This is a genomic window from Deinococcus frigens DSM 12807, from assembly GCF_000701425.1.
Classification (GTDB): domain Bacteria; phylum Deinococcota; class Deinococci; order Deinococcales; family Deinococcaceae; genus Deinococcus; species Deinococcus frigens.
In genome coordinates, this window is record NZ_JNIW01000030.1 from 1 (window position 1) to 47,845 (window position 47,845).

Below are 47,845 nucleotides of genomic sequence, written 5' to 3' on the forward strand. Positions count from 1 at the left end.
TAAACTGTGGTGGAGACGATATCTAGCCATATCGTCTCAATTTTTATCGTCTGGGAGCGGGAAAATCTACTCTGACTCAAGCCCTAAACGGGGTGAAAATGATCCTGACAAGTTTACTGTCTACGGGACGGTCACTTACGATCCCAGACCACAGAAGCCTCAGATCGTGGAGCGGAGGGCCACAGGGGTCGTCCGCCGTTTCTTCATTTGTCCCGCTGCCCACGCAGCGGCGCGAGGCCGAGCTGAAGCGTATGCACCTGTTTCACGTCTGGCCGGTGCTTTTCGCGGTAGCGCAGCAGCAGGGCGGCCAGCTCACGTTGCAAGGCTTTGGCGTCGTCTTGGCCCAAACGCAACTGATCGTTGGTGTACCACGCGGCAGGGGCGCTGGGACGCAGCATTTCCTCTTTCTGCCAGCCGGGTTGATCGTCCGGGGCAGCTTCCCAGTAGAAGGTGGAGCCGTCACTGTACAGCCGCAGGTGCCAGCCGTGTTCCCCCTCCACCGCCGACAGCAGCCCGCTCCCTAGCTCCTCGCGCTGCGCCGCGTCGCGGGCCAGGAACAGTTCCAGCAGCGTGGCCTCCTGCGCCGCCTGAAAGCCCACCACGAAGCCGTCCGAGACGCTGCGGTAGCGCTTGACCGGGCGGCCCCGCCCGTGCTGGACAGAGACCACCTCAATCAGCTCCAGCGCCAGCAGTTGGCGCACGCGGTACAGCATGGTGTCGCGCCGCACGCCCAGCAGATCCGCAGCCTCGCTCAGCGTGCGTTCCTGACCCAGAAAGGGCATGAAGTAGTGGGCGTCACGCGGGCTGAGCAGCATCCGCACCGCGTCGGGAGACTGGATGTGGTGCCAGTTCTGGACCGATTCGTAGCCCATCATCAGGCGGCTTTTTTCCGCCGTTTACCCTTCACTTTGAGCGCCTTCTCGCTTTCCAGCAGCCGCTTGAGCGCCACCTCGCTGCGGCCCAGACCCTCCAGTTCGGCGCTCACTCGTCCGGCGCGCGGTTCGTAGTCGTCCAGCACCTTGCCCTCCAGGTAGCGGTCAAAGATGACCGGGCAGATGTAACTGCCCCGCGTGACGGCAGGGGTGTTGCCCAGATCCTCGGCCACATGTTTGACGCAGTCCACCAGTACCTTACGGGCCGCCCGCTCGGTCCCGGCCACGCCTGCCTCGGCCAGGTACTCGGCGGCCAGCAGCGTGCCGCCCCAGGTGCGGAAGTCCTTGGCGGTGAAGGGGCCAATCACTTCTTTGAGGTAGGTGTTCAGCTCCGGCGCGTGGACCCGGCGGCGGCCCTCGTCACCCACGGTCTGGAACAGCCACGGGCCGGGCAGCTCCAGCAGCCTGCCGATGTTGCTCGCCAGCGCCGGATTGCGCGTCGCCTTGTGCTGCGTGATGCCGTGCTTGCCCCGGAAATGAAAGGTCACGGTGTTGCCCTCCACCTTAACATGCCGTTGGCGCAGCGTGCTGAGGCCGTACGTCTTGTGCTGCCTGGCGTAGGCGTCGCTGCCCACCCGGAAATGCGCGACGTGCAGCAGCCGGGTCATGAGAGCCATGATCTTGCGCGGCGGCAACCCATGAAGGCGCAGGTCAGAGGTGGTCACGTCCCGCAATATTGGTAGCGCCATGGCAAAGCGCGTCAGCCGCTGCCATTTTTTCAATGCGCCCGCCTGCACAAAATCGGGGTGATAGCGGTACTGAAGGCGCCCGGCGGCATCACGGCCAAAGGCCTGCAACTCGGCGTCGGCCTCGGGCGAGACAAAGACCTCGGTGTAGGCGGGCGGCACGGCCAGGCTGGCGATGCGCGCGATGCCGCCCTCGTTGTTGTAGCGCGTCCCGTCCGGCCAGAAGTATTTGAACTTCCTGGGATCATGGCCCTCGCGGTGCAGGTATTCCTCCTGCAACATCTCGGTGCGTCCGGGCATTACTCCTCCGCCTGCATCGGCAACTGCCAGTTGATCGGCGTTTCCCCGGCCTCCTCCAGCGCGACGTTCACGCGGCTGAAGGGCCTTGTGCCCATGAATTTGGTCACGCTCAGCGGGCTGGGGTGAGCGGATTCCACGATGACGTGCTGGGGGTTGGTGATCAGCTTGCCCTTCTTGCGGGCGTACGCGCCCCACAGCACGAAGACCACGCGCTGCTCTTTTGCGTTGACCGCTTTGATGACCGCGTCCGTAAACGCTTCCCAGCCCTTGTTGGCGTGACTGTTGGCCTGCCCGGCGCGCACGGTCAGCACGGCGTTCAGCAGCAGCACGCCCTGCTCGGCCCAGGCCCGCAGGTAGCCGTGGCGCGGCGGCGTGAAGCCGGGAATGTCGGTCTGCAACTCCTTGTAGATGTTCTGGAGGCTGGGGGGCACCCGCACGCCGGGCCGCACGCTGAAGCTCAGGCCGTGCGCCTGCCCTGGGCCGTGGTACGGGTCCTGCCCCAGAATGAAGACCTTGACCCCATCCAGCGGCGTGAAGCGCAGCGCGTTGAACACGTCGGCGGCGGGCGGATAGATGGTCTGCGCGGCGCGTTCCTCCACCAGAAAGTCCTTGAGTTCGTGGAAGTACGGCGCGGCGAATTCGCCTTCCAGCGCGGCCTTCCACGACTCGGGCAGTCCGGCGGGAATGATCGGTTTGGCGGCATCGGGGGCGTTTCCAAACAGGTCTGGTTGATCGCTCATGGGATTTCTCCTGGGGGCTGGGGGTTTGGCGAGGGTCTTTCTGACAGGCTTAGCGGGCAGTCCCCGCGCAACCCTTTCCGCGCGGATGGCGGCTTTCTTGCGGCTGCCGTGCCTGAGGTAAATGCGTTTCGCTTCGGTGCCGAATTCCGGCGAGGCGCGGGCGGCGGCAATCCGCGCGCGGGCCAGCCGCCCAGCCCTGTTCTCGTCCACGATGGGCGGCGGGTAATTCAGGCGCGCGGCTCCGCTCCACTCCCAGGGCGCGTGCAGAAAATCGCCTGGAATGTCCGCCAGCTCCGGCACCCAGCGGCGGATAAAAGTACCGTCGGGGTCCTGCTCTTTGGCCTGCCGGGTGGGGCTGTAGATGCGGACGCGGTTGATGCCCACCGTGGAACTCTGCATCTGCATCTGGGACCAGTGGATGCCGCTCTCGTTGTCCAGCCACTGCCGCGCCAGGAACAGGCCCGGCTGCCGCCAGTGCAGCCACAGGTGCTGGCTGGCAAAGGAAACCAGCATGGCCCGCATGCGGAAATTGAGCCAGCCGGTCTGCCGCAGCATCCGCACGCAAGCGTCTATGAGTGGGTAGCCGGTCTGCCCGTGCGCCCAGCGGTCAAAGGATTCCGGATTCCATTCGTCCTCGCGCAGGCCGTCCAGGGCGCGGTTGAGGTTGCGAAACTCCATGCCCGGCTCGGATTCCAGGCGCTGCATGAAGTGGCAGTGCCAGTGCAGGCGGCTTTCGTAACTTCGCAGGGAGCGCACCCAGCGCGGATCGGCCCAGGTGTCGCCGCGCACGGCGGCCAGGCGCTGACGGGTGGCCCCCACCACCGTGCGCAATGAAACCGTGCCGTAAGCCAGCGGCCCGCTCAGGCGCGAGCAGGCGTGTTCGGCGCTCAGGGGGCTGCTCAGCTCGCGCATGTAGTTCACGCCGCGCACAGTCAGAAAGGAATCCAGGGTGGCCCGGCCCACCGATTCGCCGCCGGGGGGGATGGTCTTGTCGTTCGCCTCTACACCAAGTTCAGAGTGGGTCATGATCCGGCAGGGCAAAATGGCTGTGCCGCACAGCTTTTCCGGCGCGGGCAGCGGAGGTGTTCCCAGCCGCTCTTCCCAGGCATCGGCCCAGCCGTCGCGGTTTCGCATCCCGCGCACCACGCCGTTCTGCGGCAGCTCGGTCAATAGCACACCACGCGCCCGCGCCCAGGCCCGCACCCGCCTGTCCCGCGCAAAGGACACGCCGTTGCCCGTTTCCTGGTGTGCCCAGACGCCGCCCAGCGCAAACTCTCGGCTCAGTTTCTCTAGAACCTCTACCGCCTCGCCCCGCCGGATGACCAGCGGCGTTCCCAGCCCGCGCAGCTTGCCGTCCAACTCGCGTAGACAGTCGTTCAGATACGCCAGGTGCTGCCCACTAAATTCCTCGTGCCCAAGCTGTTCCGGCTCGTAGATGAACACCGGCAGCACTGGCCCACGCGCCGCCGCCTCGCGCAACGGCAGATGGTCCGCGACGCGCAGGTCCTTCTTGAACCAGACGAGCTGAACGGGGCCGGATGGTGCGCCGCTGGATTGTGCAGGAACAGGCACGCCGCAGTCTTATGCAAGGCTGCGGCGTGGACGGTAAGAAGAGACAGGTTGGGGCTTTGGAAAACCTGAAGGCGGGCAGGTGAACGGGGCTAGACGCCCAGTCGCCCGGTCAGCGCCTTCTCGGCGGGGGTGCCCGTTGCGCCATCAAAGGCGTCAATTTCTTCAATAAAGCGGTCAAATAGATAGCGGCTGTCGTGCGGCCCCGGCGAGGCTTCGGGGTGGTACTGCACGCTGAAGACCGGGTAGCGGCTGTGGGCCATACCCTCCAGCGTGCCGTCGTTGAGGTTGATGTGGGTGGCGACAAATGCCCCGTTGGGGATGCTCTCCAGGTCCACCGCGTAGCCGTGGTTCTGCGCGGTGATTTCCACGTTGCCGGTCAGCAGATTCTTGACCGGCTGGTTGCCGCCCCGGTGGCCGAATTTCATCTTGAAGGTCTGGCCGCCCGCCGCCAGCCCCAGGATCTGATGGCCCAGGCAGATGCCGAAGGTGGGCAGCAGGCCCATCAGTTCCCAGGCGGTCTTGTGGGCGTATTCCAGCGGGGCCGGATCGCCGGGGCCGTTGCTCAGGAACAGGCCGTGCGGTTGCAAGGCCATCACCTGCGCCGGGGTGGTGTGCGCCGGGACCACGATGGGTTCGATGCCCACCTCCGACAGCCGCTCGATGATGGTGTGCTTGATTCCAAAGTCCATGAGAACCACGCGCTTGCCGTGGCGCAGGGTGGGGAAGGCATAGGGCAGGGCGGTGGTCACGTCCTTGGTCATGTCGAAGCCGTCGATGTCCTGATGGTCCCTGGCACGCTGCACGTACACGCTCTCCTCTTCCGGGGAGAACTCACCGTAGGGGTCCTTGGGATGGGTGTACGAGCGGTGTGCGATCACGCCCTTGACCACGCCGCCCGTCCGCAGCCGCCGCACCAGCGCGCGGGTATCGATGCCCTGGATGCTCACCACACCGTACTGCTGCATAAAGGCTTCCAGCGACTGCTGCGCGCGGTAATTGCTGTACTCGCCGGAAAATTCGCGGGAGATGAAGCCGCGCACGTAAGGCTTGTTGCTCTCCATATCGTAGATCGCCACGCCGTAGTTGCCCACGTGCGGGTACGTGATGGTCACGATCTGCCCGTTGTAGCTGGGGTCGGTCATGATTTCCTGATAGCCGGTCATGGAGGTGTTGAAGACCACCTCGCCCACGGTCTCGCCCCGGTGCCCAAACGCGTAGCCCCGGTACACCGTGCCGTCTTCCAACGCCAGAATCGCGCGTTCTTTGCGAATCATTTTAGACTCCTTTTGGGTTGTTGCCGCTGGAAACTCCAAATGCCGTAGTCAAGCAGACGAGCATTGAGATCAGGACGCTCTGATTTAAGATGTTTCACAGCCTCCGAAACGAGATTCTGCGCTTTCCTCAGTCCGATAGCTCCCTTCGGTCTACTTAAAGCATCTTCCAGAAATCTAAGCACCATACGATCTGGCTTGATTTTGTCATCTGAACCCGCAAGCATGAAAAAATATGTTGTGGAGATGCCGCTTTTTTGTCCCGGTATCTCACAGATCTCCTTTTCAATTTTTGCGAGCTTAGTCTCAAACTCTTTTGTCAAAAGCCTTTCGATGTCTTGGAAAAAGTTAATATCATTTTCACAGAGAACAGCCGCAAAACGCCTAACAGCATCTGCCTTGAGAATTCCACTTCTAGTAGAGGTCCTTTGGCGATTTACGAAAACATCATCTGCCAACTGCTCAACACTGAGTCCTTCAAGAGCTTTGAGAAAACTTTCGATGGATATTTGTTCTTCTTCTAGAGGGAGTTCATTTCCTTTTTCTCTAAGGGTTTTTATCTGAGGTTTAACATGTTTTGACTGAAGATAGTCACAACAGCGACGGACTGTATTCTGTACGCCCTTAAAGTTGACACCTATTGAGAACACGGAGTCTACAACGCAGAGCGGCAGGCTTCGATAGAAGTATTCCTCGCCCAATTTGAGCGACTTCAAATCAAGATGCTTCCTACAATGGGCTGCTACTCTCTCGCTATCACTGTCAGGCATTTCCCCTCCATTCGCGCCTCACTGGACGCAATTCATGGTGTGTAGCGTAGGGCATCGGCGGGTTGCCGGGTGACCCCTTGCTCTAGGGGGGCATTATCCACTCTCCGGCCACAACAGCCTCTGCCCCGGCTCACCTTCTGCGGGGGCAGGCTTACAATCCGGCCATGCCACACCCAGCCCACCCTAGACGCTCTCCAGACCTGTCCATGCTGAAAACGGAATGAAAGCCCCATCTGAGCAGCCCATTCTCCTGATCACTGGCGCGGGCCGGGGCATCGGCGCGGCGACGGCCCTACTGGCAGCCTCGCAGGGCTACGCGGTGGTCGTCAATTTTCTGCACGACGCGGCAGCGGCAGATGGCGTGGTGGCCAACATCCGGGAGGCGGGCGGACAGGCGATAGTCGTACAGGGTGACGTGTCCAAAGTGAAAGACGTGCGGCGCATCTTCGATGAAGCAGAGGCGGGGCTGGGGCCAGTGGATTTTCTGGTCAACAACGCCGGGATCACGGGCGGGCTCGGCCCCTTCGCGGCAGTGCGCCCGGAAGCACTGGAGGCCGTGCTCGACACCAACGTGCTGGGTGTGATGTTCTGCGCTCAGGAGGCGCTGCGGCGCTGGCAGGCGTCCGGCACGCGCGGCGTGATCGTCAATGTCTCCTCCGGCGCGGCGCAGACGGGCAGCCCCGGCGAATACGTGCATTACGCCGCCAGCAAGGCCGCCGTGGACGCTTTCACGGTGGGCCTGGGCCGCGAAGTTGCGCCGCAGGGCATCCGGGTCTGCGGAGTCGCCCCCGGCATGACCCTGACTGACATTCACGCGGCAGCAGGCGAACCGGACCGCCCAGCGCGCGTGGCCCCCAGGATTCCGCTGCGCCGTCTGGCCGCCCCCGAGGAAATCGCGGAGGCCATCGTCTGGCTTCTCAGCCCGGCGGCCTCCTACGTGACCGCCACCACCTTGCAGTGCAGCGGCGGGCTGACCTCGTAACGCAGCCCATTAAAAACCCCATCCAATCGCCGTTTGACCGGGCGAAGGATGGGAAAAAATGGCTGTGCTCAGGTGGGCGGCGTCGCCTCGTTGCCCCCGGTCAATTCCACCAGCCACTGGAAGAGTTGAATGAATGCCAGTGCCAGGGCGGGAATCCCAGCCAGCATCATGATCCAGCCCGACAACTGCTGATTTTGCAGCGGCGAGAGGTTCCACAGGCACAGCGCGTTCACGTAGGGCGTGTACAGCACGTTGGGCGCGTACAGCCACACCGAGGCCACCGACATCATCGGCAGCGCCGCCAGCAGGCCAAAGCCTCCGCGCGATCCCATCCCGGCGGGCTGCACGTTGGGCAGCGGGCGCAGAATGACGCTCCAGACCAGCAGGCTGCTCAGCAGGTACAGCGCGGGCAGCAGCGCGGCGGCGGTGTTGGTGACCACGCTGGCATTGAACCCGGCGGGCACGTTCCAGAAGATGATCACGGCGGCCCACACCGCCAGCGCCACCCACGGGTCCAGCAGGACGCCCAGCGTGCGGGCCACCGCGCCACGCGGATTGATCTTCACGCCCCTCGGAATGCCCAGCACCAGCAGCGGCGGCACCACTTCGGCCAACAGCATCAGGCGGCCCATGTACAGCGCCATGCTGCTGCCCGTCAGCGTGGCGGCGCGGCTCTGGGTGGTCAGCAGCAGCAGCACCAGGCCCAGCGCGAACAGCACGGCCCGCCAGACCGGCCAGCGGGCGCGGCCCTCGGGGCTGCGGCGCGAGACGATAAAGCGCCAGAGGTAGTATCCGGCCACCAGCAGTGTGGGGATCAGGAACAGCAGATCGGGGGCCGGGATCAGCAGATCAGCCAGCGTGGGATCGAGGTTGACGGGAGGTGGCGTGTTCACTGGGAGGTCTCCAGCACCTGCCGCACGTCGGCCACCACACGGTCCACCTGCGGCAACTGGGTGTAGTCCCACAGCAGGCGCAATTTGCCTGCACCGTCGATCAGGTAGGTGGCGGTGGTGTGGTTCATCTGGTAGTCCGCGCCCCCGACCTCCACCCGCTGGTAGCCCACACCGTACTCGCGCGCCACCTCGCTCAGGGCGGGTTCGGGAATGCGGATGCCCTCGGCCTTGCCGAAATATTCCACGTACTGCTTGAGGCGCTCCGGCGTATCACGGGCCGGGTCCACGCTGACCAGCACAGTCTGAAACCGGTCACGCTCGCCCTCGGGCAGGGCCGCTTTCACCCTGTCCAGGTACGCCAGCGTCAGCGGGCAGATGTTGGGGCAGTGCGTGAAGCCGAAGAACAGCGCCGTGACCCGGTTGCCGTCGCCCGGCACGAAGGCGTAGGGCCGCCCGTCCTGATCGGTTCCCTTGAAACCCGCCGCCGCCGTGCCAGCGTTATACGCCGTGCCGTAAAAGGGGTAGGGACTCTTGACGCGCGCAAAGACCCAGGCCGCGCCCAGCAGCAGCGCCACCGCCAGCAGCGCCAGCAGCGCCGACACGTACCACGGGCGAGCGGGCGCGGCCTGGATTTCAGAGGATGCGGGCAACTCGGTCATACGCTCAGGGCCTCCTGACGGTGGCCTTGAGGGCAAAGGTCCGTCCGTCGGGGGCGCTCAGGGTCAGGGTCAGGGTTTCACCGACTTTCAGCGGGCGCTTGAGCTTCATCAGCATCAGGTGATCGCCAGTGTCGCTCAGGAGCAGCTTGCCCCCGGCGGGAATGGTCAGCGCCGCAGTCATACTCATGCCCTGCATGCCGCCAGCCGATTTCCTGGTGACCATCAGCAGGCCCTGTCCGGCGACGGTAGCCCGCACGCCGCTGATCACAATCGGCGTTTGACCCGTGTTGATCAGGGTGCCGAAGACACTGGTTTCCCTGATCATGGGCGGCACGGCCACCACAGTGGCATTCATGGCCCTGAGCGGCAGCGTGCCAGCAGACTTTTTAGCCGTCGGAGCGGGCATGGGCATGCTGTGGTCCATCTGCTGGGCCAGCGCGGGCGAATTCAGCCCAGCAGTGAGGCCAGCAGTGAGGACAGTGACAAGGGCAGCGCCGAGCAGCGTCCGGCGGGAGGTGGGGGGGGACATGGGGCAACTCCTTGGTGAATGTGCGGCGGCAGCGGCCAAAACTTACAGAACAGAACTCAGAGAACAGAACCCAGAGAGCAGAACTTACAGAACAGGGGCCGCCTGCCAGAGACCGCCGCAGTCTAGGCCACGCCAGCGGGCTGAATTGTCCCCGCGTGCCAGCGTTTCCGCAGTCCAGCCGCCGGGCTAGCAGTCCAGCCGCCGGGCTAGCGCGAGGAGGTCAGTTCCGGCAGCGCGGCGCTGAGGGCCAGGGCGTCGCCGGACAGATCAGCGGCCTGCACATCGTCCATGTTCATACGGGCGCGGCCCGCGTGCTTGGCGCGGTACAGGCGGCGGTCCGCCAGATTCAGCAATCCCGCCGCGTCGTGGGCCTCGCTAGCCAGGGCCGCGCCGACGCTGACCGTGACGCGGGGCAACGCCTCCGGCCAGTCCTGCTCGGCCAGCGTGCGGCGAATGCGCCCGCAGATATGTTCCAGCACGGCCCGCTCGCCCGCAGCCACCAGCAGCACGAATTCCTCGCCGCCCCAGCGGGCCACCAGATCGCCGGACCGGGCGCAGGCCCGTAGCGTCTGCCCCGCAGCCACCAGCACCTGGTCGCCGGTCTCGTGGCCGTGGGTGTCGTTGACCGCCTTGAACAGATCGATGTCGATCAGCAGGAGTCCGATGGGCGCAGTCCCCTCGCCGGGTGCGGGCGGGGTCATGGCAACGGGCCGAACCGAACTGGTCTGCGGCCCGTAATGGTCCTCCAGCCGCCGTTCCAGCGAGCGGCGGTTGAGCAGACCGGTCAGCGGATCAGTCAGGGCCAGGTCCGCGTAACGCGCGGTGCGCGACAGCTCCTGCTGAATCTGTCGCCCGGCCACCGTCATCTGCCCGATCAGAAACATCAGGAACCCGGTGTACAGCAGCGGCACCGGATCGGTGGGCCAGTGGCGCAGCACCAGCGCAGCCAGCGCCATGTACAGCAGTCCGCCGCGCAGCGCGGCCTGTCGCAGCGGCAGCAGACCGAGCCACACCGCAAAAAAGAGCGGGACCGTCAGCGATTCCCGCGCCCCCAGCCTCAGATCACGTCCGTAAAAGTCCCACAGGAAATAGGCGGCTCCCAAATTCGCTGCCCACACCACCAGCGTATCCAGCCGCTGCGCCGAGACCTGGCGGCTCAGGATGGCGGGCAGCAGTGCGGCGCTCAGCAGGGCCACCAGCGCAGCCCGCCAGTTGCCGTGCGGCAGTTCTTGGGCGGCGATGGCCGCGTGAATAGCCACCGAACACGCGCACAGCACCAGGTAGCCCCGGCGGCGCGCGGCCTCCAGCCTCTGTTCGCGCAGAGCACTCTCCGACATGGCCTGCATTCTAGAGGGCCAGTTTTTCTGAGGGTCACTCCATCCAGCACGCCCGTTGAGCCAACCTTGAGTCAACGCTAATCCACGCAGGGGCCGGATGATCCGCGCGGTTCCGGTAGCGCCAGTTCCCAGGTCACCCACATGCGCTCCACGCGGTAGCCCAGCCGGGTATTCACACGCAGCATCGGCAGGTTCAGCACGGTGCCGCCCGTGCCCGCCCTGAGCCGCCTTTCCCTTCTGGCCCAGGCCAGGGCGCGGGCCTTGACCAGCGTCGCCAGTCCGCGTGAGCGGTGGTCCGGGTGGGTCACGGTGTTCTCACTCTCTACCTCTGACCCACGCGGGCTCAGCCGGGTCAGGGCCACGATCTCGCCGCGCCAGCGCACCATGAACACGGCTTCCTCGCGCACGATCATCTCGCGCAATCCTGCCCCGGTCAGGGGTTCGGGCGTGGTGGTGGGATTGCGCGGCGCGTCGGCCACCCCGCGTTCATGCAGCGCGTACAGCGCGGCCCAGTCCGCCTCCGGCGCGTCCGGCGGCAGTTGCTCGATCTCGTAGCCCCTGAGAAAGAGGCGTTCTTCCAGCGGTTGAAAGGCGGCGAAATCGAAATTTGCCAGCTCCAGATGCGCGCCCCAGGACTGCCAGGCATTGCGGAAGCCCGCCGCGTGGAAGAATTCCATCTGCTCGCTGAAGTCCTCGCGCGTCACGCCCAGCAGCCGCGAGAAACCGGGGGGCAGATCGGCCAGATGCGCCAGATACAGCGGCGTGAAGGCGGCCCCATCCCCGGCCAGATCCAGGCGCAGGGCGTCCGGCGTGGCGTCCCCGAAGGGCCGCAGATGGGCGGTGGCGATCACCTGCTGCCCCTGCACCGCGACGAGGCGGCGGCGCAGCGGATCGGCGCTTTCCCGGAAGCGTTCCGGCGGATAGGTCCAGTGGCCCCGCACGCTGTCGGTGACGAGGCGGGCGACGGCAGGGGCGTCGGCGTTCTGGAAGGGGCGGATATTCATGCGGGCTGCTCCGTGCACTGTGCTTCGTGAGCGATCCAGTCCGGCTCGATGTTCGCGCCCAGACGGCGCAACACGCCCAGGTAAGCACTGTCCTGACTGCTGCCCGCGACGTTCAGGAAGTCTACGCCGTTGGCCTGAAGCTGACGTGCGGTCCGGGCCAGCAGCGCCGTGGCCAGTCCCCGCCCCCGGTGCGCCGGGTGGACGATCAGCACGGCGTTCCAGGCGTGCAGGCGCGAGCGCTCGGGCAACGATAAGCCCACCGGCTCCCCGGCCTGCCAGGCGATGTGCGCGGCATTCCAGAGGGTGTCCTCGTCGGTTCCGTCCCCACCCGTCAGGGCGTCGCTGGCGGCAGGAATGGTGGGCAGGGCCAGCACTTTGTCCGCGCGGGTCAGGGCATACAGGGCGTGCAGGCGCGCGTCCTGCTGAAATGGAGCGGCGGCGGTCACGGTGTAGCCGTCGGCCTCAAGCTGAAGATCCAGGGTCCGCGCCGAAGCCGCCCAGCCGCGCAGATGAAAACCCCCGCCAAACGTGCGGTGAATCTCCCGGAAGCCCAGCGCCTCCAGATCGGGCCAGGCAGACAGGTAATCCTCGCGCACGCTGGTCCACAGGTGGCCGCGCCCAGCTTTCCGCACCTGCCCGGCGAGGTGGTTCAGCAGCGCCTGTGCCGTCCCGTCTGCACGGCAATCGGGATGGATGTGCAGGCCCAGCCAGCCGTGCGTGGGATGAACATCCGGCAGCCACAGCGAGGCCAGCCCGGTGACCTGTCCCTCCATTTCACTGACGACATAATCGTTCGGACGCTGCCCGAAGGCGGTTCGCAGCCCTGCGGCGGTGGCGTGAAAGTGCGGCTCCTGCGTGCTGTTCAGCAGCAGCGCGGCCACAAAGGCGTCTTGGGACCGGGGTGGGCGAAGCTGGATGCAGGCGGCGGGAGTCATGGTGACAGCATGGGGTGGTCACCGGAAAAATGCCACTTCAGGCTCTAGGCCAAATGGCGCAGCCGCTGAATATGCGCCGGGTGAATAAGAGCTATTCCTGCCGCCCAACGCCGGTCCTGGGTATCCGCCCCACCTTATACTCAGATCCCATACACAGAGAGGCTTGACAGGATTACGTCTGCGGCGTATTATGCTCATACCGGAACGGGAGCGCCGATGGTGTGTTCGCAGTCCAGCCCGGAGGAAGCACCGACTTCCCCAAGCATCACATCCAGAACAGGTTCAAGCAAACCGCGCCTTCTCCTACTTAGGGGGGCGCGGTTTCGTTGTGTCCAGTTGCGGCGGTTTCAGTCGTCCCGAGTTCGGTCTGCGTGCGAGTAAGCCGGATGGCCTACAGCGGCCCATTGCCTGCTACGCTCTGGCCATCACCGAAAAGGAGGTGCGCGTATGACTGAAATCAACATCACCCAATTTCCAGAGGCCCAGAGGAGAGAAACCCCAGCCCCCGCAAATCGGAGTCATTGTGCTGATCCAAGCCGTACTGCTGCCCCTGCTCTCGGATACATGCTGGCCTAGTTTTCAGAGGCACCCATGAACGCCCGCTGGCTCGATGCCGAGTTGGAAGGCGCGGACACCACGCCGGAGCGCCGCAGCAAGTTCAGGACAAAAAAGCTGCTGGGCCGCCGCAGACTGGACGACCTGACCGCCGAGAACCCAGACCAGATCGCGGACGACACCATTCGCCGATTGATCGATACCGGACACATCACCGAGATCGTCGCCGAACTCAAAAGCGGCAAGGAGGCCACCGCCTATGTGGCCCGTGGCCCGCGCGGCAGCGTGCTGGTCAAGCTGTACCGCGAACTGGAAGCCCGCAGTTTCAAGAACGACGCCGTGTACCGCGAGGGCCAGGTCATTCTGGACGAACGCGCCAAGAGGGCCATGCAGGGGCGCAGCCGCAAGGGGCTGGAGATGCTTCAGGAAGGCTGGGTCAGCGCCGAGTACGCGCACCTGTGGACGCTGTGGCGGGCGGGCCTGAGCGTTCCCGAACCGCTGGTCGGCCCCAACGTCAAGATCTGCGCCTCCACTGCCCCCGCCGTGCTGATGCGCCTGATCGGCAGCGAGGACAGTGTGGCCCCGCGCCTGAGCGACGCCCGACTGACCCCCGAAGAAGCTGGGAGTGCCTGGAAACAAGCCATGCAGGGTCTGGCCGACATGCTGCGGCTGGGCTACGCGCACGGCGACTACAGCACCTACAACCTGCTGTGGTGGGAGAACACCGTGATTATCATCGACTTTCCGCAACTGACCACCCGCCAGAACCCCAACTTCTCCGAATTGCTGCGCCGCGACGCCCAGAGCCTGGCGACTTCCTTCCGCAAGCATGGCGTCCAGGTAGGCGGCGAGGCCACCCTGCGTGAGGTCCAGCGCCTGGCACGCGGCAAGGGGCCGGAGCCGAGGATCGTGCTGCCGTGAATATTCCCGAAACCTATAGCTACCTGACCCGCGCCCGGCGTGACCTGTGGGCCGCCCTGGAAGCCACGCCCGACGAGGTGCTGTCCAGACCCGTGCTGTCCGGCAGCCGCTTCCACTCCATCAAGGATCTGGTGCTGCACATTCCGGCAGTGGAGGATTCCTGGATTCATGAGGACTTGCTGGCCGACGCGCCCGTCTGGGAGAGGGTCCCGGCCATACAGGGGGCAGAGGACGGCCCGGTCTATGCCGCCTTTCCCCTGGAGGCGTTGCTGGACTACTGGCGACAGGTAGAGGCTAGCACCCAGACGTATCTGGGCCGTCTGACGCCCGCAGAACTGGCCCGCGAAGTCGTGGTGAACGGCTCGGAGGGCGAGGAACGCTTTACCGTAGACGGCCTGCTGTGGCATGTCCTGATTCACGAGATGCGCCACACCGCGCAGATTGCCGTGCTGTTGCGGCAGGCAGGGATCAAACCGCCGTTTCTGGACCTGCTGAATTACCTGCCGGTAACGCAGAAATGAAGATCCGCACCGAGACGCCCGCCATCCACTGTAAGACGGCTTGCTGGCCTCCGCTGGGCTGAAGTTGCCCGCATGAGGCAAGACGGCCTGCTCACCCCCTATTCATCTATCAGGGGTGAGAGCCACATACATCTAATTCCTGATTCATCCTCCGGCCAGTTTCCCTATGATGTAAGGGTGAAAAATGCTCTGCTTCTGACGGCCCTCCTGCTGGGCACAGCCTCCACCGCCCGCGCCCCCTCCCTGTCCGAGCAGTTGCCCGCCGGGGCGCTGCTGACGCTGGAGACGCGGAACGCAGGCGGGGCGATTGACTGCTTCGCCGGACTGCTGGTCTCGGCGGCGCGCGGCGTGGTGGGCGAGGAACAGGGCGGCCAGATGATCGGCGGCTTTCAGCAGATCCTCAAGGGTTCGCTGGGCCAGGAAGCCGTGGCAGGCGTCTTTTCGGTGGGCAATGCGGGCGGTACCTTCTCGCCGGAACTGCTGGCGGTTTCACGGGTGGATAAGCTCTCCGGCGAGTTCTTCAGCAGCCTGATGGAGCCGAAAAAGGGAGCGCGGGTGGGCGACTACACCTTCTCGCAGCAGGGCAAGACGTTTGCGGGGATGGCGAACGGGCTGGTGTACGTCTCCACCAACAAGGACCTGCTGATGGGCTACCTGGGCCGCCTGAGCGGCAAGACGGCCCCCCGCTTGATGAACTCGGCGGCCTACACCGTGCCGCAGCGGGCGATGGGCCAGCAGGAGCTGTCGCTGTTTCTCAACTTCTCGGCCACCGCCAAGGTCATTCGCGGGGCGCTGGACAGGGCCATCAAGCTGCCGCGCCTGCTCTCGCCCCTGGTGGACGCGCTGGACACGCTGGGGCAGTACGCGGCGGGCTTCACCACCAGCGCCGGGGGATTGACTGCATCCTCCGCTCACGCCGCCAACGCGCAGGGCAGGGACAAACCGCTGTACCGCATGCTGACCGACAGCACCGATTTTACCGTGCAGGACATCATTCCCGCTGATACAGAGGCCGTGATGGCCTCGGCCTGCCATCCCGAATCCGGCGCGTACCTAGGCCGCTGGCTGACGCGCGTGGACCTGCTTGATCCACCTGCTTGATCCGCTGGGCTTTTTAAGCGACAGCCAGCTCGCCAGCCACCTGGAACGCTCGGCGGCGTGGCTGGGCCACGAATGCGCGCGGGTCACGCTGGCCGGGGGCATGAAGTCGGGCCTGAACGCTGGCAATCCGCTGTCCAGCCTGGACTACAGCGTGAGTTACCAGCGCGTCGCGGACCTGAACGCCGCCTAGGCACAGATGCCCGAATACGCGCAGAGCGTGAACGCGGCCATCGCGGGGGCAGCGGACGGCTTGAAGAAACTGCTGCAGAAAGACAGCGCGGGCGGTCTGGCCGCCGCCATTCCCGGTGAACTGGGCGCGGTCAGCCTGGCGGGCGGCATGGCGCTGTCCAGCAGCTTCAAGGCGGTGGACGCCATGCTAGGCGACCTCAAGATGGTCTATGCCTTCCGGGGCGACTACCTGATCACGGCCTTCAGCCAGAAAGCACTGGACGCCGCGCTGGACGGGGGTGCCGCGCCACTGGCGCAGGACGCAGCCTTTATAGCCGCCGGAATCAACCCGCGCTTCTCCGTCGGGTGGACCTACGTCCCCAACCCAGGGGACCTCAGCGGCGAGGAGATCGCCAGGGCCATCCTGAGCAATCTGGGCATGGACGACGGGGCCGGTACGGACATGAAAGACACGGACACGGCAGGGGTGGATGTGAGTACTACCGCTGTTCCGGCCACCCCCGGCAAATCGGGCAAGGGCCGCGCGACGACGCCCCGGATGCCGTCCCAGGTGGACAGCAGGGACGACATAGACATGATGTTCGGTGACGGCGAGATGATGTCGGGCATGGTCGACACCGTCAGCGACTTGATGGCGGACCTGATCAACCGCTACGACGGCCAGACCGTGCAGAGCGCCGTGCAGGGCAACGTGATCACCAGCAAATCGAAGGTGCTGTACCGCTGGTGACATCGCTCCTTGACGGCAGGCAGGTCAGGACGGCTTCATCCCCGTCCTGATCTGTTTTTTGTTGCTCTGAGGAACGAATGGACGGTCTAGCGCCACTGCTCCGGCAATCCGTAGACGTGCCACAAGGCGTTCACCCGCTCCACCACTGCCGGGTCCATCGTGATTTTGGGAGGCCAGGGGCGCACGAAGCCTTCCTCAGGCAGTTTGCGCGCGCCGTCCCAGGCCAGCAGACTGGCGTGCTGCACGACATCCCGCTCCGGGTCAATGTTATTCAGGATGGTCCACCACACGTCCTGAATGTTGTGCACATCGGTGAATTCGTCGCAGATCAGCAGGTGACGGATTCCGGCGGCGGCAGGGTGGGCGGCGAAGGTCCGCGCCAGCTCCTGCGCCTGACCGGGCTGGGTCTTTTTCAGGGCGACGAGCCAGTACCCATCTTCGCTCTGCCGCTGGGCCACCACGCCTTTAAAGTCCGGTAATTCGGCGGCGGCGTGCGGCCTGAACGCCTCCTCGCGGGCCAGATCACCGGCCTGAAGGTCACGGCTGGACTCGGCCCCGCCGATTTCCTCGGGGCGCTTGGTGGTGGCGTCGATGATCAGTTTGCCGCCGTAGCCCCAGCCCCGGCTGCTGTGGTCCAGCACGTCGGTGGGGCCGCGCGTGGTCAGGGTGTCGCGGCCCGGCACAGCTTTGGCAGCCACCTCGCGCCACACCGCTTCAAAGTCGGAAACTGGCACGCCCTCATCCAGCACCACAATCACCTTGGCGAACATCATCTGCCCCAGCCCGAACAGGCCGTTGGCCACCTTGTACGCCTGCCCCGGATAGCCCTTCTTGATGCTCACGAAGACCAGGTTGTGCGCCACCCCGGCAGGGGGCATATGGTAGTCGGCGATTTCAGGAATGATCAGTTGCGCGGCGGGAAGAAACAGCCGCTCGGAGGCTTCGATCAGGAAGGCGTCCTCCATCGGCGGTCGGCCCACGATGGTGGCGGGGTACACGGGCTGACGGCGCATGGTCACGGCGGTGACGTGAAACAGCGGGTACAGGTCCGGCAGCGTGTAGAAACCGGTGTGGTCCCCGAACGGCCCCTCCATGACCCAGTCCTCGGCGGGATCGACGTAGCCTTCGAGGATAAATTCAGCGTTGGCGGGAACGTCCAGATCCACGGTTATTCCTTTGGTGACCGGGTAGCGCTGCCCGCGCAGGTAGCCCGCCAGCGCGAACTCGTCCAGACCGGGAATGGGGGGCAGCGGCGCGGTGGCCGCGTAGATCAGCGCCGGATCACCGCCGATGGCAACGGCCACCTGCAACCGCTGGCCCAGATTCCTGGCCTTTTCCAGATGTTTGGTCCCGGTCTTGTGGCGCTGCCAGTGCATCCCGGTCGTGTTCTTGCCCATGACCTGCATGCGGTACATGCCCATGTTGCGCTCGCCGGTTTCGGGGTCTCTGGTGATGACCAGCGGCAGTGTCACGAACGGCCCGCCGTCCAGCGGCCAGCAGTTCAGGATGGGAAGGCGCGACAGGTCCACCTCGTCGCCGCGCCACACCACGTCCTGCACCGGGCCAGTCCTGACCCGTTTCGGCGGCAGGTTCATGGCGTCTTTCAGCTTGGTGACATTGCTCAGCAGCCCCAGTTTGCTGCCGCCGCCGCCCAGGTCAATCAGGGCGCGCACTTTGGCCGCCAGATCGTCCAGATCGCTGACGCCCAGCGCCAACGCGGTGCGCTCGCGCGTTCCCATCAGGCCGATGACCACCGGAAACTCGCTGCCGCGCACGTTCTCGAACAGCACCGCCGGGCCGCCGGATTTGACCAGACGGTCCGCGATCTCGGTAATTTCCAGCTCGTGGCTGACAGGCGCAGAGACGCGCAGCAGCTCGCCGCGTTCTTCGAGCAGGCGCATGAAGCTCTGAATGTCGGGAAAAGCCATGCTCGGAGGATAGGGCGGCGGGGGCGGGGCAACCGTACCGGGGGCTGGGATAGTGGGGGCTGGGATGGCGGGGGTTGGGATAGAGGGGAGAGAGCATGACGGCTGGCCCAGGACGCTGTGCAGACCAGGCCACAATCTTAGTTGACCTCTTTTGTACACTATGGCGCTGATCAGGGGTCACTATAGGCCCCGGACCGCGAACCTCAACCCCTCAAGGAGCCACATGAAGCACCTGTTTTTAATGTCCGCCCTCGCTCTCGCCACCAGCAGCCTCGCCGCCCCCAGCACCATTACCAAAGGCGTGTTGAAAATCGGCATGGAGGGCACCTACGCCCCCTTTACCTACAAGGACGACAAGGGCGTGCTGACCGGCTTCGACGTGGACATCGCCAGAGCGGTGGCCGCCAAGCTGGGCCTCAAGCCCGAATTCGTGCTGACCGAATGGAGCGGCATTCTGGCGGGGTTGCAGGCGGGCAAGTACGACGTGATCGTCAACCAGGTGGGCATCACGCCCGAGCGGCAAAAGGCCATCGGCTTCAGCGCGCCCTACGCGTATTCCTCGCCGCAGATCATCGTGAAGAAGGCGGGCAACCTGACGCCGGGAACGCTGGCTGACCTGAAGGGCAAGCGCGTGGGCGTGGGCCTGGGCAGCAACTTCGAGAAGCAACTGCGCGACGCGGGCGGCATCAACGTGGTGACCTATCCCGGCGCGCCCGAATACCTGGCGGACCTGGCCGCTGGCCGCCTGGACGCCGCCTACAATGACCGCCTGCTGGTGGGCTACCTGATCAAGTCCCAGAACCTGCCGGTGCGCGGCGCGGGCGTGATCGGCCAGCCGGAAGCGGTGGGCATCGCCCTGAAGAAGACCAACACGGGCCTGAAAACGGCGGTTGACAGGGCGCTGTTGCAGATCAAGGCGGACGGCACCTACGCCAGAATTAGCCGCCAGTGGTTCGGCCAGGACGTCGGCAAGCCCTGAAGCCGGACCGTCTGAGCAGTGCAGCGCCGTCCTGTCCACTCAGCGGGCGGCGCTGTTCTTCTAGACAGCAGTCTTCTAGACTCCAGGTATGAGGCGGCATGTCCAGGTTCTGATCATCGGGGCGGGCGCGGCAGGCAGCGCGGCAGCATATGCACTGGCCCGGCGCGGACAGGAGGTGCTGCTGCTCGAACAGTTCAGGCTGGGTCACGAGCGCGGTTCCAGTTTCGGGCCGTCGCGGATCTTCCGGCTGGCCTACCAGGAACCGGAGTACGCCGGACTGGCACAGGCGGCGCTGGCATCGTGGAGGGCGCTGGAAAGTGAGGCGGGGCAGCAGCTCTACTGGCGCACCGGGGGGCTGGACCTCGGCCCCACTGGAACGCCGAGTCTGGACGCGGTTTACACCTCGCTGGACGCCATAGACGCGGCTCCCCAGCGGCTGACCCGGCCCGCACTGGCCCGGCGTTTTCCGCAGTGGCAGGTGCCGCCCGACTGGGAGGCGGTGTATGCGCCCGAGGCGGGCATCGTCAGCCCGCAGTTGACGCTGAGGGTGCTGACGGACCTGGCCCGCTGCCACGGCGCACAGGTGCAGGAGGGGGTGGCGGCCCTGGAGACCGAGCCGGGGCCGCAGCCCGCCGTCCTGACGAGCGCGGGCGTGGTGACCTGCGACCACCTGATCGTGGCGGCGGGCGCGTGGATGCCGCATCTGGTGCCGCAACTGCGCTCCTCGCTGAGCGTGACGCTGGCGGCCTCCAGCTTCTACCGCCCGGACGATCTGGCGGCCTTCCAGCCGGAGCGCTTTCCCGTGTTCATCACCCACGACGAATTTCAGGCGTATGGCTTTCCAGCCTTCGGCGTCCCCGGCGTGAAACTGGGCGTGGATGTGGCGCGTCCCGTCACCAGCGGCGCTGACCGCACTTTCGAGGTTCCGCCGCAGGTCAGCGAGGCGTCCGATGCCTTTATGCGGCGCTTTTTGCCGGGGGCCAACGCCGTGATGGAGCGGCATACCTGCCTGATCACCCGCGCGCCGGGCGGCGATTTTATTCTCGCCGCACACCCGGACTGCCCGCAGATCACGCTGGCCTCGCCGTGTTCGGGCCACGGTTTTAAATTCACACCGCTGCTGGGCGAACTGCTGGCTGCGCGGGCGCTGGGTGAGCGCCACCCCTGGCACCTGCCCCGGTTCGCGTGGCCCACGCAGGCTGTCGATACAGGTCAGGGCCAACGGGGAGACCCAGAGGCTGCGGGGGCGTAGAGTAAATTACATTTCATTCCTGGACATTTCATTCCTGGCCCCAGAGTGGGCCGCCCCTGGGAAGCACCCTCTCCCCTCTCATGGCGATGGATTTTCCTCCACTGCCCCAAAGGAGCAATCATGCGCGCACTCCGTCCCACGCTGGTTCTTGGCACCGCCCTGCTTCTCGCCGCCGCCGCGTGCTCGTCGGCCCAGACCGCCAGCCCGCCCACGCTGACCAAAGGGGTGCTGAGGATCGCCGTGGAAGGCACCTACGCCCCCTTTACCTTCAAGGACGACAAGGGCGTCCTGACCGGCTTCGACGTTGACGTGGCCCGCGCCCTGGCCGCCAGGCTGGGCCTCAAGCCCGAGTTCGTGCTGACCGAATGGAGCGGCATTCTGGCGGGGTTGCAGGCGAACAAGTACGACGTGATCATCAACCAGGTGGGCATCACCGCCGAGCGCCAGAAGAGCATCGGCTTCAGCGATCCCTACGTCTACAGCCGCCCGCAGATCGCCGTCCATACCACCAGGGGCAAGAACTACAACACGCTGGCGGACCTCAAGGGCAAGCGGGTGGGCGTCGGGCTGGGCACGGTGTTCGAGAAGGATCTGCGCGACGCGGGCGGCATCACGGTGGTGACCTATCCCGGCACCCCGGAATACCTGGCGGACCTGTCCAGTGGCCGCCTGGACGCCATTTACAATGACCGCCTGCTGATCGGCTACCTCGCCAAATCGCAGGGCCTGCCGATCAAGGGTGTAGGAAACGCCGGTTCGGTGGACAGCATGGGCGTGGCGATCAAGAAGACCAACACGGGGCTTAAGACGGCCATTGACGCGGCCCTCAAGGGCATGAAGGCCGACGGCACGATGGCCAAAATTGGCCAGCAGTGGTTCGGGCAGGACGTCAGCAAGCCCTGAAAAAGCCCGCATCTGTGAGTAGGCCCCTCCCAGTCCAGCGGGGAGGGGTTTGCGTTGAGAGCGGGCGTCTGAAGGTCTAAACGCAACAGTAAACGACTCCCTTCAGCCTTTCAGACCTTAGTCCGCACTCCGAAGGAGCTGCCCCCAATGAACACCGAACAACTTCAACTGATCCTTCAAAGTGCCTGGGCCTCGGTGCCCGCGCTGCTGGTGGGGGCGCGGCTGACCATCGGCTTCGCGCTGGCGGCGATGGTGCTGGGGTTGCCGCTGGGACTGCTGGTCACGCTGCTGCGGCTGTACGCGCCGGGGCCGGTGCGCTGGCTGGCGGGGCTGTACGTGTCGTTTATCCGGGGAACGCCGCTGCTGGTGCAGATCTTCGTGATCTATTACGGCCTGCCCAGTTTTGGCGTGACCCTCAGTCCGGTGGTGGGCGGCGTGCTGGCCCTGACCCTCAACGCCGCCGCCTACCTGTCCGAGACCATCCGCGCCGCAATTCTGAGTATTCACAAGGGCCAGCACGAGGCCGCCTACAGCCTGGGCCTGAGCCGCGCCGAGACCATGCGGCTGGTCATCTTGCCGCAGGCCGCAAGGGTGGCGCTGCCGAGCCTGGGCAACAGCCTGATCGGGCTGGTCAAGGACACCTCATTGGTGTCGGTGATCACGGTGGTGGAGCTGCTCAGGAGCGCGCAACTGGTGATTGCCCGCACCTTCGAGCCGTTCGGCCCGTACCTGGCCGCTGCGCTGATCTACTGGGCGGTTTCCAGCGCGCTGGAAGTGGTGCAGCGGCGGCTGGAACGGCGCTTCTCGCGCGGAGGCTAGGGCAGATCACCCCAAAGGCGGATGACATTACCTTTGCCCAGCGGTTACGGTGTGGGCATGACCGGAACCCCGACCGCCGGACCCGATGCGCCCCCCTCTTTCAAGGAGCCGACTTACCTCACCGCACCTTCTATTCCGCGTCCAGCGCGGGCTGCCACCCCCTTCCTGATCGCGCTGGGGCTGGGGACTGCCGCGCAGTTCCTGAGCGGCGCACAGGGCGACAATTTCGGCTTGAACGTTCCGGTCTGGGTGGCCCTCTTTTCGGCGGCCTGTCTGTGGGCGCTGCGGCGGCGCGGCGAGCAGCCCACGCCCGAGGGTTTGACGCTGCTGGGCGCGGCCTTGCTGCTGGCGGTCACCAGATACGCGGTATTTGATATGCCAGGAGGCCTGGGGGCGCTGAACTCTTTCGCGCTGCTGCTTTCGCTGCTGCTGGGTGCGGCCTTTCTGCGCTTTCCCGGTCTGGGCGGCTGGAGCCTGTGGGGGGTGATCGGGGCCACCCTGACGGGCAGTCTGCGTTTCATCTACGGCCCCTTCGCGCTGCTGGAACGCCTGCCGTGGGCGCGGCTGCGTCCGGCGCGGGAACGGGGTCTGGGCCGCTGGGGTGTGGGCCGCTGGGGTGTGGGCGCGCTGCTGACCCTGCCAGTGCTGCTGGTCTTTGGCGGGTTGCTGGCGAGCGCGGACGCGGGCTTTGCGGGCCTGCTGGGCGGCGTGCTGGACTGGCGGCTGGACCGATTGTGGAATGCCGGGTTCCGACTGGCATTCTGGTTCGCCCTTGCAGGTGGACTGGTCTACCCGGCAGTGATGGCGCTGCGCCCCAGCCTGATGTTCCGCGCGGGGCCGAACACGGCGCGGCTGGGTCTGGTCGAGGCAGGCTTGCCGCTGGCGTCCCTGGCGGCGTTGTTCGTGGTCTTTTTGCTGGCGCAACTGCCGTACTACCTGAGCGGCACAGGTCTGCCGGAGGGCGTGACCTTCGCAGTCTACATCCGCGAGGGCTTCGGGCAACTGATGATGGTGGCCTTCCTGAGCCTGACGCTGCTGCTGGTCACGCACGCCCTGACGCGCAAGGAGGTCCGGACCGGGGTGGCCTACCGCCTGCTGAATCTGGCGGTGCTGGCCCCGCTGGCGCTGGTCCTGCTGAGCGCGGCCAACCGCTGGCGGCTGTACGGGCTGGCCTACGGCCTGAGCGAAACCCGCCTGATGGGCGCGGCCTTTCTGGTGTGGATGGCGTTATGCCTGGGGTGGCTGGGTCACCTGCTGTGGAGGTCGCAGCCGCAGCGCTTCGCCTACCCGGCCCTGCTGATGGGCCTGGGCGTGCTGCTGACCACCACCGCCCTGAACCCCGGCGCGCTGATCGCCCGCGTGAACGTGAACCGGGCCGTGGCTGGCGTGACCAACCAACTCCGCAGCACCCCGCAAAGTATCAACGTGCTGACGCTGCTGCGGCTGGGGGCCGACGCCGTACCCACCATCGTGAACAATCTCGACGCCCTGACCCGCGCCTGTAAATGGAGCGGTTCCTGTCTGAACTCGCGCCAGTACGTGATCAACCGGCTGCATGATCGGTACGACACGCCGCGCGACCTGCGCGCCTGGAACGCGAGTTCCGCCCGCGCACACCAACTGACGCTCAAGCTTCCGCCCGCTACCCCAGATGGGGAACGCTGGTCACAATAGGCATCATGCCCAACGCCCTGCACGTCATGAACGCCGGGGGCCACCTCTCCCCCGCCCTGGAAAACGAGGTGCGCGGGGTGGCGCAGGCCGCCCTGACCCGGCAGGCCGCGCGGCTGAGGCTGGACGGCGTGGATGTGGCCGTGTCCGTCTCGCCCTGGGGGCTGCCTGAGACGGGAATCTTCGGCTACGCGCCGCTGGACCATCTGGTGCAGATCACCCTTGACCCGGACAATCCCAATTTCGCCGCCAGTTGGCGCACCGAATTGCCCGCCGCCCTGGCCCACGAGCTGCACCACGCGCGGCGCTGGCAGGGGCCGGGCTACGGCCAAACGCTGCTGGAAGTGCTGGTCAGCGAGGGGCTGGCGCAGGTCAACGAGCTGGGCGAGCGCGCTGGGCAGCCGCCGCCCTACGCACGGGCCGGGGTTGAGCTGAACGCCTTGTGGGCGCGGGCCTTGCCCCTGCTGGACCGCAGCGATCACAATTTTGAGGCGTGGTTCTACGGCGCTGAGGCTGAAAGATTGGCGCGCTGGAGCGGCTACAGCCTGGGCTATGAGCTGGTGCGCCGCCATCTGGCGCGGGTGGGCGGGGACGCCGCCGGGCAGGTCCACACGGCTGCCGGAGAGTTCAGAACGGCGTGGTAAACAGCCAAGACGCCGCCAATCTTCCGGGCGCAGGGCCGCCTTACCCTGAAGCCCATGCCCGCCCCGCCCCCGCATGAGGACCTCAAGTCCGCCCGCCTGACCACGCTGGCCCACCTAGACGCGCTGCTGGAACGGCCCATGATCATCCTCAGTTTCGTGTGGCTGGGGCTGCTGGTGCTGGACCTGGTGCAGGGGCTATCGCCGCTGCTGCAAATCGTCAGCAACGTGATCTGGGGGCTGTTCGTGGTGGACTTCGTGCTGGCCATCGTGCTCGCGCCCGACAAGTCCGAGTACCTCAAGAAAAACTGGCTGACCGCCCTGAGCCTGATGCTGCCCGCGCTGCGGATTCTGCGCGCCTTCCGGGGGCTGCGGGCGCTGCGCGTGTTGCGCCTGACGCGCGGCACCAACCTGCTGCGGATTCTGACCAGCCTGAACCGGGGGCTGCGGACCTTACAGCGCACGCTGCGCCGCCGGGGCCTGGGCTTCGTGGTGGGCGCAACTGCGCTGGTGGCGCTGGCCGGGGCGGCGGGCATGGCGTCCTTCGAGGCGGGCGAGACCGGCGCGCCGCAGGGCTTCGGCCAGTGGCTGTACTGGGTGGGCATGCTGCTGACCAGCCTGGGGTCCGAATACTGGCCGGTGACCGCCGAGGGCCGCACGCTGACCTTTTTGCTGGCGCTGTACGGCTTCGCGGTCTTCGGGTACATCACGGCGGCGCTGGCCAGCCTGTTCGTGGGCGCGGATCAGGACGCCCCGCCCGACGACGATGACGACGAGGTGAACAACGCGGTCCTGCGCCGGGAACTGCGCGAACTGCGCGGCGAGATCGCGGGCCTACGCGGGGAACTGCGTCCCACACCAGAGCGCCGCGCCCCATAATCAGGGGCATGACTTCCCCCCAGACCTCTCCTGTCGAGAAGATGCGCGCCGCCCTGCAAGCCACGGACCTGGACGGCTGGCTGATCTACGACTTCCAGGGCCTCAACCCCCACGCCCGCCGGGTGCTTGCCATGCCAGGGGGCGCGTTCCTGACCCGCCGATTCTTCGTGTACGTGCCGCGTGAGGGGCAGGCGGTGCTGCTCCACAACCACATCGAGGGCGGCACCTGGGGCGAGATCACGCGGGACTGGGACATTGAGAAACGGGCGTTCGGCTCGCATGACGAGCTAGAGACTGCCTTAAACGAAGTCGTTGCCGGACAGCGAATCGCCATGGAATACAGCCCGAACGGGGCCGTACCATATGTCAGCTGGGTGGACGCCGGGACAATTGAGCGCGTGCGGGCGGCGGGCGCGGCAGAGATCGTGAGCAGCGCCGATTTGCTGCAATCCTTTCTGGCGTGGTCTGCCGAGGACTTGGCCGCCCACAGGCGGGCCGCCGCCGTGCTGATGCGCGCCAAGGACGACGCCTACTGGCTGATCCACGAACGCCTGAAAGTGGGCGAGGAAGTGACCGAACTGGAGGTTCAGTCGCTGATCATGGACGCCATATCGGGCGCGGGCATGGGCGCGGGCCATCCGGTCAATGTCAGTTTCGGCGTGAACGCGGCGGACTCGCATTACGAGCCGGGCGGGGACAAGAACGCCGTGTTGCAAGTGGGCCAGTGCGTGCTGATCGACCTGTGGGCGCAGGAGCCGGGCCACCCCTTTGCCGACGTGACCTGGGTGGGCCACGCTGGGCAACCAACCGACGAATACCTAAACGCCTGGGCAGCGGTGCGCGGCGCGCGGGACACGGCGCTGGACACCCTCAACACCAGATTTAGGGCCGAGGGCTGGGGCGTGTTGCAGGGCTGGGAACTGGACCGCGCCGCGCGGGACGCGATGGGACCGAGCTGGGGGCCATACTTCTTTCACCGCACCGGCCACGATCTGGGCGTGCAGATTCACGGCTCCGGCGCAAATCTGGACGACTACGAGACGCACGACACCCGTACCCTGACGCCGGGGCTGGCCGTCACGGTGGAACCTGGCACCTACCCGGCGGCACGGGGCTTCGGCATCCGCACCGAAGTCGATATCTACCTGTCGCCAGCCGGCCCCGAGGTGACCACGGACCTTCAGCGCCAGCCGTTCGTGCTGGGCGTGGGCGAGTGGGCGGCGGTGCGGGCGGCAGGGTACGGGCAGGCAGACGAGTGAAAGACAGAATAAATCTGAACGAGAAGCTCGGGCAATTTTCCAGGCACTGGTCCCCGCACACGGTCGGCGAGTTCAACGGCCATGATCTGATGGTGGTCAAAGTTCAGGGTGAGTTCAACTGGCACAGCCACGCAGACTCAGATGACCTCTTTCTGGTCCTCCGTGGTGAACTGTTTATCCGCCTGAGAGACCGGGAAGTCAGGCTGAAACCGGGTGAGTTGTTCGTGGTCGCGCGCGGCGTCGAGCACCAGCCGTATGCCTTGCAGGAAACACATCTGCTGCTGATTGAACCCAGCGGCACGCCCAATACAGGAAACGCCGCCACCGCTGCCCCGCGCACCCTGATCTAAAGCGGGGCCGACTGGTTTCCATTCCCCCTTAGCGTTCCCACAAGCACTCCCCGCCCCTCAGCGGTTAGGCTGGGGGCATGGCGAACCTCAGCTCCTCGACAGTGATGCTCACGGGGGCAGGCGGCGCGCTCGCCACTGCGATTGCCCAGGAACTCGACGACGCGGGCGCGCAGATGGTGCTGGTGGGACGCGGCGAGGCCCTGGCCCGCGCCGCAGACCGGATTCCCGCCACCGAAGTGATCGACACCGATCTGTCGGACCCCGCCAGCGTGGCGCAATTGAAAAAAGTCAAGGTGGATATCCTGGTCCACACGGCGGGCGCGTACAGCATGCAGGCCGTGCAAAAGGCCACCACCGACGACCTGCGGGCCATGCTGGACGCCAATTTCCTGACGCTGTTCCACGCGGTTCAGGGCGTGCTGCCCAACATGCTGAAGAACAAGGACGGCATCATCCTGGGCGTCAGCGCGGCGCAGGCGGCCCGCAACAGCGGCCCCGGCGCGGCGCTGTACACGGCGAGCAAGGCGGCGCTGGGCGCGTACCTGAACAGCCTGAACGACGAGCTGAAAGCAAAAGGCGTGCGCGGCTGCGTGCTGTACCCGATGGGCGCCATCGACACCCCGGCCAACCGCGACGCGGGCCTGAAGTGGGAAACGATGATCGACCCGCGCGGCCTCGCCAAGTCGGTGGCTCACATCCTGACCCGCCCAGACCGCGCGCACATCACGGACATCAAGGTGTACCCGGACGAGGAAGAGTAGGACGCTGAAAGCTCAAACGCGGCCCTGGACGACCCGCACAGCCTGATCAGGAGGTTGCCCCCATGCCTGAACTCTCCACCCTGCTTGCCTTCGCTGCCGCCGCGCTGGCCCTGCTGCTGACGCCGGGGCCTTCGGTGCTGTACATCGTGGCGCGCAGCATTCAGGGTGGACGGCGGGCCGGTTTCGCGTCGGCACTGGGGGTGCAGGTGGGCGGGCTGGTGCATGTGCTGGCGGCGGCGGTGGGCCTTTCGGCGCTGGTGCTGTCGTCGGCGGTGCTGTTCAGCGCGGTCAAGTTGGCGGGCGCGGGCTACCTGATCTATCTGGGCATCAAAACGCTGCTGGGCCGTGACGCAAAGGTGGAATTGCCCACCATGACGCCGCGCAGCCTGGGGCAGATTTTCCGGCAGGGCGTGCTGGTCAATGTCCTGAATCCTAAGACGGCGCTGTTTTTCCTGGCCTTTCTGCCGCAGTTCGTGCGCCCGGACCACGGCTCGGTGGCGGGGCAGACGCTGCTGCTGGGTGGGTTTTTTCTGGTTCTGGCCACCCTGAGCGACAGCATGTTTGCGCTGCTGGCCGGAAGCGTGGGGCGCAAGTTGCGCGGCAATCTGGTCTTTGCACGTCGGCAGAAATACCTGACGGGCGGCGTGTACATGGCCCTAGGCGTGGGAACGGCGACGGTGGGGCATGGGCCGTGACCCCGAAGATGCTGTATGGGCCGCCTCCCGCCACGCTGCAACTTCTGCTGGATGACCCCGCCGAACATGATTTCCCCTGTGCCGAACGTCTGCTGAGCGGGCTGACGCCCCAGCAGGCCGTGGAAGTGCCCCCCGGACTCTCCCATTCCATCGCGGGCATTCTGGCGCACATGCATGCCAATGTCGTGTTCAATCTGGGGCTGGTTCAGAGTGAGGACCCTCCCTCGTTCCGGCCACCCGGCGACGCCTGGCCGTCCGTGTCCGCCAGGGAGTGGCCGCCCCTGGTCCAGGCATTTCTGGCCGATATGGCGCGGCTGGGGCAGATCGCGCAGGACGCTCAGGAGCTTGAGCGCAGGCTGTATCCGGCCACCTCCACAGAGCCGGGCTGGACGGTGGGCTACAAACTCGCGGCCAGCGTCGCCAAGCACAATGCCTATCACTTCGGGCAGATCGCGCTGATCCGGCGGCTACTGGGGGCCTGGGAGTGAGGCGTCCTCTCCTTCCCGTCCGCCACCCTGCGCCCCGCTTGGGTACACTGCGGGCATGCAAAAGACCGCGCCCCTACAAATCGCCGACCCGCTGGGCGTTCCCGGTGCGCCGCAGGAAACGCTGAGCGCCGTGATGGCCCATCTGGAACAGCACTCGGCAGAGGGCGCGGCAGGACAGTTGATCGTGGTCACGGACCGCCAGGGGGACCGGGACCGCGCGGGCTACGCGGCGGTGCTGATCGCGGGGCCGGTGGTGACGGTGGCGGCCCAGGCGTTCGGGCCGCGCTTCGGGCACTCCGGCATGGAGGCGCTGGAGCAACTGGTGCGCTGGGCGCAGGACCACGGGTGGCCGGTGCGTGAAACGGTCCTGAACGTCTCGGACTTCACGCGCGTGATCGACGAGCCGGACACCCGTGAAATCAGAAAGCTGGTGGCCGCCAGCAACCCCAGCGATCCGGGCATCTATCTGGTGTGGCCCGCAGCCTGGAAAGAGGAACGCTGGCAGGACTGACCTTCCGGGCTGGACTCTCAGACCTGACCGCGCACACGAAGACCGGGCCTCTGGCGCATCGGTCAGAAGAGTGGTGGGAGTGGTGGACATTTGACCGAACGGGCGGGCCAACATCCTGGGGAGGAAAAGCGTCCTCATGGGTGTCCGTCCATGACGACCGTCTGTACTGCCCAGGACAGTGAGTGAATTTTGCCGAGCGTCTGGGACGGGGACAGTTCCGGAGAAGAGCATGGACGCGTCCAGTTGTCTTTTTCTGTGATGCGGTCATTCGGACCCAAGGCTTCAGAAGAGACGCCTCATCAGGTCAGGACCTGAACCGCACTCCGTCTCAGTCTCCCTCGGCCTCGACGGTTCTCGCGGCCAGCATCAGCCAGCGCGGAGACGTGGGCGGACCTGCCGTCATCCCACAGACATCCTGTGGCCATCCCGTAGCCACCCCGTGGGCGATGTGGAGTTTTCGCCGTCCCGACCTTGACAAAAGGCGTGGTTCCGGGGCCAGTGAACCGCCCACAGGCGGCGGCGATGGGGGGGAAGCGGGGGCACCCGTGGCTTTTTTTTGCCCGTTCCCTGGCGGCAGAAAAAGGCGTGTGGGTGGGCATCGGACAGTGGCACGCAGCTCAGCGGTTGACCGCCAGGTCAGATTTCAGCGTGCCTAACACGTTTTCTTGAATGATTGGGGTAAGAGTTCGGGTGGCAGGATGGCATTCGGGTGATCGGCACCTGCCCCCCTCTCCCCTTGTGCCGCCCCACTTTCCCCACCCTGTTGCTTGACGCTGTTGCTGGCTGGGCGGCTGCGTCTTCCCTGATCGTCTCCGCTGCCCGCCGTGGCCCGTTTCCACCGCTTCTCTCCTGTCCATTCCCGTAATGCTGCGTTTTCTCTGCCAGGACCGAACACTCAAAGCGTCGATGGACGCGAGGTAACTTCAGCGTGACTCCTCCCCTGTCCAAATCCAAGCGCGCGGTCCAGACCACTGCGGTCCAGACCACTGCGGTTCAGCCGCGTGCTGACCATTCCAGCGCCGATCATTCCAGCGCGGCGCTGCACACGGCCCTGCGCGATCTGCTGAGTGCCCACGCGCCGCAAGCAGCGCTGCTGGCGTGGGTGGGCGGGGCGGTGCTGCGCCTGAAGGGCGGAACCCTGGAGGAGTGCGGCCCGGAACTGGAGCCGCCCGATGCATGGCTGGAGAGCGGCGAGATGACCTGGCTCGCGCGTGACGGCGAGTTGCTGGGGCTGCTGTGGAGCGACGGCGGGCCAGACAGTGGGCCGGTGTCGCCCACGGCGGTAGAGGTGCTGACCATGCTGCTGGCGGCCTCGCGTCCGGACAGTGGGGGTCGCGAGGCCGAGGTGCTGGTCACGCAACTGCCGGTGGCCACGGCGTGGCTGACCCCTGAACTGGTGTTCCGGCGGGTCAGCCGCCCGTTTCTGGAACTGCTTGACTTGAGCGAAGCCGGGGTGCTGGGCCGCACGGTGGCCGAGCTGCTGCCCGGACGCCCGGAGCTGGTGCAGGCCCTTCAGGGCGCGGTGGCGGGCCGGTCGGTGCGGCTGCCCGACGAGCGGCTGACGGCGGAGCCGCAAGAGGCGGGTGCCGCGCACCCGGCGCGCTGGGTGCGCGGCGCGGCGCGGCCCTATCTGGGCGGCTGGGGCGCGGGCGTGATGCTGACCTTGCAGGACGTGAGCGGTGAGTACGAGCGGGCCGCGCGGGTCTCCGCGCTGCTGGACACCCGCACCCCCGCCGCGCTGCTGACCGAGGACGGCACCGTGCTGCACGCCAGCCCCGGCCTGAGCGAACTGGCCCCGCAGACGCCTGGGCAGCCGGTCCCGGCACTGATCGGCGCGCCGCTGTGGGTCTGGCCCGGCTTTGAGGGCGCGTCCTCGGTGGCGGTTCACAACCTGGTGCGGCTGGCCGCAGGCGGGGGCGCGGCGCAGGCTGACGTGAAACTGGCCAGCGGCGAACTGCTGACCCTGACCGTGCGCCGCTCCTCTGAAAGTGGGCTGCTGGTGGCCGAGAGCGTGGGCGCGCCGGTGGGCGGCGCGGTCCCGCTGGGCCTGATCTCGCAGATCCTGGCCCTGTCCGAGGACGCCACCGTGCTGGTGGACGCCGCTGGCCGGGCGCAACTGATCAACGAGCGCGCGGCGGCACTGCTGGGCGTGGAGGCCCCCCGCCTGGTGGGCCTGGGTTTAACGCGGGTGCTGGGCGAACTGGGGGTCAGGGTGTTCTCGCTGGACGGGCAACCGCTGTCCCTGCCCAACTGGCGGAGCCTGTCGTCGCTGCCGCGCCGTGAGGTGCTGCTGGCGCTGCCCGGCCACTCGCTGCGCCACATAGAACTGCGCGTCACTCCCGTCGGGCCGCAGGTGGGCAACCCGGACGCCGCCCAGCGGGGCAGCGCGGCGGCAGGCGGACTGCTGCTGACCCTGCGCGACGTGACCGTGCTGCGCCGCGCCGAGGCCAAGATGCACCACGACGCCCGCCACGACGCCCTGACCAGCCTGCGTAACCGTGTGGGCCTGCGCGAGGATCTGGCGGCGCTGGACGCGGCGGGGGCAAGGACGGGCGCGCTGGTCTGCTTGAACATCGACGAGTTCGGTGCCCTGAACACCGCGCTGGGGCGGGTGGCCTGTGACCGGCTGCTGCTCGGCCTGGCGGCCCGCCTGAGCGACCTAGCGGCAAAGGGCGGCGGCAACGCCGCCCGGCTGGAAGGCGGCACCTTCGCCGCGCTGCTGCCGGGACTGGAGATTCGCGGCGCGCTGGACACCGTGCGCCGGTCCCTGAGCGTTCCGCTGCGCTACGGCCCGCGCGAGATGCCCCTGACCTTTGGGCTGGGGGTGAGCGCGCTGGACGGGGAGGCCGAGGACGTGGTCTCGAACGCCGAGATCGCCGTGCACCACGCCCGGCAGCAGGGCCGGGGCGGCACCGGCGTCTACACGCCCGCCCTGCGCGCCGGGGTCCGCAGCGCCTACGCGCTGGAAGAGGACCTGCGCGGCGCGCTGAGCGCCCGTGAGTTCGCGCTGCTGTACCAGCCGGTGCTGGACCTGAAGACGGGCAGGCTGCTGGGCGCAGAAGCCCTGCTGCGCTGGCAGCACCCCGAACTGGGCCTGCTGCCGCCCAGCCACTTTCTGGAGACGGCGGGCCGCAGTGACCTGATCACCCATATCGGCGAGTGGGTGGTCGAGGAAGCCGTGGCCAGCCGGGACCGCGTACGGGCCGAAGCGGCGTCCCCCGAGTGGCAGGTCAGCGTCAACCTCAGCCTGGAAGAACTGCGCCGCAGCGAGGGCCTGAGCCGCCTGCTGCCGCTGCTGAGCGCCCAGGGAGCGCCGGATATCGAGGTCACGGCGGGCAGCCTGCTGGACCACAGCGAGGAAACGCTGAGAATGCTCGAACAACTGCGCGCCCACGGCGCACGCCTGAGCGTGGATGATTTCGGCGACGGCGCGGGCAGTAGCCTCAGCGCCCTGACCCGTTTTCCCCTCAGCGCCATCAAGTTGCACCCCACCCTGACCGCCCGATTGCCCGGCGATCAGCGGGTGGTCACGCTAATCGGGGCCACCATCGACCTGGCGCACCGCCTGGGCCTGAGCGTGACCGCAGTGGGCGTGGAGCGACCCGAACAGCTCGGCATGCTGCGTGAGCTGGGCTGCGACGCCGCGCAGGGCTACGCGGTCTGCCCGCCGCTGCCCGAGGCCGAGCTGCTGACCTGGCTCGCGCAGCGTTGAGTGCTGCTTTAGCAAACTTTCTGAAGGTAAGGCGACATACCCTCTGGGGACAGGCCGGATGATCTGGTGAGGCATGACCACCACTGAAGAGTTCATGAGCGCGCTGCAAAACGCCGAGTCCAGCCAGGACCCCTCGGGGCTGGTGGCCCTACACGCCGGGGACGTGACCCTGAGCAACCTGACCACAAAAACCTGGAAGGGCACCGACGGGGCGCAGGCGTTCTGGGAATCATACCTGAGCGACTTTGCCGAGATCCACAGCGAATTCACCCACCACCACGAGGCGGATGGCCTGGGCGTGATGGAGTGGAACGCCAGCGGCAAGCTCAAGAACGGCGACGACATCGAGTACCGGGGCGTCAGCATCATCGAGATCAAGGACGGCAAGGTGGGGGCCTTCCGCACATACTACGACAGCGCCGCCTTCGTGAAGCCCGCGCAGGAGTAATCCGTCCCATCTCACTGGCCCTCTGGAATTGGGGGTCTTTATGCTGGCCCGGGGCCGCCTTGCCCTAGACTGCCCGGCATGTTGCTGTATGGAAGGAATCCGGTCCTTGAGGCCCTGCGAGACGGGCGGGTGGGCGAGGTGCTGGTGGCGCGCGGCGTCGAGGAAAGCTTCGTGGCCGAGCTGAAGGCCGCGCTTGGGGAAAGCGGCGTGCGCCTGCGTTTTGCCCCGCGCATCGAGCTGGACCAGTTGGCCGGGACCACCGCCCATCAGGGCGTGCTGGCCGAGGTGGAGGACCTGGCCTGGGCCAGCGTGGACGACATCCTGGACCGCGCCGAGGCCAGGGGCGAGGAACTGCTGATCGTGCTGCTGGACGGCATCACCGATCCGCGCAATTTCGGGGCCATCATCCGCAGCGCCGAGGTGCTGGGTGCGCACGGCGTGGTGGTGGAGGAACGCCGCAGCGCGCCGCTGTCGCCGGTGGTGGCAAAAACGGCGGCGGGGGCCACCAGTCACCTGCCGGTGGCGCAGACCAAGAACCTGCCCCGGTTGATCGACGCCTTAAAGGAGGACCGGGTGTGGGTCTACGGCGCGGCGGGCGAGTCCGCGCAGGACGTCACCAAGACCGATTTCAGCGGGCGCGTGGCCCTGGTGGTGGGCGCGGAGGGCGAGGGCCTGCGCCGCCTGGTGCGCGAGAAATGCGACGTGCTGGTGGGCATCCCCACGCGGGGGCAGGTGGACAGCCTGAACGCCTCGGTAGCGGCGGGCATCCTGATCCACGAGGTGATGCGCGGGCGCGGCAAGGCATGACCCGGCCTGACAATCACCGCACCCAGACGATTGCCAGCGACGCCCTGACCCTGGAAGTGCTGCCTGATCTGGGGGCCAGCATCCTGAACCTGCGCGCCGCGTCGGGCCGCCCGGTATTGCGGGCCGTGGACCCGGCGGACGTGCAGACCAGCAGCCAGTGCGCCTGCTTCTTGCTGCTGCCCTTTTCCAACCGCATCCGGGACGCGCGCTTTCCCTTTGGGGGCCAGGACGTGCAACTCCAATCCAACACTAAGGATGGCCTGGCCCAGCACGGCGACGTTCGCAACCGTCCCTGGACGGTCACGCGGGCCTCCGGCAGCCACCTGATCTGCGACTTCGACAGCCGGAATTTCACCGATATGAACTGGCCCTGGGCCTTCACGGCGCGCGTGGAATACCGCCTGCACGGGCCGCACCTGGACACCACCATCACGCTGACCAATGCCGACACCCGCGACATGCCCGCCGGAATGGGCCTGCACCCGTACTTCGAGCGTCTTCAGGACGGCACCGATCCTGCGCTGGAATTTGGCGCGCCGCTGACCTACGACACCGACGAACGGCAACTGACGCTGGGCGGCCCGCGCGAGGTCCAGCGTGACGAGGACTACCGCGTGCCCACCCGCATCGGCCCGCGCCAGATCGACCGGACGTACACCGCCTGGGACGGCATCGTGCGTCTGGACTGGTCAGCCGATGGCCGGCCCGCACGGGCGCTGATCCAGACCGCCGACAACGTGTTCTCGCACCTGGTGGTCTTCACCGCACCCGACGGCAATCTGGCGCTGGAACCCGTCTCGCACGCCACCGACGCCTTTAATCTGGCGGCCCAGGGCGTGGCGGGCGTGGACCTGCGGGTGCTGTCGCCGGGGCAAAGCCTGGCGGGCACGGCGCGCATCACGCTGGAAAGCCAGTGGTAGCGAGCCTGCTTCAGGCCGCGTTGGTTGCCAGCAATTCGCCGCCTGCACCGTGCAGCTCGAAGCCGGGGCGGGGGCGCGTGACCAGCCAGCGCAGGGCATCGAGCAGATCGTCGGTCTCACGCATGACTTCGGGCTGGGCAGGACCGGTGGCGTCGCCCGCCCAGACGACGCGGTAGGCGCGTGGGGCGCTGGGCGGCGTCCAGGGCGCGCCCGCCTCTTCCTTCACGAAGGCTCTAGACATCCCATTAGCTTAGGGGGTGGCCATGAAGTGTGGATAGGCGCGGCGTAACCTCGCCTTTACTCGTTCGGCAGATCCGGCAGGCTGGCCCTGGCAACCAGGGTGATCTGGCTGTCCCGTGGCTGTCCGTCGCGGACGTAACCGATGGTCACGGTGTCGCCTACCTCGGCGCTGCGGATGGCGGTGATGACCTCGTTGGCGTCGCGGGTGCGCTGGCCTCCCACGGTGGTGATGATGTCGCCCAGCTTGATCGGATTTTTATTTTCGTCGTACTTACCGCCCTTCAGGCCCGCGCGGAAGGCCGGACTGTCCCCCACCACCCGCGCGATCACGCCGCCCGCCGGAGTGGTCAGGCCGCTGTGGAAACTGTCGAAGACGATGCCCACCACCGGGGCGTCGCGCTTCTCGCCGGTGCGGAGCGCCGTGATCAGGTTGTCGCCGTCCACCACCGGGACCGCGTAGCTGCGCCGGGTCTGCCCGCTGCTGTCCACGCTGATGTAGCTGACCACCCCAATCGCGTTGCCCAAAGAGTCGATGATCGGGCCGCCGCTGTCGCCGGGGGCCAGCGGGGCGTTCATCTCCAGCGTCCCCTGTGGAAAGTCGGCCCGGCCCGGCGACGCGCCCAGCCGCAGCAACTTGCCGCGCCGGGGTTGCAGGAAATCGCCGCCGCTGTTGCCCACCGCCAGCACCGTCTCGCCCACGCGCGGCGCACGGGCCGCCAGCGGCAGGAAGGGAAAGGGGCCACGTCCCTGGACTTCCAGCAGCGCCACGTCCGCCCGCGCGTCGAAGGCCGTGACCCTGGCCCGGTACGATTTTCCGTCCAGCGTGCTGACCTGAAACAGCGTCCCCAGGCTGACCACATGGTAGGCGGTCAGCACCTGCCCGGTCTCGCTGATAAAAAAGCCGGTGCCGATGCCCGCCTCGCGCGTGCGGGGGTCCAGGCTTTCCACGCGCACGGTGGCGGGGCGAACCTTTTTGAACAGCGCCTGGGTGCCCTGCGGCAGCGTGTTGGGCAGGGTGGCCGAGACCTGCGGCGGTTGGCGGGGCACCAGCTCAAATTTGGGCTGCCAGTTGGGCAACAAATAGGCCCCGAGCGCCAGGATCAGCAGAACAGGAAGCCAGGGCGATGCGCGCACGAGGGAAGTCTAGAGCGCCCCGCACGCGCGCAAGGTAGGCAAAGGCACGCAACCGGGGGCGACGGGCAGAGGGTTTTTTTTAATCTGCCAGCGCCAGCGCCAGCGCCCCCAGCAGCGGCGAGACCGTGGGAGCAAGGCGCACGCCAGACCCGGCAAACTGCGCGCAAAAGGCCGCCCTGACCAGCGGGTTGAAACTGCCGCCGCACAGCGCGAGTTCACGGCCTCCGCTGCGGTCCAGGACCACCCGGCCCAGCCGCGCCAGTTCCTCCCCGGCGCGGCGCTGGATGTACTGCGCGCGTGGATCGCCCTCCACCGCAGCGGCGTACACGGCGGGCGCGAGGCGGGCCAGCGCGGCGCGGCCCTCACCGTAAATGTGGGCGCGGATGTCCGGCCAGTGCTGGGAACCGATCACCCCGTACAGCTTGGAGGCGAGAAGGCCCTGACCCTGCCCCTCATCCAGGTCCCGCAAAACCGCCTTCAGGCCCTGCCGCCCCTGCCAGAAGGCCCCGCCCGCGTCGTCGATGAGATAACCGTGGCCGCCCGCGCGCACCGTCCCGCCCACCGCCGTGCGGTGGTAGGCCATGCTGCCGGTTCCGGCATAGACAAGCGTGCCGCCGCCAGTGGGAAAATGCGCGGCGTAGGCCAGGTGCAGATCGTCGGTGACGAACAACGCGGTCTGGGGCAGATGAAACGTACCGGACAGCATTTCGATGATCGTCGGAATGTAATCGGTCTGAAGACCAGTGACGCCCACCACCACTGCTGAAGGCGGCGCAGGAACGGCGGCGCGAATCTCCGCCAACCCTTCGGCCAGGCGCTGACGGGCTTCAGGGGTGTACAGGTGGCCGGACAGCGGCGCGTAGACACCGCTGGCCGTGACCTCTCCCCCCGCGAACAGCACCCACTTGCTGCTGCTCGCGCCCATGTCGATGCCCAGAATCACGCGGTCAACACTCACGGGCGGTCCGGCACCGCCCCGGCAAAGGTGCGGGTGATCTCGCGCGGATTGGTAATCGCCGTGCCGACGACGACGGCGTGCGCGCCTGCGTCAAAGGCGGCGGCGACGTGCGCCGGGGTGCTGAAGCGGCCCTCGGCCACCACGGGCACATCCGGGAACTGTTGAACAAACTGGGCCAGCAGGTCCAGATTCGGCACGCCCCGGTGTTCGGCCTGTGTACCGGGGGTGTAGCCGTGCAGCGTGGTGGCCAGGGCGTCCACACCGCACTCCGCCGCGCGCACAGCGTCTTCCAGCGTGGCCAGGTCCGCCAGCACGCCCACACCCGCCCCGTGGGCCGCCGCAACCAGCTCACGCAGCTCGGTTTCAGCGCGGGCCAGCGTGGCGTCCAGGGCCACCCAATCTGCGCCCACCGCCGCCAGCGCGGTCACGTCCAAAACCTCCGGCGTGATGTACACCCCGTCCGCGCGCCCGTCGCGCTTGATCAGGCCAATCACGGGCAGAGGAACAGCCTTATGGATGGCCGCCACGTCTGCCAGCCCCTCGGCACGGATGGCCACCGCGCCGCCCTGCCAGGCCGCCTGCGCCACCGCCACCATGAAGGCGGGACCGTGCAGCGGATTGTCGGCTCGGGCCTGGCAGGACACGATCAGGCCGCGTGGCAGGGGTGGGGGCGTCATCGTGGGGCATTGTTTCATGAAGTCTGCGCTCGGGCTGAACCTGAATGGACGGCGGCGCGCAGGATCTGCCTTCCCTTCCCGCTTTACCCTGATCCCATGTCCCACTGGCTCCTGAAATCCGAACCCGATGTCTTCGGCTACCCCGATCTGGAACGCGTGGGCCGCGAACCCTGGAACGGCGTCCGCAACTACCAGGCGCGCAATTTTCTGCGGCAGATGGCGGTGGGTGACCCCTGCCTCTTCTACCACTCGCGCAGCAAGACGCCGGGCATCGCGGGCGTGGCGCGGGTCACGCGGGCCGCGTACCCGGACGATCTGCAATTCGACCCGGCCAACGCGTATTTCGATGCAACTTCTGACCCGCAGCAGCCGCGCTGGAGCATGGTGGAGGTACAGGCCGTGCGCGCCTTTCCAGAGGTGTTGACGCTGGAAGCCGTCCGCGCCCTGCCCCAGTGGGGGACTTCGCCGCTGACCCGCAAAGGCAGCCGCCTGAGCGTGCTGCCCGTGACGGCGGAGCAGTTCGGGGCAGCGCTGACGGCGGCGGGGCTGGATGCAAATTCACTTTGAGCCGCTCAGCATAACGCACCTGCCCACGCTGACGCGCTGGTTACAGCAGCCCCATGTCCACACCTTCTGGGACGACGGCCTGGGACGACGGCGAGCGGGATATGAAGACGGTGCGGGCGCATTATTTTCAGGCCGGGCGGGATGTTCCCGGCTTCATCTTCAGCGGGAATGGGTGACGGCAGGGCATGATTTCTTCGCGTGGGCGTCCAGCGAGGGCGAAACCTGGGCGTTGGATTTGTTGACCGGCGAGGCAGGGCTGATCGGAGCAGGACTGGCCTCATGACCACAAGGGCCGGAGCGCCCGTCCATGCGGGTGCAGGTCAGGGAGCGGCGGGACTGAACACCTGACACAGATTCCGCCCTATCGTGGGACGTGACCTTTTTTGCAAGCGCCGTACATCAGCAGCCTGGCGGGATGCGCGGCCCGGCCCTGCTGGAGCAGCTACTGGCGCACCCAGACGCGGTTCCCGGCGCGGTCAATCTGGACGGCTGCGGTCTGGCGGAGCTGCCAGCGGTGATCGGCGGCAGACTGGACCTTCAGCGGCTCAGCGCCTACGACAACGCGCTGGAAAATTTGCCCGACTGGCTGTGGAATTTGCGCGACTTGCGGGTTCTGAATCTGTCGGCGAACCGCCTGACCGCCTTGCCCGCCGGGCTGGGCGAGCTGAAGCGGCTGGAGATGCTGGACCTGGGCCACAACGCGCTGGCCGAATTGCCCGATTCGGTGGGCGGCCTGCGGGACCTGCGCTTTGTGTACCTTAGCAACAACCGCCTGACCAGGTTGCCCGAGTCGCTCCGCCATCTGCAAGCCTTGAATTACCTGAACGTCACGGACAATCCGCTGGGAGAATTGCCCCAATGGCTGGGCAACCTGAGCAGCCTGCAAGAGCTGCGCGCCTACAACACGGCCCTGACCGTCCTGCCCGCCAGCGTGGGCGATCTGCCTGCGCTCCGCGAGTTGCACCTGATGAACAACGACCTGACCACCTTGCCACAAGAACTAACACAGTGTTCTGGCCTGCGCGAACTGGATCTTCAGAACAATGCGCTGACGTCCCTGCCCGAAAGCGTCGGACGGCTGCGGGCACTGACCCGGCTGAATCTGCGTTTCAACGAATTGAGCGGGCTGCCGGACTCGCTGGCTGAGTTGAGTGAGTTACGCTTTCTAGACCTGCGGGCCAATCGCCTGACCGCCTTGCCGGAGGAACTGGCCGCGCTGCCCCGGCTGGAAAAGCTGGACCTGCGCTGGAACAGCCTGACGACGCTTCCGGCGGCTTTTGAACGGCTCCGCGCACGCGGTTGCCTGATTCACCTCTAGAGCCGGGCGCGAGTTTCGACAGACCCGTCGCCCGTATACTCGCCGCGTGTCTGTGACCTGGCAGGGCCGCCCGCACACGCTGGGTTCGCGCGTGTCGCTCTTCGTGTTGCGCCGGGCAGGCTGGACGCCGCTGCTGGAGCCGCCGCCGATGGGAGGCATGAAATTCGTGACCGCCGCCGCGCCGCACACCAGCAACCTGGACTTCTGGCCGGGGCTGTTCTGGAAATGGGCCACCCGCATTCCGCTGCACTGGGTGGGCAAACGCGAGCTGTTCAGCTTCCCGCAGGGCGTCTTTATGCGGGCGGTGGGCGGCATTGCCCTGGACCGCCGCCGCGCCGGGGGCAACTTCGTGGACGCGGTGGTTTCAGTGATCGAGCGCGAGGCAGAAATCGTGCTGCTCGTCGCGCCGGAGGGCAGCCGGGGGCGGGCGGAGTACTGGAAGACCGGCTTTTATTACATGGCCCTGAAAGCGGGCGTGCCGATTGCCGTGACCGCGCTGGACTGGGGGCACAAGCGCCTCGGCATCATCGGCTACGTGCAGCCCACGGGTGATGTGAAGGCCGACTTCGCCAAGATCGCCGCCCTGCTGAAAGACGTGCGGGGCCGCATCCCCGAGAACGAGACGCCCATCATCCCCCGCCCCGACGAAACCGATCTGCCCACCCCGGCCTGAACTGGCTCTGCCGTCCAGAATGACCGCCATGACGTTCCAACTGACCTCTGGCGAAATGCCCGAACTGGAAGAACTCCTGCACCTTTACGCCTCGGTGAACTGGCCAGCCTACACCCGTGACCCGCAAGCACTGACCCGCGCCTTCCAGAACTCCGATTTTGTGTGGACCGCCCGCAATGAAAGCGGCCAACTCGTCGGTCTGGTGCGGGGCCTGAGCGACGCCGTGAGCGTCCTGTTCGTGCAGGACCTTCTGGTGGGGCCGGACTGGCAGCATCGGCGCGCGGCCCACGCCCCGGCGCAGGCCGTGCTGGACCGCCACCCCCACGTCATGCAGACGGCGCTGCTGACCGACGACGGGCCAGCGCAACTGGCCTTTTACGAATCCCTGGGTTTCGGGAACACTCAAACTCTCGGCCTGAACGCCTTTTACCGCACAAGTATGCAGCCGGTATCCCCAAAGATTCCCAGTAAATGACGTCTCAGTGCGGAAATTCTGGCCCGATGTATAAATTTGACAAGCGCTGCATCTGGCGCTATATTATTTCTATCACCGTCCGAGAGGGCGGGTTTTTTATTGCCTGTTCTGTTTGTGCCCGCTCAGTTCCGCCGGTTACCCCTCATCCCGGTCCTTCAGGCCCCGGATTTCCTCGATAAAGCGTTCCAGACTGTCGAAGTCGCGGTAGACGCTGGCGAAGCGGATGTAGGCCACGTCGTCCAGCGGGCGTAGAAAGGTCATGGCGCGCTTGCCGATTTCCTCGCTGGCGATCTCGGCAGCCCCCACCTCATCCTCGAAGCCGTAGGCGAAGGCGCGCAGGGCCTCAGGCTGCACCGGACGTTTCTCGGTGGCCAGGCTCAGGCCGCGCAGCAGCTTGTCGGGATTGAAGGCCTCGCGCGGTCCGCTGCGCTTGACCACCATCAGGGGTTCGAGCTGGGCGCGCTCATAGGTGGTAAAGCGCCGGGCGCAGTTCAGGCACTCGCGGCGGCGGCGAATGCTGGCCCCATCGTCGCTGGGGCGCGAGTTGACCACCTTGGAATCGGGGGCCGAGCAATAGGGGCACTTCATGGGCAGGCGCTCACAGCGCGTTCAGCACGGCGGTCACTTCGGGCAGGCGGATTTTTGGCGCGGGAGGCAGCGGCACGTCGATCACATTGCCGCGCAGGTGGCCCATGCGGGGGGAAGCCAGGGCCAGCACGGCGTCGGCCAGCGGGCGGTCCAGCGCCTCGTCGCCGCTGCTGGCGCGCGAGGGCAGCAGCATGTTCAGGCGCAGGTCCTCGTCCGAGGCCGCCTCCACCAGCCCGCGAATCGCGCCGCGCTGCGGGTGGGCCTGCAACCCCGGCTCATCGCCGTGCGGGCCGATGATGGTCAGCCAGGTGCCGGGCAGACGGCGGCCCAGAATCTGCGCGATGGCGACGCTGCTCTTCACGTTGCTGTTGAACAGCTCCATCCACTCGTTCTCGCTGAGCAGCGTGAAACTGGCGTGCGTGCGCTTGTCGGCCAGATGCACGATGCCGTGCAGCGCGCCGAAGATTTCCAGGATGCGGGTCTGGGCGCTCAGCCAGTCCAGCGGCACGCTCACGTCGGCCTTGACGGGAATGGCGTGGCCGCCGGAACGCTCCAGCACGCTGGCCTGCGCCGCCAGAGATTCGCTGTTGTTGCCGATCAGCACCACGCTGGCCCCCAGCCGCGCCAGCGCCGCGCTGACCGCCTTGCCATAGCCCGCATCGGCCCCGGTCACCGCGATTACCTGCCCGGCCAGCACCGCACCAAAGGGCAAGGGTTCGCGGGCCTGGGGGAAAGAGCTTGGGTCCGTCATGCGGTCCAGCATAGCGCCCTGGCCGTGGGCCTACCCGGCCTGGGGCAGCGGCCTGAGCGCCTCCAGAGGTGGATCGCCCGCGCGGTGGCCCTTGCCGCAGGCGTGGCACCAGTACGCCTGATCGCCGTCGCGCAGATCGTGCAGGGTCAGGGGCAGGGCGCAGTCCGGGCAGACGTGAACGTATCCGCGTCCGCTGGCCGGATACGGATCGGCTCCGTTACGTAATTGACGCTTCATATTCTGATGATAGCAGAGTGGCAGATGCTGTCAATTCGTAACGTCCCGGCCTGAACGCCCGGCAGGACGGGCCAAACGCAGGGAGGGCCGGCCCTAGCCCTCCACCGCATACGGAAACAGCAGCGTCGCCAGAATGATCGTGCCCAGGTCAAAAGCGCTCAGGAAGATGATCCAGGGCCACAACTCTGGCAGTGGCAGCCCTTCCAGCAGGCCGGAGGTAGCGCGCACGGTGGCAATCACCACCGGCACCAGAATGGGAAAGGCCAGCGCGGGCAGCAGCGCCTCGCGGGCGCGCAGGCTGACCGTGATCGAGCCGTAAAAGGTTGTCCCCGCCGCGAAGCCCAGCACGCCCAGCGCCGTGACCAGCGCCAGCAGGGGCCACGGCGTCGGCGCGCACTCGCGGCCCGGCGCACAGTCCGCGCCCGCCGCGCCGAACAGCAGCAGCCCCGCCGGCAGCGTGAACGCCGCCACCAGCAGCAGCGGCCCCAGCACGCCCAGCAGCTTGCCCAGATACAGCGCCCCGTGCGGCCCCGGATACAGGGTGAGTTGCTCCAGCGCCCCGGCCTCCTGCTCCTGCGCGAAGGCCCGCTGCGCGCCCACGGCGGCGGCCAGGGCCAGCGCCGTCCAGACTGCACCGGAGGCCACCCCCGCCGTCTGGGAGGGCGTGCGCCCGGTATTCCCGCCCAGCGCCAGCCCCAGCACCAGCAGCACCAGCCCGGCAAAAAAGGCGGTGGCCAGCAGCGTGTCGCGCGTGCGCCCGGCGACGCGCAGGTCTTTGGCGGCGAGGTGAAAGATGGTGTTCATGGGTGGGCCTGGGGGGAGTGGGAGGCGTGCATCTTTTTGGAAGTGACGGCCTGCCTCGTGGCCCCCTCACCCCGTTGCTTCGCAACGCCCCTCTCCCACAGGGGTAGAGGGGTCAACGTTCTATTCCTCATGCAGCACCCCAGCCGCCAGCCGCAGCGCACGCGGGGCCACCTGCCGCGCCAGTTCCGGCTCGTGGGCGGCGATCAACAAAGTTCCGCCCCCGGCGCGCAGTTCGCCCAGCATCTCCAGCACGAGCTGACGGCCTGCCGTGTCCAGATTGGCAAAGGGTTCGTCCACCAGCGTGACCGGGCGGGCCAGCAAATGCGCGCGGGCCAGCGCCAGGCGTTTTCGCATACCCGCTGAGAGGAAACGCACGCGGCGGTTGCTGGCAGCCTCCAGCGTCACGCGCCGCAACGCCGCCGCCACATCCCCTATCTGGCCGTGCATCTTCAATGCAAATTCCAGATTCTCGGCGCAGCTCAGGTCCGGGTACAGTCCGGCGTCCACCGGCATCAGGTGGATGTAATCGCGCACGGCCCGCGAGTCGCGCAGGTCAAAGCCCATCACCCGCCCCTCGCCGCGCGTGGGCCGCAGCCCGGAGGCCAGCAGGCGCAGCAGCGTGGTCTTCCCTGCCCCGTTCTCGCCCAGCAGCGTGATCCCCTCACCCGCCGTGACATCCAGATTCACGCCGCGCAGGATGACATCGCGCCCCAGCCGCAGCCACAGGTCACGCAGTTGTAGGGCTGGAAGGGTGGCAGACGAAGGGGCCAGGGTTGGATTCAAGGCCTCCGCTACATTTGCAGCCACGCGGGCGTCACCTCGTAGAAGAAGGTAGCCAGACGTGTGAATTGCCCGGTCAGCATCAGCACGCCCACCAGCACCAGCACGCCGCCGCCCACCTTCTCGAAGATTCCGGCGTAGCGGTTCAATCGGCGCAGGTTAAAACGGTCCCACAGCAGCGCGGCAAGCAGGAACGGCACGGCCAGACCCAGCGTGTAGGCGCTGAGGAGCAGCACGCCGCTGCTCAGGCTAGCGCTGCTGGCGGCCAGCCCCAGAATGCTGCCCAGCGCCGGACCCAGGCAGGGACTCCAGCCGAAAGCGAACGCCGCGCCCAGGGCCACCGGGCCGTAGCCACCCGCATCGGCCAGGGTGCGGGTGTCGCGCATCAAAAAGGGCAGGCGGATCACGCCCAGCATCACCAGGCCAAAGAAAATGATCAGGACTGCGGCGATCTGGCCCAGCAGGTACTTGTGCGGGGCGATCAGCGCGCCCAGGCTGCTGGCGGTGGCCCCCAGCGCGATGAACACCAGGCCGAAGCCCGCAATGAAGCCCAGCGCCCGCAGCAATGGCACGCGCGCCCCGCCGATCACGCCCAGGTAACTGGGGACCAGCGGCAGCACGCAGGGGCTGAGAAACGAGATCAGCCCCGCCAGAAACGCCACCGTCAGGGTGGGAGAGCCAGTGGGGAGGGTCATGGGGCGAGTCTAGCGGCTGCGGCGAAAAAGAGAGGGGGCAGGCGTCCTTTTGGGGGAGCGGATGTACCCGAACTACGATCAGCAGACCATCCTGGGCCGCTTCGCGCCCAAGCCGCCAGCATTGATGAATAAGCAGAATCGGGGTGGAGGGATGTAGGCGTGATCTGTTAGTTTCCAATTGAATTGTCGGTCATCGTAAGATAACATAATCCATGACTCAGACGCCCACAATTTATTTCTCTGATTTTTTCGATGTAGATCGTATGAAATTAGAGAGATACGGTGCGTTGGACATATCACTTATTAGTGATCTTCCATTGTTTCTTGACCCCTTTCTCCTTTTTGGTAGCCAAAAGGAAGAATATAAGCTCCTGCATTCCGAAATAATTAAATACATCATTTTTTTACGCGATAAAGCTAAGTCGGGCCAGCTTACTCCCGGCTTAGTCTCCGCTTGGTTTACTTTTCCTGAAGAAAAGGGCAATTGGTTTGGTTATAGCGAGACTGGCAATAGAGGGCATGGTTTGGGTGCCAAGTTTGCTAATGCGTTGACAAATAGTTTAGAAAAAGTATTCGTCAACTTTGGAGAAGAGAAGATTACCGAAAGTGGACATTTTGAAAAACTCGGTTTAATAAAATCTGGCGTTGGCAGGGACAACATCAGTGATTTAACAACGAACCTAATAAAGAAGTTTCTTCTTAAATATACTGAAAAATTTGCAAAAGATAATATTTCTCCTGAGTTTTTACAGGATATTGCTGTGGATAAAGTCTATTTTGATTATGATTGCGAGAGATGGATGGGCAAAATATACACTCTACCAATTTATGCTGGAGAGTATCTTATACTGACACCTAAAGATATGCTCACTAAAGACGAGATATGGATAAACAGGAACGATCTGAGCAGTAGGTTTAAAACTATCATAAATAGCATTCCCGATACGTCGCTTAGAGATCAGCTTAATAACTATCTCGCTAAAGCTCTAAGCTCTCAAGATGCTAAATTTCGCCGCGAACAGGAGAGGAGAGCAATAGATGAGATAATAGAATCTCACCCAGAAATTTTGGATTACTATTTAAAAGATAGAGAGGAAAATAAAGATGATGCCAAATCTTTTAGCGAATCAAAAGTAGATTTTGTAAAACGACTATTTATCGATAATGTAATCGAAATGGTGACTTATTTACGCGAGAAGACAGAATTCTATGATCTGGAAGCTGACTCATATGATGCAGCTTACAAGAGAGTTATATATCTGAAAGATTTTATCGAAAAGCACGATGGTTGGCGGTTATTTTACGATGGCCAAGAGCCTATCGGCTCTGAGGCCAACTTGCAGTTGATATACCGTCTCACATGGTACGCGACAGGTTTTGACGTTAATAGAGAGGTTAACAATGGCAGAGGACCTGTAGACTATGCCGTCTCAAAAGGAAGAGCAAACAAGTCTTTAGTTGAGTTCAAGCTAGCCAGTAATTCTAAACTGGAACAGAATCTAGCGAATCAAGTAAAAGTCTACGAGGAAGCAAATGGTACTAAAAAGAGTATGAAGGCTATAATGTATTACAAAGAGTCAGAGCTAGAGAGATTGATCAAAATAATCAATAGATTGGATTTGCAAGACGATAAGAGTATAGTAATAATTGACGCAACCCCCAAGCAGTCTGCATCAAATGTAAAATAATCGTAACTACTCAGCGCATAAATCGCCTCAGTTTGATAATAAACTGACTTAATTTTGAGGTATGATTTTGGAAAACCGCGCCCCTGAGAAGAATTGAGAGTGACTAATCTGCTAAAGACATATTCGGCGAGGGATTTTTGTCGTGTTCATCGTGTTGAGTAGTTACAAATAATCACATATAGTGGCGCTCTTCAAATATGACTGGTTGTTGACACAATATGAAAATGCTCGTCCCTATCTTAAACAGCCCTCTCCTCCTGCAACCCTGCGCCATATTTCTCTACCCCGTTTATTGATCACGGCGTAAATACAGCCTGATACTCTAATGGCATGGCCGAATGGCAACCTTCACGGTATTCCCGCGCCCAGCTTGAGGAACGCCGACTGGCCGCTGCCGAATGGCTTCAACGCGGCACCCAGACGCACCGCGAGATTGCCGAACATTTTGGCGTGTCTGTCCTCACCGTCACCACTTGGAGCGCCCGGCTCAAAAAGATCGGCACGCTGCAGGCCACCGTCGCTCCAGGACGTCCATCACGTCTGACCTCCAGCCAACTCGAGCAGCTTCGCACCCTCCTGCGGGAGGGTGCGCCGCAGCATGGCTTTCCCG

51 protein-coding genes and 1 pseudogene are annotated in these 47,845 nt (G+C 65.6%); 30 read left to right on the forward strand and 22 right to left on the reverse strand.

Going from position 1 to position 47,845, the window contains the following annotated elements; all coding sequences use genetic code 11:
- Positions 1 to 203 precede the first annotated feature (203 nt).
- The 5 genes from Q322_RS21755 to Q322_RS23365 form a co-directional block, all read right to left on the reverse strand.
- A complete protein-coding gene (locus Q322_RS21755; RefSeq protein WP_029478057.1) occupies positions 204 to 875 on the reverse strand; it encodes a helix-turn-helix domain-containing protein in 672 nt (223 codons plus the stop codon).
- On the reverse strand, positions 875 to 1,918 hold the full coding sequence (locus Q322_RS0111500; RefSeq protein ID WP_029478058.1) for a DNA topoisomerase IB: 1,044 nt from the start codon (positions 1,916 to 1,918) through the stop codon (positions 875 to 877). Before Q322_RS0111500 ends, Q322_RS21755 begins: the two co-directional genes overlap by 1 nt.
- The gene (gene ung, locus Q322_RS0111510; RefSeq protein ID WP_084147950.1) at positions 1,918 to 4,230 is read right to left on the reverse strand and encodes a uracil-DNA glycosylase; all 2,313 of its coding nucleotides are present in this window, start codon (positions 4,228 to 4,230) and stop codon (positions 1,918 to 1,920) included. The genes Q322_RS0111500 and ung overlap by 1 nt, the downstream gene beginning before the upstream one ends.
- Positions 4,231 to 4,319: 89 nt before the next feature.
- Complete coding sequence (gene carA, locus Q322_RS0111515) at positions 4,320 to 5,504, reverse strand: glutamine-hydrolyzing carbamoyl-phosphate synthase small subunit (protein WP_029478059.1); 1,185 nt, start codon at positions 5,502 to 5,504, stop codon at positions 4,320 to 4,322.
- Positions 5,501 to 6,271, reverse strand: a complete 771-nt coding sequence (locus Q322_RS23365; protein ID WP_156953016.1) for a hypothetical protein — start codon at positions 6,269 to 6,271, stop codon at positions 5,501 to 5,503. Before Q322_RS23365 ends, carA begins: the two co-directional genes overlap by 4 nt.
- A 220-nt stretch (positions 6,272 to 6,491) precedes the next feature.
- Here Q322_RS23365 and Q322_RS0111525 point away from each other — a divergent pair, with 220 nt between their 5' ends.
- Complete coding sequence (locus tag Q322_RS0111525; protein WP_029478060.1) at positions 6,492 to 7,253, forward strand: SDR family oxidoreductase; 762 nt, start codon at positions 6,492 to 6,494, stop codon at positions 7,251 to 7,253.
- Between the two features lie 68 nt (positions 7,254 to 7,321).
- Here the strand turns inward: Q322_RS0111525 and Q322_RS0111530 are convergent, their stop codons facing one another.
- The 6 genes from Q322_RS0111530 to Q322_RS0111555 all read right to left on the reverse strand — a co-directional run bounded on the left by Q322_RS0111530 (position 7,322) and on the right by Q322_RS0111555 (position 12,610).
- Complete coding sequence (locus Q322_RS0111530) at positions 7,322 to 8,146, reverse strand: cytochrome c oxidase assembly protein (RefSeq protein WP_029478061.1); 825 nt, start codon at positions 8,144 to 8,146, stop codon at positions 7,322 to 7,324.
- Positions 8,143 to 8,805, reverse strand: coding sequence for an SCO family protein (locus tag Q322_RS0111535; protein ID WP_029478062.1), 663 nt, complete (start codon positions 8,803 to 8,805; stop codon positions 8,143 to 8,145). Before Q322_RS0111535 ends, Q322_RS0111530 begins: the two co-directional genes overlap by 4 nt.
- A gap of 4 nt (positions 8,806 to 8,809) precedes the next feature.
- A complete protein-coding gene (locus Q322_RS0111540; protein WP_029478063.1) occupies positions 8,810 to 9,334 on the reverse strand; it encodes a copper chaperone PCu(A)C in 525 nt (174 codons plus the stop codon).
- A 206-nt stretch (positions 9,335 to 9,540) separates the two neighbouring features.
- Complete coding sequence (locus Q322_RS24800; RefSeq protein ID WP_281173645.1) at positions 9,541 to 10,671, reverse strand: GGDEF domain-containing protein; 1,131 nt, start codon at positions 10,669 to 10,671, stop codon at positions 9,541 to 9,543.
- Positions 10,672 to 10,748: 77 nt separating this feature from the next.
- A complete protein-coding gene (locus Q322_RS0111550; protein WP_051668476.1) occupies positions 10,749 to 11,675 on the reverse strand; it encodes a GNAT family N-acetyltransferase in 927 nt (308 codons plus the stop codon).
- The gene (locus Q322_RS0111555; RefSeq protein WP_029478066.1) at positions 11,672 to 12,610 is read right to left on the reverse strand and encodes a GNAT family N-acetyltransferase; all 939 of its coding nucleotides are present in this window, start codon (positions 12,608 to 12,610) and stop codon (positions 11,672 to 11,674) included. The genes Q322_RS0111550 and Q322_RS0111555 overlap by 4 nt, the downstream gene beginning before the upstream one ends.
- 591 nt (positions 12,611 to 13,201) lie before the next feature.
- On the opposite strand from Q322_RS0111555, the gene Q322_RS0111560 reads away from it, so the two are divergent.
- The 5 genes from Q322_RS0111560 (at position 13,202) to Q322_RS22465 (ending at position 16,627) form a co-directional block, all read left to right on the forward strand.
- Positions 13,202 to 14,086 (forward strand): RIO1 family regulatory kinase/ATPase domain-containing protein, encoded by an 885-nt coding sequence (locus Q322_RS0111560; protein WP_029478067.1) that lies wholly within the window; start codon positions 13,202 to 13,204, stop codon positions 14,084 to 14,086.
- Complete coding sequence (locus tag Q322_RS0111565; RefSeq protein WP_034418421.1) at positions 14,083 to 14,607, forward strand: DinB family protein; 525 nt, start codon at positions 14,083 to 14,085, stop codon at positions 14,605 to 14,607. Before Q322_RS0111560 ends, Q322_RS0111565 begins: the two co-directional genes overlap by 4 nt.
- 177 nt (positions 14,608 to 14,784) lie before the next feature.
- Entirely contained in the window at positions 14,785 to 15,708 is a 924-nt protein-coding gene (locus Q322_RS22455; RefSeq protein ID WP_084147951.1) for a hypothetical protein, read from the forward strand.
- On the forward strand, positions 15,692 to 15,898 hold the full coding sequence (locus tag Q322_RS22460) for a hypothetical protein (RefSeq protein ID WP_084147952.1): 207 nt from the start codon (positions 15,692 to 15,694) through the stop codon (positions 15,896 to 15,898). Before Q322_RS22455 ends, Q322_RS22460 begins: the two co-directional genes overlap by 17 nt.
- 6 nt (positions 15,899 to 15,904) lie before the next feature.
- Complete coding sequence (locus Q322_RS22465) at positions 15,905 to 16,627, forward strand: hypothetical protein (protein ID WP_084147953.1); 723 nt, start codon at positions 15,905 to 15,907, stop codon at positions 16,625 to 16,627.
- 86 nt (positions 16,628 to 16,713) lie between these two features.
- Here the strand turns inward: Q322_RS22465 and Q322_RS0111575 are convergent, their stop codons facing one another.
- The gene (locus Q322_RS0111575; RefSeq protein WP_029478069.1) at positions 16,714 to 18,555 is read right to left on the reverse strand and encodes a menaquinone biosynthesis decarboxylase; all 1,842 of its coding nucleotides are present in this window, start codon (positions 18,553 to 18,555) and stop codon (positions 16,714 to 16,716) included.
- A 223-nt stretch (positions 18,556 to 18,778) separates the two neighbouring features.
- Here Q322_RS0111575 and Q322_RS0111580 point away from each other — a divergent pair, with 223 nt between their 5' ends.
- The 17 genes from Q322_RS0111580 to Q322_RS0111660 all read left to right on the forward strand — a co-directional run bounded on the left by Q322_RS0111580 (position 18,779) and on the right by Q322_RS0111660 (position 35,650).
- Positions 18,779 to 19,534, forward strand: coding sequence for a transporter substrate-binding domain-containing protein (locus tag Q322_RS0111580; RefSeq protein WP_029478070.1), 756 nt, complete (start codon positions 18,779 to 18,781; stop codon positions 19,532 to 19,534).
- Between the two features lie 88 nt (positions 19,535 to 19,622).
- Entirely contained in the window at positions 19,623 to 20,786 is a 1,164-nt protein-coding gene (solA, locus tag Q322_RS0111585) for an N-methyl-L-tryptophan oxidase (protein WP_084147954.1), read from the forward strand.
- Positions 20,787 to 20,906: 120 nt separating this feature from the next.
- A complete protein-coding gene (locus Q322_RS0111590; protein WP_029478072.1) occupies positions 20,907 to 21,689 on the forward strand; it encodes a transporter substrate-binding domain-containing protein in 783 nt (260 codons plus the stop codon).
- A 147-nt stretch (positions 21,690 to 21,836) separates the two neighbouring features.
- Positions 21,837 to 22,508: an amino acid ABC transporter permease gene (locus Q322_RS0111595; RefSeq protein ID WP_029478073.1), complete on the forward strand. Its 672-nt coding sequence runs from the start codon at positions 21,837 to 21,839 to the stop codon at positions 22,506 to 22,508.
- A 57-nt stretch (positions 22,509 to 22,565) separates the two neighbouring features.
- Positions 22,566 to 24,182, forward strand: a complete 1,617-nt coding sequence (locus tag Q322_RS0111600) for a DUF4153 domain-containing protein (RefSeq protein WP_156953017.1) — start codon at positions 22,566 to 22,568, stop codon at positions 24,180 to 24,182.
- Positions 24,183 to 24,187: 5 nt separating this feature from the next.
- Positions 24,188 to 24,823 carry a DUF2268 domain-containing putative Zn-dependent protease gene (locus tag Q322_RS0111605; RefSeq protein ID WP_034418424.1) on the forward strand — a complete coding sequence of 212 codons (636 nt, stop codon included), beginning with the start codon at positions 24,188 to 24,190 and terminating at the stop codon, positions 24,821 to 24,823.
- 54 nt (positions 24,824 to 24,877) lie between these two features.
- The gene (locus Q322_RS0111610; RefSeq protein WP_029478076.1) at positions 24,878 to 25,699 is read left to right on the forward strand and encodes an ion transporter; all 822 of its coding nucleotides are present in this window, start codon (positions 24,878 to 24,880) and stop codon (positions 25,697 to 25,699) included.
- A gap of 8 nt (positions 25,700 to 25,707) precedes the next feature.
- Positions 25,708 to 26,958, forward strand: coding sequence for a M24 family metallopeptidase (locus Q322_RS0111615; protein ID WP_029478077.1), 1,251 nt, complete (start codon positions 25,708 to 25,710; stop codon positions 26,956 to 26,958).
- Positions 26,955 to 27,308: a cupin domain-containing protein gene (locus Q322_RS0111620; RefSeq protein WP_029478078.1), complete on the forward strand. Its 354-nt coding sequence runs from the start codon at positions 26,955 to 26,957 to the stop codon at positions 27,306 to 27,308. The genes Q322_RS0111615 and Q322_RS0111620 overlap by 4 nt, the downstream gene beginning before the upstream one ends.
- 77 nt (positions 27,309 to 27,385) lie before the next feature.
- A complete protein-coding gene (locus Q322_RS0111625; RefSeq protein ID WP_029478079.1) occupies positions 27,386 to 28,069 on the forward strand; it encodes an SDR family oxidoreductase in 684 nt (227 codons plus the stop codon).
- Positions 28,070 to 28,131: 62 nt separating this feature from the next.
- Positions 28,132 to 28,764 (forward strand): LysE family translocator, encoded by a 633-nt coding sequence (locus Q322_RS0111630; RefSeq protein WP_029478080.1) that lies wholly within the window; start codon positions 28,132 to 28,134, stop codon positions 28,762 to 28,764.
- On the forward strand, positions 28,761 to 29,252 hold the full coding sequence (locus tag Q322_RS0111635; protein ID WP_029478081.1) for a DinB family protein: 492 nt from the start codon (positions 28,761 to 28,763) through the stop codon (positions 29,250 to 29,252). The genes Q322_RS0111630 and Q322_RS0111635 overlap by 4 nt, the downstream gene beginning before the upstream one ends.
- 55 nt (positions 29,253 to 29,307) lie before the next feature.
- On the forward strand, positions 29,308 to 29,763 hold the full coding sequence (locus tag Q322_RS0111640; RefSeq protein WP_029478082.1) for a DUF3197 domain-containing protein: 456 nt from the start codon (positions 29,308 to 29,310) through the stop codon (positions 29,761 to 29,763).
- A gap of 928 nt (positions 29,764 to 30,691) precedes the next feature.
- Complete coding sequence (locus tag Q322_RS0111645; RefSeq protein WP_245593235.1) at positions 30,692 to 33,475, forward strand: sensor domain-containing protein; 2,784 nt, start codon at positions 30,692 to 30,694, stop codon at positions 33,473 to 33,475.
- 73 nt (positions 33,476 to 33,548) lie between these two features.
- Complete coding sequence (locus tag Q322_RS0111650) at positions 33,549 to 33,923, forward strand: nuclear transport factor 2 family protein (RefSeq protein WP_029478084.1); 375 nt, start codon at positions 33,549 to 33,551, stop codon at positions 33,921 to 33,923.
- Between the two features lie 78 nt (positions 33,924 to 34,001).
- Positions 34,002 to 34,730: a 23S rRNA (guanosine(2251)-2'-O)-methyltransferase RlmB gene (gene rlmB, locus Q322_RS0111655; protein WP_029478085.1), complete on the forward strand. Its 729-nt coding sequence runs from the start codon at positions 34,002 to 34,004 to the stop codon at positions 34,728 to 34,730.
- Complete coding sequence (locus tag Q322_RS0111660; protein WP_029478086.1) at positions 34,727 to 35,650, forward strand: aldose 1-epimerase; 924 nt, start codon at positions 34,727 to 34,729, stop codon at positions 35,648 to 35,650. The genes rlmB and Q322_RS0111660 overlap by 4 nt, the downstream gene beginning before the upstream one ends.
- A gap of 10 nt (positions 35,651 to 35,660) precedes the next feature.
- On the opposite strand, the gene Q322_RS0111665 is transcribed toward Q322_RS0111660, so the two are convergent.
- The 4 genes from Q322_RS0111665 to Q322_RS0111680 form a co-directional block, all read right to left on the reverse strand.
- Positions 35,661 to 35,891, reverse strand: coding sequence for a hypothetical protein (locus Q322_RS0111665; RefSeq protein WP_029478087.1), 231 nt, complete (start codon positions 35,889 to 35,891; stop codon positions 35,661 to 35,663).
- Between the two features lie 56 nt (positions 35,892 to 35,947).
- Positions 35,948 to 37,024, reverse strand: a complete 1,077-nt coding sequence (locus Q322_RS0111670) for a S1C family serine protease (RefSeq protein WP_029478088.1) — start codon at positions 37,022 to 37,024, stop codon at positions 35,948 to 35,950.
- Between the two features lie 79 nt (positions 37,025 to 37,103).
- Positions 37,104 to 37,982: an N-acetylglucosamine kinase gene (locus tag Q322_RS20945; RefSeq protein ID WP_051668477.1), complete on the reverse strand. Its 879-nt coding sequence runs from the start codon at positions 37,980 to 37,982 to the stop codon at positions 37,104 to 37,106.
- On the reverse strand, positions 37,979 to 38,659 hold the full coding sequence (locus Q322_RS0111680; RefSeq protein WP_029478090.1) for an N-acetylmannosamine-6-phosphate 2-epimerase: 681 nt from the start codon (positions 38,657 to 38,659) through the stop codon (positions 37,979 to 37,981). The genes Q322_RS20945 and Q322_RS0111680 overlap by 4 nt, the downstream gene beginning before the upstream one ends.
- A gap of 96 nt (positions 38,660 to 38,755) precedes the next feature.
- Here Q322_RS0111680 and Q322_RS0111685 point away from each other — a divergent pair, with 96 nt between their 5' ends.
- The 5 genes from Q322_RS0111685 to Q322_RS0111700 all read left to right on the forward strand — a co-directional run bounded on the left by Q322_RS0111685 (position 38,756) and on the right by Q322_RS0111700 (position 41,692).
- The gene (locus Q322_RS0111685; protein ID WP_029478091.1) at positions 38,756 to 39,226 is read left to right on the forward strand and encodes an EVE domain-containing protein; all 471 of its coding nucleotides are present in this window, start codon (positions 38,756 to 38,758) and stop codon (positions 39,224 to 39,226) included.
- A 53-nt stretch (positions 39,227 to 39,279) separates the two neighbouring features.
- A complete protein-coding gene (locus Q322_RS24805; RefSeq protein WP_281173647.1) occupies positions 39,280 to 39,402 on the forward strand; it encodes a hypothetical protein in 123 nt (40 codons plus the stop codon).
- Positions 39,403 to 39,599: 197 nt separating this feature from the next.
- Positions 39,600 to 40,544 (forward strand): leucine-rich repeat domain-containing protein, encoded by a 945-nt coding sequence (locus Q322_RS0111690; protein WP_211248895.1) that lies wholly within the window; start codon positions 39,600 to 39,602, stop codon positions 40,542 to 40,544.
- A 46-nt stretch (positions 40,545 to 40,590) separates the two neighbouring features.
- Positions 40,591 to 41,217: a 1-acyl-sn-glycerol-3-phosphate acyltransferase gene (locus tag Q322_RS0111695; protein WP_029478093.1), complete on the forward strand. Its 627-nt coding sequence runs from the start codon at positions 40,591 to 40,593 to the stop codon at positions 41,215 to 41,217.
- A 28-nt stretch (positions 41,218 to 41,245) separates the two neighbouring features.
- The gene (locus Q322_RS0111700; RefSeq protein WP_211248896.1) at positions 41,246 to 41,692 is read left to right on the forward strand and encodes a GNAT family N-acetyltransferase; all 447 of its coding nucleotides are present in this window, start codon (positions 41,246 to 41,248) and stop codon (positions 41,690 to 41,692) included.
- A 135-nt stretch (positions 41,693 to 41,827) separates the two neighbouring features.
- Here the strand turns inward: Q322_RS0111700 and nrdR are convergent, their stop codons facing one another.
- The 6 genes from nrdR to Q322_RS0111730 all read right to left on the reverse strand — a co-directional run bounded on the left by nrdR (position 41,828) and on the right by Q322_RS0111730 (position 45,547).
- Entirely contained in the window at positions 41,828 to 42,280 is a 453-nt protein-coding gene (gene nrdR, locus Q322_RS0111705) for a transcriptional regulator NrdR (protein ID WP_029478095.1), read from the reverse strand.
- A gap of 10 nt (positions 42,281 to 42,290) precedes the next feature.
- A complete protein-coding gene (locus Q322_RS0111710) occupies positions 42,291 to 43,031 on the reverse strand; it encodes an SDR family NAD(P)-dependent oxidoreductase (protein ID WP_051668481.1) in 741 nt (246 codons plus the stop codon).
- 30 nt (positions 43,032 to 43,061) lie between these two features.
- Entirely contained in the window at positions 43,062 to 43,268 is a 207-nt protein-coding gene (locus Q322_RS0111715; protein WP_029478097.1) for a hypothetical protein, read from the reverse strand.
- A 93-nt stretch (positions 43,269 to 43,361) separates the two neighbouring features.
- Positions 43,362 to 44,072, reverse strand: coding sequence for a heme exporter protein CcmB (locus Q322_RS0111720; RefSeq protein WP_029478098.1), 711 nt, complete (start codon positions 44,070 to 44,072; stop codon positions 43,362 to 43,364).
- A gap of 120 nt (positions 44,073 to 44,192) precedes the next feature.
- Positions 44,193 to 44,855 (reverse strand): heme ABC exporter ATP-binding protein CcmA, encoded by a 663-nt coding sequence (gene ccmA / locus Q322_RS0111725; RefSeq protein WP_245593236.1) that lies wholly within the window; start codon positions 44,853 to 44,855, stop codon positions 44,193 to 44,195.
- Between the two features lie 8 nt (positions 44,856 to 44,863).
- Positions 44,864 to 45,547: a cytochrome c biogenesis CcdA family protein gene (locus Q322_RS0111730; RefSeq protein ID WP_029478100.1), complete on the reverse strand. Its 684-nt coding sequence runs from the start codon at positions 45,545 to 45,547 to the stop codon at positions 44,864 to 44,866.
- Between the two features lie 212 nt (positions 45,548 to 45,759).
- On the opposite strand from Q322_RS0111730, the gene Q322_RS22470 reads away from it, so the two are divergent.
- Positions 45,760 to 47,235, forward strand: coding sequence for a hypothetical protein (locus tag Q322_RS22470; RefSeq protein WP_084147958.1), 1,476 nt, complete (start codon positions 45,760 to 45,762; stop codon positions 47,233 to 47,235).
- 330 nt (positions 47,236 to 47,565) lie between these two features.
- Positions 47,566 to 47,845, forward strand: a pseudogene (locus Q322_RS23370) (IS630 family transposase); the annotation flags it as partial.

What these genes read in the sequence shown, in the direction of transcription:
- Q322_RS24805 (WP_281173647.1), top strand. Translation starts at nt 39,280, where the DNA reads ATGTCCACACCTTCTGGGACGACGGCCTGGGACGACGGCGAGCGGGAT.
- carA (WP_029478059.1), bottom strand. Translation starts at nt 5,504, where the DNA reads ATGATTCGCAAAGAACGCGCGATTCTGGCGTTGGAAGACGGCACGGTG.
- Q322_RS0111720 (WP_029478098.1), bottom strand. Translation starts at nt 44,072, where the DNA reads ATGAACACCATCTTTCACCTCGCCGCCAAAGACCTGCGCGTCGCCGGG.
- Q322_RS0111540 (WP_029478063.1), bottom strand. Translation starts at nt 9,334, where the DNA reads ATGTCCCCCCCCACCTCCCGCCGGACGCTGCTCGGCGCTGCCCTTGTC.
- Q322_RS0111595 (WP_029478073.1), top strand. Translation starts at nt 21,837, where the DNA reads ATGAACACCGAACAACTTCAACTGATCCTTCAAAGTGCCTGGGCCTCG.
- Q322_RS0111685 (WP_029478091.1), top strand. Translation starts at nt 38,756, where the DNA reads ATGTCCCACTGGCTCCTGAAATCCGAACCCGATGTCTTCGGCTACCCC.
- Q322_RS0111630 (WP_029478080.1), top strand. Translation starts at nt 28,132, where the DNA reads ATGCCTGAACTCTCCACCCTGCTTGCCTTCGCTGCCGCCGCGCTGGCC.
- solA (WP_084147954.1), top strand. Translation starts at nt 19,623, where the DNA reads ATGAGGCGGCATGTCCAGGTTCTGATCATCGGGGCGGGCGCGGCAGGC.
- Q322_RS0111560 (WP_029478067.1), top strand. Translation starts at nt 13,202, where the DNA reads ATGAACGCCCGCTGGCTCGATGCCGAGTTGGAAGGCGCGGACACCACG.
- Q322_RS0111680 (WP_029478090.1), bottom strand. Translation starts at nt 38,659, where the DNA reads ATGACGCCCCCACCCCTGCCACGCGGCCTGATCGTGTCCTGCCAGGCC.
- Q322_RS0111550 (WP_051668476.1), bottom strand. Translation starts at nt 11,675, where the DNA reads ATGAATATCCGCCCCTTCCAGAACGCCGACGCCCCTGCCGTCGCCCGC.
- Q322_RS0111500 (WP_029478058.1), bottom strand. Translation starts at nt 1,918, where the DNA reads ATGCCCGGACGCACCGAGATGTTGCAGGAGGAATACCTGCACCGCGAG.
- Q322_RS0111625 (WP_029478079.1), top strand. Translation starts at nt 27,386, where the DNA reads ATGGCGAACCTCAGCTCCTCGACAGTGATGCTCACGGGGGCAGGCGGC.
- Q322_RS0111590 (WP_029478072.1), top strand. Translation starts at nt 20,907, where the DNA reads ATGCGCGCACTCCGTCCCACGCTGGTTCTTGGCACCGCCCTGCTTCTC.
- Q322_RS24800 (WP_281173645.1), bottom strand. Translation starts at nt 10,671, where the DNA reads ATGTCGGAGAGTGCTCTGCGCGAACAGAGGCTGGAGGCCGCGCGCCGC.
- Q322_RS0111730 (WP_029478100.1), bottom strand. Translation starts at nt 45,547, where the DNA reads ATGACCCTCCCCACTGGCTCTCCCACCCTGACGGTGGCGTTTCTGGCG.
- Q322_RS22470 (WP_084147958.1), top strand. Translation starts at nt 45,760, where the DNA reads ATGACTCAGACGCCCACAATTTATTTCTCTGATTTTTTCGATGTAGAT.
- Q322_RS0111575 (WP_029478069.1), bottom strand. Translation starts at nt 18,555, where the DNA reads ATGGCTTTTCCCGACATTCAGAGCTTCATGCGCCTGCTCGAAGAACGC.
- nrdR (WP_029478095.1), bottom strand. Translation starts at nt 42,280, where the DNA reads ATGAAGTGCCCCTATTGCTCGGCCCCCGATTCCAAGGTGGTCAACTCG.
- Q322_RS0111660 (WP_029478086.1), top strand. Translation starts at nt 34,727, where the DNA reads ATGACCCGGCCTGACAATCACCGCACCCAGACGATTGCCAGCGACGCC.
- Q322_RS0111610 (WP_029478076.1), top strand. Translation starts at nt 24,878, where the DNA reads ATGCCCGCCCCGCCCCCGCATGAGGACCTCAAGTCCGCCCGCCTGACC.
- Q322_RS0111665 (WP_029478087.1), bottom strand. Translation starts at nt 35,891, where the DNA reads ATGTCTAGAGCCTTCGTGAAGGAAGAGGCGGGCGCGCCCTGGACGCCG.
- Q322_RS0111525 (WP_029478060.1), top strand. Translation starts at nt 6,492, where the DNA reads ATGAAAGCCCCATCTGAGCAGCCCATTCTCCTGATCACTGGCGCGGGC.
- Q322_RS0111605 (WP_034418424.1), top strand. Translation starts at nt 24,188, where the DNA reads ATGCCCAACGCCCTGCACGTCATGAACGCCGGGGGCCACCTCTCCCCC.
- Q322_RS0111555 (WP_029478066.1), bottom strand. Translation starts at nt 12,610, where the DNA reads ATGACTCCCGCCGCCTGCATCCAGCTTCGCCCACCCCGGTCCCAAGAC.
- rlmB (WP_029478085.1), top strand. Translation starts at nt 34,002, where the DNA reads ATGTTGCTGTATGGAAGGAATCCGGTCCTTGAGGCCCTGCGAGACGGG.
- Q322_RS0111535 (WP_029478062.1), bottom strand. Translation starts at nt 8,805, where the DNA reads ATGACCGAGTTGCCCGCATCCTCTGAAATCCAGGCCGCGCCCGCTCGC.
- Q322_RS0111715 (WP_029478097.1), bottom strand. Translation starts at nt 43,268, where the DNA reads ATGAAGCGTCAATTACGTAACGGAGCCGATCCGTATCCGGCCAGCGGA.
- Q322_RS0111710 (WP_051668481.1), bottom strand. Translation starts at nt 43,031, where the DNA reads ATGACGGACCCAAGCTCTTTCCCCCAGGCCCGCGAACCCTTGCCCTTT.
- Q322_RS0111650 (WP_029478084.1), top strand. Translation starts at nt 33,549, where the DNA reads ATGACCACCACTGAAGAGTTCATGAGCGCGCTGCAAAACGCCGAGTCC.
- Q322_RS21755 (WP_029478057.1), bottom strand. Translation starts at nt 875, where the DNA reads ATGATGGGCTACGAATCGGTCCAGAACTGGCACCACATCCAGTCTCCC.
- Q322_RS23365 (WP_156953016.1), bottom strand. Translation starts at nt 6,271, where the DNA reads ATGCCTGACAGTGATAGCGAGAGAGTAGCAGCCCATTGTAGGAAGCAT.
- Q322_RS0111580 (WP_029478070.1), top strand. Translation starts at nt 18,779, where the DNA reads ATGAAGCACCTGTTTTTAATGTCCGCCCTCGCTCTCGCCACCAGCAGC.
- Q322_RS0111615 (WP_029478077.1), top strand. Translation starts at nt 25,708, where the DNA reads ATGACTTCCCCCCAGACCTCTCCTGTCGAGAAGATGCGCGCCGCCCTG.
- Q322_RS0111640 (WP_029478082.1), top strand. Translation starts at nt 29,308, where the DNA reads ATGCAAAAGACCGCGCCCCTACAAATCGCCGACCCGCTGGGCGTTCCC.
- Q322_RS0111600 (WP_156953017.1), top strand. Translation starts at nt 22,566, where the DNA reads ATGACCGGAACCCCGACCGCCGGACCCGATGCGCCCCCCTCTTTCAAG.
- Q322_RS22465 (WP_084147953.1), top strand. Translation starts at nt 15,905, where the DNA reads ATGCCCGAATACGCGCAGAGCGTGAACGCGGCCATCGCGGGGGCAGCG.
- Q322_RS0111700 (WP_211248896.1), top strand. Translation starts at nt 41,246, where the DNA reads ATGACGTTCCAACTGACCTCTGGCGAAATGCCCGAACTGGAAGAACTC.